Raw genomic sequence first — 57,671 nt, forward strand, 5'->3', positions numbered from 1 at the left:
GACCTGATCACCTCCACGCCGCTGACGCCCAACACCTGGACGGCGGTGTCGCAGACCGTGCCCGGCAACGGCCGCCTCGCCCTCCGCTGGGTCAACCCGCAGGTCACCACCTATCAGTCCCCCAGCGTGTACGTGGACACGCTCAGCATCACCGCCACCGCCATCGACCCGCCCCTGCCCCAGAACGGCGAGACGGTGACCTGGACCGCGGCCATGTCGCCCATCACCATCCGCGCCAACACCACCATCCCCGCGGGCGGGACGGTGAACGTCGAGCCCGGCGTCACCATCAACATGCAGAACAACGCCACGCTGACCGTGAGCGGCACGCTGAACCTCAACGGCACGCAGGCGGCGCGGATCACCGTCAACCACGCCAGCAACTACCCGCCCGCGGTGGAGGTCATCAACGGCGCCCTCAACGCCGTGCACACCACGTGGACCGGCCAGCTCCGCCCCAGCGGCGGCGGTCAGGTGCTCATCACCGACTCGAGCTTCGTGGGGCCGCGGGGGCTGATCTATTCCCCGCTCTACATGGGCACCGGCTACGCCACCATCGCCCGCACGACGTTCACGAACTCCGAGCTCACCATCAGCAACTACACGCTGCGGCTGGAGGACCTCACCCTCAGCAACACCTTCGCCCGCCTCGTCCGCGATTACGCGTTCATGGACAACGTCGTTGTCGACGGCAAGAGCCTCGACGTTGACGGCCACCTCCAGGGCACGTGGCTGCACGACCTCACCGTCCGCAACAACACCGCCGGCTACGGCCTGGGCCTGGGCACCAGCAACTTCGACATCGACCCCACGGTCCTCCTCACCAACAACAACGTGCCCGCGACGCTCGCCGGCGGCATCCTCCCCGGCAGCGTCCTGCCCACCACCGGCAACACCAACAACTACGTGCAGGTTGCTAGCGGCGACCAGGGCAGCCAGGCGATCTGGTCCGACGCGGGCCTGCCCTACATGGTCCCCTCCTTCCGCACCCAGTTCGGCGGCTCGCTCTACATCCTCCCCGGGGTCGAGGTGCGCCTCGCCTCCGACGCCGGCATGATCAACCAGGTCGGCGACACCCGCGTGCTCGGCGAGCCCGAAAACCCCGTGCTCTTCACCCGCCACCACCCGCTGGGCAAGTGGTACCCGCTGCAGAACTTCGACCGCTTCCGCCACGCGATCCTCGAGGGCGCCTACACCGCCGCGGCCTGGCCATCACAGCTCGGCTGGGGCTTCATGGATGACTGCATCGTCCGCAACAACGATCTCGGCGTCACCGGCCAGGCCATTGTCCGCAAGACCCAGTTCCTCAATAACGGCCTCGGCGCCGACGTCAGCATGCTCCAGGACCTCCTGGGCGAGACCAACCCCAACGCGTTCGAGGGCAACGGCCACGGCGTCTCCGACGCCCACGACGCCCGCTTCAACTGGTGGGGCTCGCCCGACGGCCCCTTCGCCGGCGACACCGTCACCGCCGGCGTCCCCTTCGAGCCGTGGCGTACCGAGCGCCCCGACTACACCGACTACGCCCCCATTGTCACGCTCCAGAAGCACTCCTTCATCGCCCGCCCCGGCAACAAGATGATCCTCACGTGGACCGCCCGCGACAACGGCACCATCGTCCGCCAGCGCGTGCTCATGTCCCTCGACGGCGACATCGTGCAGGGCAACCTCAGCGAGCCCGTCATCGTCCTCACCGACAACCTTGCCGGCGACGTCCGCTCCTTCGAGTTCGAGGTCCCCGCCCCTGTCACCCGCTTCTTCGGCGCCTCCAACATCCGCGTCGAGTCCATCGACAACGCCGGGCAGATCGGCTGGGACGACCTGCACCTCTACGCCGAGCGCGAGGAGCCCGGCGAGCTCGTCATCACCTCGCCCACCGGGGGCGAGTTCACCGCGGGCCAGAACATGGGCCAGGTCTGCTACCAGCGCCAGGGCACGCACCCTGGCGGCGGCAGCGTCAACGCCTACATCCACCTCGAGAACACCGACCAGTGGATCAGCCTCGGCGGCGTCACCACCAACCTCGGCTGCCTCCCGCTCGACCTCATCGCCCCCTGGGTCTCCACCGACCGCGCCCGCATCGTGTTCTCGCTTTTCACCGGCGGCGGCATCAGCCAGCCCGAGTACTACTTCGGCCAGCCCTTCACCATCCGCCCTCACCCCATCGCGGGGGACGCCGCGCCCAGCATCACCATGAGCCAGCCGACCGAAGGCCAGTCAGTCCAGGGCGGCAGCGTGCTCCCCATCCGCTGGACCGCCAGCGACGACATCGGCCTCCGCGCCTTCCACGTGCAGGTCTCCACCGACGCCGGCCGCACCTGGAGCTTCATCGCCCGCGACCTCCCGGCCGACACCACCGCCTACGACTGGCAGCTCCCCGACTCCACTGGCAACACCGACGTCCGCGTCAAGATCGTCGCCGTGGACCTCAACTTCCAGGACACCGCTGCCGTCGCCGCCATCGCGATCACCCCCGGCACCCGCACCATCAACACCTGCTCCGCCGACTTCAACGGCGACGGCGACACCGGCACCGACCAGGACATCGAGGCCTTCTTCGCCTGCATCGGCGGCACCTGCTGCGACACCTGCGGCTCCGCCGACTTCAACAACGACGGCGACACCGCCACCGACCAGGACATCGAAGCCTTCTTCCGCGTCCTCGGAGGCAACCCCTGCTGATCATGGGTGGAGCACTCACTCCGTGAGTGCTTACGGCCGCGCTTCGCGGCCGTGCCGTGAAACCAGCGACGAATCGAGCCACCGAGAACTTCGGTGGTCCTCTCGTCCCTCACCTCACCCGCTTCGCCGACCCGCACTCCGGGCACACCCTCCCCCGCGCCACTCCCCGCAGGTCATACCCGCACTCCGCGCACACCCGCCCCACACCCACCATCACCTCCCGCGGCCTCACCCATCTCCCCACCGCGCTCCCAAGCAGCCCGCCTACCGCCATCAGCCCGCTCAGTCCCAGCAGCACAACCAGCGGCTCCCCGGAGCGTCCCACGACAAGGCTCGCAGCCGCGCCCACGAACGCCGGCGCCGCCCCCGCCAGCGAGCACCACCACACCGCCCCCGACGAAACACCCCACGCCGACGCGATGAGCAACAACATGAAGGACACCCCGCCGCACCCCAGCGCCTCCTTCACCGGGGAACCTGACCACGCCGGGAACGCGGCCATCGTCCCCTGAAACACCGCGAACAGCCCCAGCGCCAGGCTCGTCGCCAGCACATGATGCCGGTACCTCACCGGAGACTCTGACGGCGTCAGTCCCGGGGCATCCCACCATTCACCCCCGCACGAGCACCGCCGCACGTACTCCGTGTCCGCCTCGCCCAGGTGCCGCCCGCACCACGGGCACAGCCCCGCGTGCACCATCGACTTCCGCCGGTGCTTCGCCCCGTCGGTCAGGTTCTCAGCAACCGTGAACGAGAGCACAATCAACAAGCCTGATGTGCCAGCCCACCAGCCTCCATCCGCCCTGCGCGCAACAAGGAAAACAATCCCAACCAGCAGCACGCTGATACCCGCGCCCGTGAACACCAATCGCAGGCGCGTCGCCAGCGGATTCTCCACCCATCGCCCGCGCCCCCGCGCATCACGGACCCACGTCGCTCGCCCGATCACCTTGTCGACCAAGCTGAAGCGCCGCGCGCCCAACCCTCACTCCCCCGGGATATACCCAATCACCCCATCCCACGGGCTGCTCGCGCTCGCGTACAGCTTCCGCGGGATCCGCCCTGCGAGATAGCTCTGCCGCCCCGCGGTCCACGCGTGCCGCATCGCGTGCGCCATCATCACCGCGTCCTTCGCGTGCGCCACCGCGGTATTCAACAGCACCCCATCCGCCCCCAGCTCCATCGCCACGCTCACGTCGCTCGCCGCGCCCACACCCGCATCCACGATCACCGGGTACGAAGGATCGCCCTGCTTCAACAGCTCCAGGCACAGCGTGATGTTCGCGCGATTCAGCACGCCTTGCCCCGACCCGATCGGGCTCCCCGCCGGCATCACGCTCGCCGCCCCCGCCTCCTTGATCCGCACCGCCGCGATCGGGTCATCGCTCGAGTACGCCAGCACCTGGAACCCGTCCTTCACCAGTTCCCGCGTCGCCTCCACCGTCCCCATCGGGTCCGGCAGCAGCGTCTTGGTATCCCCCAGCACCTCCAGCTTCACCCACGACGCCCCCGGATTCCCCAGCTGCTCGAGGATGTCCCGCCCCAGCCGCGCCACCCGCACCGCATCCGAAGCGCTGAAACACCCCGCCGTGTTCGGCAGGATCGTGTACTTCGACAGATCAATGAACTCCAGCAGGCTCTTGCCCTGCGCGTTGAAAAGCCGCTCCCGCCGCACGGCCACCGTCACCACCTGGCACCCGCTCGCCGCCAACGCCTGCTGCATCAGCTCATAGCTCGCGTACTTCCCCGTCCCCACGAAAAGCCGGCTTGAAAACTCCCGCCCCGCAATCCGGAACGGCTCCAACCCAGGCTCGGCACTCGCGCCAGGGACAGCAGTGGGGGACGCACGCAAAGAGGTCGTCATACCCACACTCTAGGAATCAGCAACCAAACGCCCGCCCCCATCCCTTGAGGACGCCTCCCCAAATCCGCAATCCCAAATCCCCACATCCGACATTTCCGCTTTCCGCTTTCCGCCTTCCGCTTTCCGCCTCCCCCCTCACCCTCCCCCCACCAGGGTCACCACCTCCACCACATCCCCCTCCTTCAAAACCGTCCCCTCCTGCGCCCGCCGCGGCACCAGCTCCTTGTTCACCTCCGCCGCCGACGCCGCGCCCTTGGGCGCCACCATCTCCACCAGCGCCCGCACCGTCGTGCCCTCGGGCACCTCCCGCCGCTCGCCATTGACAACGACGTTCATGGCAGCACTTTACGCCCCCGCGCTCATCTGTCCGACGCGCAACTTCACCCAATCCTCGCCCCGCCCCTCGTCCGCATAATCCATTGTCCTTTGCAGCAGCACGACTTGCGCACGGCGCCCCGCGTCCTGCGCCCGGTGCAGCCTGTTTTCACCACGCCCTCAGCCGGTGCCTCCATATCTGGACTGCCGTTCGAGCCGGTGGGCATGCCGCCCCCAGCCTCTCGTCGGCGCAGGAGGCACCTGTGAGATCACTCAGCCTGATGAATCTTCTCTCCCCCGCCGCCAAGCTCTTCCAGCGTTCCGGCTCGTCGCCCCAGCCCAGCGCCTTCGAGGCACTCGAAGACCGGCGCGTCCTCGCGGCCGCGACCTACCACAGCGTCGCAACCACCGCGACCACCATCGACGTCACCGTCAAGTACACCGACGCCCAGGGCATCAACACCTCGACGATCGGCAACGGCGACGTCCGCATGACCGGCCCCGGCGGCTACAACCAGACCGGCACCCTCCGCAACTTCCGCCAGGAGACCACCGGCAGCAACAACTCTATCCTGGCCACCTACCGCTTCACCTCAAACGGCACCGCGTGGGACTACTCCGACAACGGCTCCTACTTCCTCCGCACCGAGGCCAACCAGGTCTCCGACACCGGCGGCGAAATGGTCCCCGGCGCCGTTGAGCTCAAGCGCTTCGGCCTGTGGTTCAACACCCCCAAGGCCGAGGTGATCAGCGCCAGCACCACCGGCGACCAGCTCGTCGTCAAGATCCGCTACAACGACAACAACGGCATCGACGGCGCCACCATCGGCTTCGGCGAGGTCGGCCTCCGCCGCCAGACCGACCCCAGCAACGTCCAGTTCTTCCGCAGCCAGACCTTCACCCAGGTCTCCGCCACCGCGTGGGACGTCACCTACCGCCTGCCCGCCGTGGGCGGCAGCTGGGACTTCACCGACAACGGCCGCTACGACCTCATCATCAACGGCAACCAGGTCCGCGACCTCGCCAGCCCCAGCAACGCCGTGCCCGCCCAGACCCTCAAGACCTACAGCCTCTGGTTCAGCAACCCCGTCGCCGAGTACGTCAGCACCTCGACGTCCGCCAACGACTGGATCATCCGCGTCCGCTACCGCGACAACAACGGCATCAACCTGTCCTCCATCGGCAACGGCGACATCTCCGTCACCAACGGCATCCGCACCGAGCAGGCCACCCTCGTGAGCGGCGGCACCACGCAGGAGTCCGCCACCTCCGTCGTCGTCACCTACCGCCTCCGCCCCGACCGCTTCGCCTGGGGCGCGGGCGAGAACGGCACCTACCTCGTCTCCGTCAACCAGGGCGGCATCACCGACACCACCGGCGTCGCCATCAACCGCGGCCGCATCCGCTCCTTCAACCTCTTCTTCGACCAGCCCTCCATCAGCCGCCCGCCCGCCGCGCCCACCATCACCGCAAGCGGCATGGAGATGGCCGTCACCTACACCGACAACACCGGCATCAACCTCTCCACCGTCGGCAACGGCGACCTCGCCGTGCAGGGGCCCAACGGCTACCTCAGCTTCGCCACGCTGGTCTCCAAGACCACCCGTGTCGACGCCGCCGGCCGCACCGTCGTCGACGCCCGCTACCGCTTCGCCCGCCCCGTCGTCGACGGCTCCTACACCTTCCTCATGCGGTCCAACCAGGTCCTCGACACCGGCGGCCGCCCCGTGACCTCCTTCAACTGGGCCACCTACCAGATCGACGTCTGATCGCCTGACCACGTCCGACCGTCAGACCCACAAGCCCCCACGGCGCAGGAGCACTGGATGGCGATGTCGCCTACCCTTTGCTCCTGCGTTCTTTTTGCGCACCAAAAGAGCCGATCGCGCCAGCGATCGAGTCCCATTCTGTTTCCTTTCCTTCCCCCACATCGCCTGTCTCTGCGCGTTTCCACCCCCCCGCCTTCTCCGCGAAACTCCGCCCTTCCGCGCACCTCCGCGTACCTGCCTTCCCTCTTCACGTCTTCGCTCCACGCCCACGCCCCGTGTTTGGTACCCCGCCTCGGAGCTCCCCATGGCCCACGCACCCCGCTTCCTCAAGCTCGTCAACGACTCCAAGAAGAACGTCAAGGAGTGCACGATCGCTGACATCGCCCCCCGCGTGCAGCGCGGCGACAAGTTCTACCTCGTCGACACCCGCGAGGAGTCCGAATGGAACGCCGGCCACCTCCCCCGCGCCATCCACCTCGGCAAGGGCGTCATCGAGCGCGACATCGAAGCCGCCATCCCCGACGTGAACGCCGAGATCGTCCTCTACTGCGGCGGCGGCTTCCGCTCCGCCCTCGCCGCCGAGAACCTCCAGAAAATGGGCTACACCAACGTCACGTCCATGGACGGCGGCTGGCGCGCCTGGGTCGGCGCCGGCCTCCCCGTCGAGCGATAAAAAGAGCCGATCGCGCAAGCGATCGAAATTCTCCCTTGCACGTTCGTAACGAGCCCCGACGCGTCCTCGCGCGGCGTCCGCCCACGAAGTGAGCGGGCCGTACACCACGCGCCCCTATGACCGTGACGGCTCACCCCCGCTCTTTTCCCTCGTCTCCTCTTCTCCTCCTCTCCCCTTCTCCTCCACTCCCCTTCCTCTCCCCCCCACATCTAGAGGACCGCCCCCAACCCAGCCGATCCTTTATGATCGCTCCCACGGGCCACGCGGCGGAGCCGCGCCCAGAGGTACACGGATGTCCCCCAGCGCCTTCATCACCGCGCTCTTCCCCAGCATGTTCCACCGCCGGCTGCTCCTGCTGCTGGCGCTGATGGTCCTCGCCGCCCTCCCCCTCCTCTTCCGCCTCACCACCCTCACCGTCGCCCAGGCCGATGAGCTCCGCGCTGATGCGGAGAAGCGACTCGTCCGTCGCCAGTGGACCTCCACCGTCCGCGGCAGCGTCCTCGACCGCAAGGGCCGCGTCCTCGCCCAGGACCGCCCCAGCTACGACGTCGCCGTCTCCTACCCCGTCATCACCGGTCACTGGGTCACCGAGCAGTCCCGCCGCGCGGCGCGGCGGGCCGCGGGCGTCGGCTGGGCCGACATGGACAAGGATGAACGCGAAGAGCTCACCGCCCGCTACCGCTCAGCCTACCTGCTGCACATGGAGCGCGGGTGGGACGAGCTCGCCCGCACGCTGGGGATCACCCGCCAGGAGCTCGACACCCGCCGCGACAAGGTTGTCACCGAGGTCACGAGCAAGCAGCGGCACAACACACAGGTCCTCATCCGGCGCGACCTCGCCCAGCGGCTCAAGGTCCAGCCCGCCGACCTCCTCGCCCGCTGGAAGAAGCTCGAGCCCACCATCGACCCGAACGCCGATGGCGCCACGCTCCGCCTCACGACCGCCGTCGCACGATCATTCGGCGACGCCGCCAAAGACCTCGACGACCAGGCCATCCGCTCGATCGTCAAGCACGCCGAGCAGCCCATCGCCGAGACCACGCAGATGCACGTGCTCGCGTTCCGCGTGAGCGACGACGTCGGCTTCCTCTGCCGCCGCCTCGCGTGGGACGAGGTTGAGCTCGACCCCTCGCGCAGCGCGGACACCGTCGGGACGCCGTCCGCTCCTCCCTCGCCGGCCGCCAACCCCGACATCACCTCCTACGTCGAGCGGATGCCCGGCCTCGCCGTCATTGACGGCGGCGACCGCTACTACCCCATCGAATCGGCCAACGTCCCTATCGACACCTCCACACTCCCCGGCCCCCTCCGCGCGGACGGCACGAAGACCATCACCGTCGAGGGCGTCGCCACCCACATCCTGGGCCGCATCCGCAACCGCGTGCAGAAGGAAGACATCGAGCGCCGCTCCGCCCTCCTCGCCGCCAACGACCAGCTCCGCACCGCCGCCATCATCGACGGCGGCATCGACCGCGGCGCCTACCGCGACGGCGACCGCGTCGGCGACACCGGCATCGAGGCCTCACAAGAAGGCACCCTCCGCGGCCTCCGCGGCCTGCACACCACCCGCGTTGACACCGCCGAGCAGCTCACCCTCGACCCCATCAAAGGCAAGGACGTCACGCTCACCATCGACGTCATGCTCCAGGCCCGCGTGCAGGCCGCGATGAGCCCCGAGCTCGGCCTCAGCGTCGCCAGCCCCTGGCACTACCCCAAGGACAAGCTCCCGCCCCCCGGCGCGCCCCAGTTCGGCACCACACTCGACGGCGCCGCCGTGGTCCTCGACATCGACAGCGGCGACCTTCTCGCCATGGTCTCCATGCCCAGCTACACCCGCCAGCAGGCCCGCGACAACCCCGACGAGGTCTACGACGACCCGCTCCGCGTCGCCTGGCTCAACCGCGCCATCGCCAAGCCCTACCAGCCCGGCTCCATCGTCAAGCCGCTCATCATGCTCGGCGCCGCCCAGCGCGCCCACTATCACCCCGGTGAATCGATCGCCTGCGTCGGCCACTTCTTCCCCAACCAGCCCAACATGTTCCGCTGCTGGATCTACAAGCAGTTCCACATCACCCACAACGACAAGCTCGGCCACGACCTCTCCGGCGCCGACGCCACCATGGTCTCCTGCAACATCTTCTTCTTCACCCTCGGCCGCCGCCTCGGCCCTCAGGGCATCCAGGACGTCTACCGCGACTTCGGAATCGGCCGCCGCTTCGACCTCGGCCTCGGGCAGGAGTTCGTCGGCAGCATGGGCCTCAACGGCAACCCCGAAACGCTCAAGGCATGGGACGCCACTCAGATGGGCATCGGACAGGGCCCCATCGCCTGGACCCCCGTCCACGCCGCGGCCTCTTACGCCACCATCGCGCGTAATGGCGTCGTCTGCAACCCGCGCCTCATCATGGGCCAGCCCGCCGCCCCCGAGCGGGAGCTCAATCTCAACTCGCGCGTCATCGAAGAAGCGATGCAAGGCCTCTGGGGCTCGGTCAACAGCGACCAGGGCACCGGCCACCACCTCTCGCTGCCCGATGGGCAGGAGCCCATCTTCAACGCCAAGGGCGTCAAGGTCTGGGGCAAAACCGGCACCGCCGCGGCCGCGCCTGTCATCGGCGACCCCGACGGCGAGACCGGCCCCGAGGGCGCTCAAGTCCTCGCCGCGGGCGACCACTCCTGGTTCGTCGTGATGGTCGGACGCGACCGCCCCAAGTACGTCATTTCCGTCGTCACCGACTTCGGCGGCAGTGGCGGCAAGGTGAGCGGCCCCATCTGCAACCAGATCATCCACGCCCTCATCGCGGAGGGCTACCTCTAGCGCGGAGCCGCAGCTCCGAACGCCCCTCCCTGAGGGAGGGGTTGGGGGTTCGAGCGACCCACCCACACTGCACTCAGGCAGAAGCACGCAAGACTCAAGATCGCAACTCCGATTTTCCTTTTTCACTTTTCCCTTTTCACTTTGCCCTACACCCGCCAATCCCGCAGTTCCGGCTGGCTCTCGATCATCCTCGAGCGTGCCAAGGACATCGCCCGCAACGGCGGCCCCGCGTGGCTCGTGGTCATCGCTTCGCTCGCGCTCTCGCTGCTGGGCGTCTACGCGATCGACGTGGCCGAGTCCGTCCAGCCGCACGCGCTGGGCGAGCTCGGCAGCATCGCCACCCGCCAGCTCGTCTTCCTCACCGCCGGCATCATGGCCGCGATCGTGATCCTGCTGCCGAACTACCGCTGGTACGGCTACGCCTCGTGGGTGCTGATGGCCTGCACCATCGGGCTGCTCATCTTCCTGCTTATCCCCTTCGTGCCCGCGTCGATCGTGCGCCCGCGCAACGGCGCCCGTGCCTGGATCGACCTGGGGGCCGCCGACCTCCAGCCCTCGGAGTTCGCCAAGATCGCCTACGTGCTCGTGCTCGCCTGGTACCTCCGCTTCCGCAAGAACCACCGCACGTTCCTGGGCCTCATCCCGCCGGCGATCATCACCTTCATCCCCGTCGGCCTGATCATGCTCCAGCCCGACCTGGGGCAGTCGACGCTCTTCATCCCCACGCTCTTCGCCGTGCTCGTCGCTGCCGGGGCCAAACTCAAGCACCTCTCGATCATCGTCCTCTGCGCCTGCATGGCCGCGCCCGCCGCCTACCCGCTGCTCAAGCCGCACCAGAAGCAGCGCATCGTCGGCCTCCTCTGGCAGCTCGAGGGCACCAACACCCAGGCCGACCTCGATATCAACATGCAGTCCGTCACCGCCCAGCGAATGGTCGGCGCGGGCGGGTTCGACGGCGCGGGCAACGCCCACTCGCGCATGCTCCTCAAGTACAACGCCCTCCCCGAGCGCCACACCGACATGATCTACGCGGTCATCTGCTCGCGCTTCGGCCTGCTCGGCGGCGTGCTCACCCTCGCGCTTTACGCCGTATGGATCCTCGGCGCCGTCCTCACCGCCGGCGTCACGCGGGAGCCCTTCGGCCGCCTCGTCATCGTCGGCCTTACCGCCTTCATGGCCGCGCAGATCTTTATCAACGTCGGCATGAACCTGGGCCTCGTCCCCATCATCGGCATCACGCTCCCGTACCTCTCCCACGGCGGCTCGAGCATGCTCACCGTCTGGCTCATGACCGGCCTCATCCTCAACATCGCCCTCCGCCGCCCCCGCTACAACCTCCAGAAGTCCTTCGAGTTCACCTACGAGGATGATTGATGCGTGCCATGGCGACGTCTTCGTCGCTATGTCTTAGCGTCCGACCACGCGCGACCGGGGGACCTCAACCCTTCCAGTTCCGCCTGAAAAACCACACCACCGCCCCGATGCACACCCACAAACTCCGACACAAAACGCCGCGCTCCCTCCAACCACCATCCCTACCCACAACGGCTGAAAGTCCCGCCGCCACCCCGGCGGCGTTGAGTGCCCCCAGTCCGGCCCGTCCGGGTACGGCGGCCCGCCGCTCAGCACCCCGCCCACAACCAGCGCCACCACGCCGACCCCGATCAGCACGAGCATCCATCGCGCGAACCGCATGAACACACCATAGCGTTCGTCGATCATCACACGTCCGACGCCATAATCCCGCATGCTCTCCCTCCCCGATATCCGCGCTCTCACCTTCGACTGCTACGGCACCCTTATCGACTGGGAAACCGGCATTCTGACCACGCTCCGTCCGCTCTTCCCCGCCGCGTCCGACGCCGACCTCCTCACCCTCTACGCACATCATGAAGCCGCCGAGGAAGCCGGCTCCTACAAGCCCTACCACGAGGTTCTCGCCAACGTTCTCTCCGCCATCGCCGCGCACTACAAGCACACACTCACCGACAACCACGTGCTCGCCGACTCCCTCCCCTCCTGGCCCGTCTTCCCCGACACCCGACCCTTCCTCACCGCCGCGGCCCAGCGCTACACGCTCTGCGTCTGCTCCAACATCGACGACGACCTCTGGGCCGGCACCCACCACGCCATCAACGTGCCCATCGACCGCGTCGTCACCGCGCAGTACTGCCGCTCCTACAAGCCCGACCCGCGCCACTTCCGCGTCGCCCTTGCCCTCCTCGACCTTGAGCCGCACCAGGTCCTGCACGTCGCCGAGAGCCGCCGCCATGACATCGCGCCCGCCAAGGCCCTCGGATTCCAGACCGCCTGGGTCAACCGCCACAAGCACCGCCCCGGCCCCTCCGCCAGCGGCCACGCCGACGCCGTGCCCGACCTCGAAATCGCCAGCCTCGACGAGCTCGCCGGAATCCTGGGCCTCCCGCGCTGACCAACAATCCCCCGATGCCCAAGCCCACCGACCGCGCTCCCATCGCCTTCAACTTCGCGGCCACCCAGCCGCTCCCCGCGCCGCCCGAGTTCATCGACGCCGCCGCCCAGCTCGGGATCGAGTTCGATGAGGGCGACGTCGATCGGCTGGGCCGCTTCCTCGCCATGCTGCTGGAGGCCAACGCCTCCGCTCTCAACCTGACCGCCATCACCGAGCCCGCGGCCGCGTGGGAGAAGCACATCCTCGACTCGCTCACGCTGCTGCCGCTGCTGGCCGAGCTGCCCGAGGGTGCCCGCGTGCTCGACGTTGGCAGCGGCGGCGGGCTGCCGGGCGTGCCGCTGGCGATCGTGATGCCGCACCTGCGGTTTACGCTGCTGGAGGCCACCGGGAAGAAGGTCGAGTACCTCCGCGCGGTCGGCTCGGCGCTCAGCCTGGCCAACATGGACGTGGTGCAGGGGCGGGCCGAAACCGTCGCCCACGACCGCGGCGAAAAGTCCGGCACCGGGCGCACCGGTGGGTTCCGCGAGGCATTCGATGCGGTGACCGCGCGGGCGGTGGGTCGGGTCGCGGTGCTGGCCGAGCTGACCGCGCCGTTTGCCAAGGTCGGCGGCATGGTGTTCCTGATCAAGGGGCAGAAGGCGGAGGAGGAGCTGGCGGAGGGTGAGGGGGCGTTGCACGAGCTGAAGGTGGTGCACGCGGCCACCGTTGACACCCCCACGGGGCGGGTGGTGGTGCTGGAGAAGCGGAGCGCGACGCCCAAGCTGTACCCCCGGGCCGACGGCGAGCCTGCACGCCGGCCTCTGGGTATAAAGAAGACCCGTGGCAACGCTGACTGACATCCTGTCTCCGGCCGGGCCGGTGGCGAAGCTGATGGGCGAGGACTTCGAGCCGCGCCCGGAGCAGCTGGAGATGGCCCGCGCGGTCGAGGAGGCGATGGAGCACCGGTCGCACCTGCTGGTGGAGGCGGGGACGGGTGTCGGAAAGTCGTTCGCGTACCTGGTTCCCGCGGTGATGCGGGCGCTGCTGCACGGGCACACGGTGGTGGTCGCGACGAACACGATCGCGCTGCAGGAGCAGCTGGTCGCGAAGGACATCCCGCTGCTGATGAAGGTGCTCGCGGAGTTGGACGCGGCGGGGACTCCGATGGTGGGCGCTGACGGCGTGAAGCGGGTGCTCAAGCCGGTGCTGGTGAAGGGCAGAGGGAACTACGTCTCGCTGCGGCGGATGCGGCTGGCGTACGAGCGCAAGGACCGGATGTTCAGCGACCCCGCGGCGAGGCGATCGCTCGAGCAGATCGTGTCATGGTCGGACACCACCAAGGACGGGACGCTCTCGACGCTGCCGCCCATCGAGCGGATGGGGGTTTGGGACAAGGTGCAGTCCGACAGCGGCAACTGCATGGGGCGGAAGTGCCCGAGCTATGACCGATGCTTCTACCAGGAGGCGCGGCGCGAGCTCGAGGGCGCGAACCTGCTGATCTGCAACCACGCGCTGTTCTTCAGCGACCTGGCGCTGCGGTCGCAGGAGGTGGGGTTCCTGCCCGCGTACCAGCACGTCATTTTGGACGAGGCGCACAACGTCGAGGACGTCGCGAGCGACCACTTCGGCGTATCGCTGAGCGAGGGGCGCGTGAACCACCTGCTGGCGACGCTGCACCAGGCGCGCACGGGCAAGGGCTACCTGTCCAACCTGTTCATGGTGAAGGACGGGGATGCGCTGGGGCGGTGCATCGGGCTGGTGGACAAGGCGCACGGCGTCGCCCGCGGGTTCTTCGACGACCTGCTGCGGCTGACCGAGGCGCGCGATGAGAGTGGTGGGGGTGGGGGTGGGGGGGGCTGGACCCACGCGGAGCCCAACCGCTCGGTGCGGGTGCGTGAGGCGGGGATCGTGCCCAACCTGCTGACGCAGGTGATGCGGGAGCTGTCGCTGGCGCTCAAGGGCCTGCGCGAGGGCGTCAAGGGGGAGCCGGACCGGTACGAGCTGAACTCGTATGCGCAGCGGGCGGAGATGGTGGCGGTCGCGGCCGAGGTGCTCGTCTCGCAGCAGGCGAAGAACTACGCCTACTGGGTAGAGGTGTCGGGCGGCGACGAGGACTCGCTCAGCGCCAACGCGGGCGTCGGGCGCGGCAACACCAAGCGGATTACCTTCGCGTGCTCGCCCATCGAGGTGGGCCCGCTGCTGAAGGAGCGGCTGTTCAGCCAGGGGTGCAGCGTGACGCTGACCAGCGCAACGCTGGCCACCCGCACCGTGCGCGGCGAGGAGACCAAGGAGCGCGCCGAAACCGCGTTCATGCACGCCATGGAGCGGCTGGGGTGTGTGGGGGCCAAGACGTTGCAGTTGGGGTCGCCGTTTGACTATGCAAAGCAGGTGCAGTTCTTCGTTGAGGGAGGGCGGGCGCGGGGAGATGAAGTTGTCGAGGAGGAGTGGTTGCCGCGGGGAGCCGCCGCGGAGCGGCGGGGTACCCAGGGACGGGGTACCCACTCCTTCCGCAACCCGCTCTCCACGCCGATCCTCAAGCACATCCAGGCGACCGAGGGCGGGGCGTTCGTGCTGTTCACTTCGTTCGCAACGCTTAACAGCGTGGCGAGGGACCTGGCCGGCGTGCTCGCGGAGCTGGGCTACCCGATGCTGGCGCAGGGACGCGACGGGTCGCGGACGCTGATCCTGCAGCGGTTCCGCGAGGACCCGCGGAGCGTGCTGCTGGGCGCGGCGAGCTTCTGGCAGGGGGTGGACGTGCGCGGGCATGGGCTGCGGAACGTGATCATCACCAAGCTGCCCTTTGACCCGCCCGACCGGCCGCTGACGCAGGCGCGGTACGAGCTCATCGAGAGCCGCGGCGGGAACCCGTTCATGGAGGACTCGCTGCCGCGGGCGATCATCAAGTTCAAGCAGGGGTTTGGGCGGCTGATCCGGAGCAGGAGCGACCGCGGGCGTGTGGTGGTGCTCGACGCCCGCGTGTTCACGGCGCGGTATGGGCGGTTGTTCCTGGAGGCGTTGCCGGAGGGGGTCGAAGTGCGGTGAGGGGGGAACTGGAGGAGCAGAGGAGTGGAGGGGTGGAGGAGAAAGCGGCTCGAGGCGCTTGCGGATGCGCTGTCGCGGGCTGTTTGGGCGATCTGAACACCGAGATGAGGACATCTCGGTGGCACGGGTGCGGGCTTCCGCGCCGACCTTCTGCAGCATGGCGCTGTAGGTGGCGAGCTGGGCTTCTCGCCACTCGTTGATGGTGCGCTGGGCTTCGGGGGTGCTTGCGGTCTGTAGCAGCGTGACAAGGTTGGCGCCGGTCTGCGCGGCGGTGGCGCGGAGGTCGAGTTTGTTTCGGAGCAGGGTGGCGAGGAGGTCGGGGGAGTGTCGCCCCTCCGGGGCTCCGGGGTTGTGCGCGGGCTCTACCCGGGGCTGACGCCCCGGGCTACCGGCTGGCGCCGCTCCGCGGCTGGGGAGGTCAGCGCCGCGGACGCACCGAGAAGAGGACATCTCGGTGGCACGGGTTGGCGGTGTGTGCGTGCACGCGGTCATGACGGAAGGCTAACTGGGCCGTGGCGCGGTGCAAGCGGGCTCTGGGGTATGTCGACGATCTTGCGCACAAACGTGGTCATGCGCGCGCAAGTGGTTGTGGGGGTGGCGATAGCGCAGTGAAGAATTCGGGGCAAAGAGATCGCCGGAGACATCGAGATGAGGACATCTCGATGGCACGGTCGTGGGATGTTGGATGGTCAGCGTGGGCCGGCGTCGTTGGGGGCGCGCGTGGGTGTGGGTGTTGCGGTGTCGCCTGGTCGGCCCGCGGACGGGCCGAGCGCTCCCTTACGGTCGCGGTTCTTACTGACGCCGCTGCTGCGGAGGCGGTTCATGTTGTGGCCGGCGCCGATGGTGGGCTTGCCCTGGGGGTTGCCGGCGTTGCCGGGTTCGGGGTTGTTGTTGGTGTTGGGCATGTTGCGAGGGTTGGCGGGGGTGGGTGTGGGTGGCGTGATGGGGGGGTGAGGAGGTGGGGAAGGAGGCGGGTGTACCGGGGGCCGAACGAGGAGCCGCCGCGGAGCGGCGGGGTACCCCCTGATACGCTGTGGCCATGTCTACACGCGAGGTGATGGTGGGGGCGTTCCGGGGGGCTCAGGCGGCGCTGGATGCGTTCGTGCGGGATGACGCGGCGGTCGCGGCGTCGGCGCAGCTGGCCGAGCTGGTAGCGGGGGCGATGCGGGGTGGGAACAAGGTGATGATCTGCGGCAACGGCGGGTCCCTGTGCGACGCGGCCCACTTCGCCGAGGAGCTCACCGGGCGGTTCCGCAACGACCGGCGGCCGCTGCCCGCGATCGCGTGCACCGAGCCCGGGCACCTCACCTGCGTCGCCAATGACTACGGCTTTGACCAGGTGTTCGCGCGGTGGGTCACGGCCCTGGGCCGGCGCGGCGACGTGCTGATCGTGCTGTCAACCAGCGGCAACTCGGAGAACGGCGTGAAGGCGGTGGAGGCCGCGCGGGCGGCGGGGGTGCGGACGTGTGCGCTGCTGGGGCGTGGCGGTGGTCGGCTGCGGGGCCTCTGCGAAGTGGAACTGATCGCCCCGGGGGCGACGAGCGATCGCATCCAGGAAGTGCACATGCTGGTGCTGCATGCGGTGGTGGAGGCGGTGGAGGGGGTGGTCTAAAGAGCGAGCGATCGGTTTTAGGGGCACTTCGCGGGCGGATTCGATCACTTGCGGGGTGGGTTCTGAAGGGGGACTCGATCGGTTGCGTGATTGGCGTTTTCGAGCCGGGGGACTCGATCGCTTGCGCGATCGGCTCTTTTGGAGCACGGGAGACTCGATCGGTTGCGCGATCGGCGCTTTGGAGCGAGGAGAACTCGATCGCTTGCGCGATCGGCTCTTTTGGAGCACGGGAGGCGCGAGCGGAGGCGCGATCGGCGCTTTGGAGCGAGGAGGACTCGATCACTTGCGCGATCGGCTCTTTTGGAGCACGGGAGGCGCGATCGGTTGCGTGATTGGCAGTTTCGAGCCGGGGGGACTCGATCGCTTGCGCGATCGGCTCTTTTGGAAAGAAGAAGGGCCCGGGAGGTGAACTCCCGGGCCCTTGGTGATTTCAGACTGTCAGAGTCAGGGCACTCTGTTCCGCGTGTGCGGGATCAGTCGTAGTAGGGCTGAACCGCCGACCAGCCGGTGCTGCTGACGGTGATGTTGCCGCAGCCCCAGTTGCGGAGGTAGTTGTTGGTGAAGGTGGACATGTCGGCCCAGGTGGTCTCGGAGGCGGCAGCGCGGGTGCTGTCGTTCTCGTTGACGAAGATGTTGTCAGGGAACGACTTCTGGTTGCCGGAGACGCCGGCGAAGGTGAAGGGGGTGCCTTCCGGATCGGGGCGGGTCTCGAAGTTCACGTGGTTGTCGTTGTAAACGACGTTGCCTTCCCAGGTGGTGCGGGCGCCGTGGATGGTGAGGGTGTTGGAGGTCACACCGTAGCGGGTGGTGTTGCTGCCGATGCTGGGGATCGCGGTCTCGGTGTTGAGGATCCAGGTCAGCGTGGCGCCGGAGCCGTTGGCCGCATAGGCCGGGCCGCGGTTGCCGACGGCGGCCTCGGTGGCGGAGAAGCTGTTGCTGTACTTCGCCTTGCGGTTGCCGGCGGGGAAGAGGAGGGCGTAGGAGAAGTTGCCGGTCTGGAGCGGCTGGTTGGTGGTGCCGGCCGGGTCATCGGCGTCGAGGGGGGTGGCGCGGAAGTTGGGGTCCCACAGGGCCTGGGCGGGGGTCGCCGCGCCGACGGGCTGGCTGTAGGCGTAGGTCGTCATCTGCTTGATGGCGCCGTTGGACTCAGCGGGGCTGATGCACAGCTCGGGGCCGAAGAAGCCGTTGTAGATGAGGGTGGAGATGATGCCGCGGGGCAGGTCCTTGAAGACCGTGGCGGCGCGGGTGGTGTTGTTCTTGTCGAGGGTCTGGGGGTTGGGGTAGGAATCGTTGTTGTTCTGAGCGAACATCACGAAGCCCTGGTGCACGCCGCGCACCTGGGTGGAGTCCTTGATCTGGCGGGCGCTGGCGCGGGCCTTACCAAGGGCGGGGAGGAGGATGCCGATCAGCAGCGCGATAATCGCGATGACGACCAGCAGCTCGATCAGCGTGAAAGCCTTACGACGCATTGCAGTCTCCTAGCGTCCTGCTGGGGTGCCGGCGACAGAGCCGGGGGTAGAGCCCACAGCGGGACTACGTGAACGGACGAACGATCAGTTGTGGCGTGCCTTTGGGCGCGTCCCCGAAGGGGCGTGCAGGAGGGGCCAGCCGAAGCCGACTCGCGTACTGGAGAACCCGCTCGCTTACGCTTGGGGCTCGCCAGAACGGCCTTGGAACCCTTCCAGACACCCCCAAGGCCGATCGTTAACGCCTTGGAACCGCTGGGAGAGTTCCGTCCGGAATGTCGGCAGGCTTGAGAGAACCCCTGTGCGGGATCAGAGGGCGGCCGTGAGGCACGCCAAAAGGACGGTGTTCAGCATTGCACAGGACTTATCCGCCACCTGCCACCACATCTCGCTGCGACAAGTTACCAGAACTTATTCGGGCGTCAAGGGGGGAGGTTGCGGTGGTTCGGATGGGACGCGGAAATTTCGGATTTGGGATTGGGGATTGCGGATTGGGGATGGGGGGCCTGGGCGGGGGTGAGGGGCAGGTGGGGAGGTGGTATTCTGGCTTCCTATGAACCAAACATCGACCGATCGTGGGGGGCTTGGGGGGCGTGATCCGGAGGTGGTGCTGGCGGAGCTCCGGCTGCGGCTGCCGGAGGCCCCGAAGCCGGTGGCCGCGTACATCCCATGGCGGCGGGCGGGGAACCTGCTGTTCGTCTCGGGGCAGGTGGCTTTCGAGGGCGGCAAGCTGATGGCGGTGGGGGCGGTGCCGGGGCAGGTGCCGGTGGAGGTGGCGCAGGCGTGTGCGCGGCAGTGTGCACTGAACGCGCTGGCGGTGATCAAGTCGGCGGTGGGGAGTTTGAACGCGGTGAAGCAGGTGGTGCGGGTAGGGGTGTGGGTGTGCAGCGAGCCGGGGTTCTATGAGCAGCCGAAGGTGGCGAACGCCGCGAGCGAGCTGCTGGTGCAGGTGTTCGGGGATTCGGGGCGGCACGCGCGGGCGGCGGTGGGGAGCGTGGCGCTGCCGCTGGGGAGCCCGGTGGAGGTGGAGGTGGTGGTGGAGGTGGGGGAGTGAGCGAGATGTGCCACGATCACGCTTCGTGATCGTGTGCGCGCGTGGGCTAATCAAGAGGAGGCACGATCATGAAGCATGATCGTGGCACAGGATGCACGAGAAGAAGTTCCGGCGGTGGGAGCGGCCGCTTGATATGCGGTTCATCACGTTCTCGGCATACGACCGGCGTCCTCTGCTCAAGAACGCGCGCATCATGGACTTGTTCGTCGAGCACCTCATCGAGGCACGGCGGCGGCATGGGTTCAAGCTCTACGCGTGGGTGGTGATGCCAGAGCACGTTCACATGATCATCAGAGCGGACGGTTCTGCCTGGTCACACGTGGCTCAGGTTCTGAAGACCAACACCTCGAAGAAAGTGCTCGCGCGCTGGAGGGAGATAGGCCTTGAGGGCCTGCTCGCCGAGATTTCGGTTCGAGGTCGGCCGCGCTTTTGGCAGCACGGAGGCGGGTTTGACCGGATGATCCGAGACACCGATGAGTTCTGTCGTGAAGTGAGGTACATCCATGAGAACCCCGTTGAGCGAGGGCTGGTCACAGTACCTCAGGACTGGCGATGGTCGAGCGTGCACTGGTGGCGGCGGCAACCGGCGGTCCTTGAGTGCGACTGGGCGCCAGGTGGCGCTGAGCGGTGGGGGACCTGGACTGGATTCGTGGATGCTCGGGAGGAAGACACGATCACGAAGACGTGATCGTGGCACAGTTGGTGCTATCTGGAAACCTTCAGGTGGTTCACCACCAGCCTGATCTGCTCGTAGGGGACGCTGCCACCCAGGTGGTCGAAGATGGGGCGGAGGAGGGCGTCGCCGTGCTTGGAGATGGCGTCGGCGACGGCGGCGTAGGTTTTGGGCTCGACCCACGTGTCGATCGTCGCCGGCCGGTGCAGCATGATGTACTCGGAGAGGTAGCTGGCGGCGGTGCGGGGCTCGACGGCGAGCTTGGCCGCGACGTCGTCGATGGAGCGGCCCTCGGCGAAGAGGGCCGCGGCCTGCGGGCGGGGGCGCGGGGCCTTGTCGGCGCGGTCCTTGATACGGCGCGGGCGCGAGCCGGGCGTGGTGTCCATCGCGAGGCCGAAGCGGCGGCAGTAGTCGCGGAGGTGGTCGAGGAAGCGGTCGCCGAAGGTGGCGAGCTTGGTGTTGCCCACGCCCTTGATGGAGATGAACGACTGCGGTGAGGCGGGGCGGACGCGGGCCATTTCTTCGAGCGTGGTGTCGGCGAAGACGGTGTAGGGCGGGACGTTGAGCTCGGTCGCGATCTCGCGCCGCAGGGCGCGGAGCGAGTCGAAGAGCTCGGCCTCCTGCGGCGTGAGCGGGCCGGTGTCGGGGGTGGCGGCGAGAACTTCCTTGGGCGCGAACAAGGTGACGGGCTGCTGGCCCTTGAGGACTGGGGTGGCGGCGCTGGTGAGGTAGAGCGTGGACATGGCGCCGGGCGTGCGCTCGAGCAGGCCCTGGTCGACGAGCTGGTTGATGTAGCTGAGGATGGCCTCGCGGGGTGAGTCTTTGAGGAGGCCGTGGGTGGAGAGCTGGTCGTGCTTGTAGTCGAGGATTTTCTGCGAGCGTGAGCCGCGGAGGACGTCGGCGACGTGGGCGGCGCCGAAGCGCTGACCGACGCGGTAGACGCAGGAAAGGACCTTCTGGGCGATGGCGGTGGAGTCGTCGACGGAGTCGAGTTCGTTGAGGCAGACGTCGCAGGCGCCGCAGCCGTGCTGGCCGGCGGGCGGCGTGTAGGGCTGGCCGAAGTATTCGCTGAGGAGCTGGTGGCGGCAGCGGGCGCTGGTGCAGAGGCGGCGGGCGTGGTCGAGGAGCTCGAACTGGATGGCGAGGCCCTGGGCGACGGACTCGCTGTCGGCGGAAGAGTCGTCGGCGCCGCGCTGCATGAGCTGCTGCCAGCGCATGACGTCGGCGTTGGAGTAGAACAGCACGCACTCGGCGGGGAGGCCGTCGCGCCCGGCGCGCCCGGTCTCCTGCTGGTAGTGCTCGACGGTTTTGGGCATGGAGGCGTGGATGACGCAGCGGACGTCGCCGCGGTCGATGCCCATGCCGAAGGCGACGGTGGCGACAACGACGTCGAGGGCTTCGTTCTTGAACTGCTCCTGCACCTTGCGGCGGGTGGAGGGCTCGAGGCCGGCGTGGTAGGCCGCGGCGTTGTACTTGCGGGAGCGGAGGTCCTGGGCGAGGCTCTCGGTGTCCTTGCGGGAGATGCAGTAGATGATGGCGGCGCGGTTCTTGTGGCGGTCAAGGGCCTCACAGACCTGCTCGAGCAGGTCCACGCGCGGGAGGATGCGGTAGGTGAGGTTGGGGCGATCGAAGGTGCCGATGAGGGTCGCGGGGTCGCTCAGGTGGAGCTGCGCGGCGATGTCCTCGCGAACGCGCGGGGTGGCGGTGGCGGTGTAGGCGTGGAAGGGGATGGAGGGGAAGATCGAGCGGAGCTCGGCGAGGCGGCGGTATTCGGGGCGGAAGTCGTGGCCCCACTGGCTGATGCAGTGGGCCTCGTCGATCGCGAAGCCGCCGATGCCGTTCTGGTCGTGGTGGCGGGCAAGGAACGCAAGGAAGTGGTCGGTGAGCAGCCGCTCGGGGGCGACGAAGAGCAGCTTGGTCTCGTTGCGCTGCACGCTCGCGCGGATGGCGGATGACTCCTCGGGCGAGAGGTTGCTGTGGAGCGCGGCCGCGGGGTAGCCGTTGAGCTTGAGGCCGTCGACCTGATCCTTCATCAGGGCGATGAGGGGGCTGACGACGACGGTGAGCTTGGCGTGGATGAGGGGAGGGACCTGGTAGCAGAGGCTCTTGCCGCCGCCTGTGGGCATGACGACGAGCGAATCGCGGCCGTTGAGCGCGGCGGTGATGGCCTGCTCCTGGAGCGGACGGAGGGAGGAGAAGCCCCAGTACTGCTGGACGGCTTGCAAGATGTTGGCGCGGTCCGGCATGGGGAGGGCATGGTATCGCTCGGGGTGGACACGACCGTCAGAGCCCGGTCGTGGGACTGCCAAAAGCGAACGCGGCCGCGAGGGGTGATCGCGGCCGCGTTTCACGACACGTGGGTCACGTGTTGTGGGTTGCGATTACGGGGGTCCCGGCGGGCGGGTGGGGTTGGCGTCGCCGCCGCCGACCTGGCCGGTGATGGGCTGCTGGGTGAAGCCGTTGACCTTGCTGGTGGCGGTGTCGACGCCGAGCGTCACGTAGCGACGGCCGTTGACGACGGCCACGCGGGTGTCGGCCGCGGGCCAGTAGGGGTAGCCGTCGATCTGGCGGTGGATGTAGTCGGGGGCGTTGACGAGGAAGTTGCCCTGGAAGTAGCGGATAGAGGCGCCGTCGCCGCCGTTGTCGGTCCACTGCTCGGTTTCCACAAGGCCGACGAGGAGCTCGCGGATGTCTTCGGCGCGCTCCTCGGGGGTGCGCCGGGGCGGGGGCTGCTGGTTGTTATCGCGGAAGGGTGACTGACCACCGCCGCCGCCGCCGCGCCCGCCCTGATTCTGGAGGACGGTCTGGAGGTCGAACTCGGGGGCGTTGGTGTAGTCGGGGATCTCAACAAGGAGGTCGGCGATCGAGTAGAGCTTGACCTTCTTGTACTTGTTGAGGCGGTCCTTGGGGCCCACCTGCATGGTGCCGCTGTCGTCGAGCTGCCAGGAGTTGCCCGTGCCGGTGGAATCGGTCGCGGCCTTATCCAGCACCTTGATGAGCAGGTCGAGGGCGGTGCCCTTGTCGTGCTTAAGGGTGATGGGGGTGTCCTTGTCGAGGCCGGAGGAGTTGCGCTCATCCTGCCAGAAGACCTCGACGTCTGCCTGAGTGACCTCGGTGATGAACTTGAGCACGTCCTCGAGGCGGTGGTCCTTGAACTCGATGGAGACGTTCCGCATCATCTTCGTCAGCGTGTCGCGCTGGGGGATGCCGCTGGAGCGGACGCGGGTGGTCGTGGTGGTAGTCGTTGTGGTGGTAGTGGTCGCGGGCTGCGCGGCCGGGGTGGCCGCGGGGGTGGAGGCCGGCGAGGTGGGCGTGGTCGGCTGGGCAAAGGCCGAGCCGGCGGCCAGGAGCAGGGCGGACACGGTGGTCAGGGACGTCCGAGTCATGCAAGAGTCCTTTCGCAAGGCGTGCTGCAGGTGGCAGGCGTGCTGCCGGGCCGCCCAGCTTCCAAAGTGGGCGCCGTGTGGGGCCGCGTCTTGGCTTGCCCCGGGGGGACACTGTTGAGCACCCCGCTAGTTCCTGTGTGTCCGGCCTGTAGCACTCAATCGTACCGCGTACCCGGTTGGACGTTGCAGAGCGGGTTGTGTGCCCGGGATTTCGGGATTTTTGGGCGGGGTAGCGGCTGGGCTACGAGCGCCAACAGGCGCTCGGGGCGTTACGGGGGTGTCGGAGGCACGCTGCCAACCCCTCCCTAACCCTCCCCCCACGGGGGAGGAGACCGGAAGGGATGGGTAACCTTTCGGCATGGGATGCAAGCTGACGGCGTACGAGGTGAGCTCCACGGCCAACTGGATTATGGAGCCTGCCGGCGGCAAACGGGAGTGGATGGACGCGACGCCGGATAAGTTCGCGTACCGGTGCCTGCCGCTGGTGATGGCCAACCAGGCCGGGTGGGTGCTGCGGTGCCCGCTGAACTTCTCGGCGCGGTGGAACGGGGGCTCGCAGGGGAGCGACACGAAGGTGACGTTCCCGGACGGCGAGGGGCCCAACGCGGGGCAGATCCGGTCACACTTTGGGAGCGGGATCCTGACGTTCTCGATGCCGTGGCTGTTCAGGACGAGCCAGGGCTATGGGCTGTGGGTGCGGGGGCCGAGCAATCAGCCGAAGGACAACGTGGTGGCGCTCGATGGGATCGTGGAGACGGACTGGAACCCGGCGACGTTCACGATGAACTGGAAGATCATGCGGCGGAACGTGGATGTGTACTTCCGCAAGGGCGAGCCGATCTGCATGCTGGTGCCGTTCCCTCTGGCGATGCTCGAGGAAGTTGAGCCCGAGTTCAAGAGCCTGGATGACGACCCGCAGCTGAAGCAGGACTTTTTTACGTTTACGGCACAGCGGAGCGGGAACATCGCGAAGATCCAGGCGGGCGGCGAGGGCCGGTGGGCGATGGACTACATGCGCGGGCACCTGCCCGATGGGACGCCGGTGAGCGAGCACCGGAAGGCGTTCAGGCTGGCGCGCTTCCCAGGGCAGTGAATACCAAACACGGAGGCACTGAGAGCACGGAGTTGAGACGGTGAGACGTGAGACGGAGTTCTCGAAACTCGTCACTCCGTCACTTCGTCCCCTAGCAAAAGAAAACACGCCCGGGAGGTGAGTCCCGGGCGTGCGGAGTTACGAGGAACAGATCAGGCGATCAGCAGGGGTTGCCACCGAGGACGCGGAAGAACGCCTCGATGTCCTGGTCGGTGCCGAAGTCACCGTCGCCGTTGAAGTCGGAGCCCTGGCAGAAGCAGGTCTCGCAGCAGGTGCCGCCGAGGCAGGCGAAGAACGCCTCGATGTCCTGGTCGGTACCGCTGTCACCGTCGCCGTTGTAGTCCTGCGGGCCACACTCGTTGCCGGGGCAGGGCGTGCCGCAGGTGGTGTTGGTCACGAAGACCGCGAAGGTGAACTCGAAGCCCGCGTCACCGTCGCGGCCACGGACGTGCCAACGGCCGTCGGTCGCGGGGCTGGGGCTGAAGTCCGGGGGCTGGTCGTAGGCGATGACGCCGTAGTAGGTGCCCGCGGGGTTGGCGGTCAGGTTCACGTCGGCGGTGACGCCATCGGTGCCGTTGACCGTGGAGATCTGGTTGCCCGAGCTGTCGAAGACCGACAGGCTGAAGGGCCAGTCGCCGGTGCCCTGAACCAGGACGGGCTCAGCGGCGGTGGCGTCAACACAGGTGCGGAAGTCGAACCAGCGGACGGCGGGCCCATTGAGGGCGAAGGCCGCCGACTCGCCGCCCGGCGCGACCAGCGGGTCGTCGCCCAGCGGGGTGGTGATGCGGGTGGCGAGCGGAGCCACGGAGGGCTCGAGCGCGCCGGTGCTGGCGTTGGTGCGGACGCGGAGGGTGGCGGCGCCGGTCGCGGTGCCACCGGGGATAGCGGTGAAGCCGGCGCTGAAGGCGGCGGGGGAGGCCGTGTCGGAGGGGACAACCGCGATCCAGTAGGTGCCGGCGGCGAGGCCGAGCACCGGGGTGGCGCCGTTGTCGTTCCAGTGGCGGCCGTCGTACTGCTCGCCATCACCGACGGCGGCGCGGCGACCCATGCCGAAGCTGAGCTGGGCATTGGTGCCAGAGCCGCTGTCGTCGTTCTGAGCGATCACGTTGCCCTCGCTATCGAAGATGGCGATGGCGGTGTTGATCGTGGAGCCCTCGGTGTCGATGTCGAGGTACTTGAGGTTGGCGTCAGTGGCGTCGCTGGTCAGGGTGACGCAGCGCCACACCGGGGCGGCGGTCGCGTTCACTGCCACGGACGCGAAGGTGTTGTCGGCGCCGAGGGTCACCGGGTTGCAGGCGGGCTGGGTCGCGGGGATGTCGCCGATGATCGCGAAGTCCAGGCCGACGTTGCGGTAGCTGCCCAGGTAGTTGAAGCCGAGGCGGATGTGGTCATTGGTCGCGCCGTTGATGGCGCCGCCGGTGAAGATGCCGTCGTAGCCCTTGTCGTTGCCGGCGTTCTCGGCGGTAAAGCCGGGGCTGGCGGGGTTGCCGGGGGTCGTGCCGACCTGACCCTGACGCGACTGCGAGGTGAGGGTGAAGCGGTACGAGTCGGTGGTGAGGAAGTTGCCCGTGGTGAAGTCGATGATGGCCATGTCCAGCACGTAATCGCCGTGCGGGATGGTCAGGGGGGTGCCGAGGTTGTAGACGAAGCCCTGGAAGTTGCCGTTGTTGGGGAACACATCCGGGAGGCCGAGGTTGAGGGTGGCGACCACGGGGGCGTTGGCGACCATCATGTCGGTGCCTTCGCCGGCCTGACCGAAGAAGTTCAGGTTGGCGCGGTCGATGAACCGGATACGAATGGTGGGGTCAGTGCCGGCGGCGGGGGGGTTGTTGAGCTCGTTCTTGATCGTGATCTTGAAGCTGGTGATGGTGTGGTTGGCGCCGACGGCCCACGGTCCGGGGGTGAAGCTGATGTCCTCGATGGCGTGGCGGATGCCGGTGCCGATCGCGGCGGTGAGGAGGTGGGCCTCACCGGCGGGGACCTGGCTATCGAAGATGTAGTTGCCGTAGGTCACGCCGACGGCGCGGTTGCTGTAGGTGGGGGGGTTGATGACGTTGCCGTGCTCGTCGAGGTGGATCTGAACCGGGTCGATCCGGCCGCCATCGATCGACACCATCTGGGCCATGGCCGTCGTGCTGAACATCGTCCCCGCCAGCAATGCAAGCTGAAGCGCACTCTTTGACATTCCTCGTCTCCTGGTTTGATGCCCTGTACCGCGAGAACCGCGGCGACAACACCTCTGTACAGCGCGTGACGCCCGACAAAAGGGCGTCACATTCTGCGCGTACGCGACAGGTACAAACTCTCACAAGGTAAGGGCAATGTCAAGCGAAGTTGATTCAAGCTTGACCAAGTTTCCAACGGTGCCCATGGTTATCCTGGGCGTTGGAACAACCGGCCGGTGTGCGGCGGGCGGTGAGCGGTACGCGGATTGCCCGGGACAGGGTCCGCAAATTCCGAGAACGACCGCGTTTAGGGGACGAGAAGAGCCACCTGTGGGATTTGAACCCACGACCTATGCTTTACGAAAGCATCGCTCTACCGCTGAGCTAAGGTGGCCAGCCGCCGGGGGGCCAGCGGGAAGGGAAGTATCGGCGGGGTGAGGGCGGATGTCCAATGGGGTGGATGGGGTGAGTGGTGGAGGAGTGAGCGCGGACTGGTCCGAGCAAGCGCTGGAGCCAGTCGCTCACTCCCGCCAGAGTTGGATGCGGATCAAGGCTTAGCGGTTCTCCGCCAACCCCTCGCCAGCCCTCCCCCCGCGGGCAAGGGGGCTTGAAGGGGAGATGTTGCCCCAGCCTTTGGGTTGATCCTGGTGGGGCAGAAGCTCGAGCTCGACCGCTTCGCCGTTGGTGGTCGCGAGTTCCAGGCGCGCGCCATTTGAGCGGAGCTGCGCGAGCTGGCGGCGGCCGATCCTGGCGCGGAGCGTGACGGAGGTGGGGTGGTAGGTGCGGTCGAGGACCTGGCCGCGGGTCTCGATGAGGTGGATGGTCTTGGTGTCCGAGAGCGGGACGGTGACGTCGAAGGTGTCGATGTCGCCAAGGGCCCCTTCGCGGGCGAGGTTGGCGAGGGCGACGAGGCCGGGCTCGGTGAGCGGGTCGCCGATGGCGGAGATCGGGATGGAGCCGGGGACGCGGCGCTGCCAGACGAGCAGCGAGGCGTTGTCGCGGAGCTGGTCAACCTTGTTGAGCAGGAGGACGCGCTTGGGTTCTTTGACGCGGAGGTCTTCCTTATGGGCGCTTTGCTTGAGGTCTTCAAAGAGCTCGTCGAGCACGCGGTTGACGACGCGGTACTGGAGCTCGGCCGCGGGATCGGAGATGTCGAGGACGATGAGGAGCAGGTCGGCGTGCGTGGCCTCTTCGAGGGTGGCCTTGAAGGACGCGACGAGGTGGTGGGGGATATCGCGCACGAAGCCGACGGTGTCGGAGAGCATGACCGAGAGCGAGCCGCCCAGGCTCCACTCGCGCGTGCGGGTCATGAGCGTGGCGAAGAGGCGGTTGTCGGCGTAGGCGCCGCCGGCGGTGAGGGTGTTGAAGAGGGTGGACTTGCCGGCGTTGGTGTAGCCGACGATGCCGACGGTGTAGTGCTCGCGCTTGCGGGCGGCGACCTCGCGCCGCTTGCGGGCCTGGAAGGTCTCGAGCTCGCGCTGGAGGGCGACCTTGCGGGACTGCACGAGGCGGCGGTCGATTTCGAGCTGCATTTCGCCTGGGCCTCGGGAGCCGATGCCGCCCTTGATGCGCTCGAGGTGGTTCCACATGGCGCGGAGGCGGGGGTAGGTGTACTCGAGCTGGGCGAGCTCGACCTGGACCTTGGCCTCGTTGGTGGTGGCGCGGCTGGCGAAGATGTCGAGGATCAGCTCGGAGCGGTCGACGACCTTGCGGAGGGTTTCTTTCTCGATGTTTCCGATCTGGCGGGGCGAGAGGTCGTTATCGAAGATGATGGTGGAGGCGTTGAGTTCGTCGCAGAGGGCCTTGAGCTCCTGGAGCTTGCCGGCGCCCATAAAGGTGGCGCCGACGGGCTTTTCCAGGCGCTGGGAGATCTCGCCGACGACGGTGGCGCCGGCCTGCTCGGCGAGGGCCTTGAGCTCGCCGAAGGGGTCGTGGGGGCTGTGGGGGTCGCCGGCGCCGGGGCGGGAGTCCCTTGAGGTGGGATCACGCAGGTCGGGGAGGCGCACGGCGGCCAGCACGGCGCGTTCGGACGCGACTTCGATGGTGTTGCGTTCTTTGGCCATGGGTCTGCTGGATGGTAGGAAAGGCAGGAACACAGAGGGACACAGAGGTGGACGGAGGGGCACGGAGGTGAGGCGGGTGGAAGAAAGGCATCAAGGCACAGGGCATCAAGGCATCGAGTGAGCACCTAAAGTCGGGGCCTATGACGACCACGAAGGGCGCTGTTCACCGCTGGACGCAGACTCTCATCCCGACCACGCGGGAGGCTCCGAATGACGCGGAGGTGCCGAGCCACGTGCTGCTGCACCGGGCGGGGTACATCCGGCAGGTGGGGGCGGGGATCTACGACTACCTGCCGCTGGCGTGGCGGACGCTGCGGAAGGTGTCGCAGATCGTGCGCGAGGAGATGGACGCGGCGGGCGCGAGCGAGATGCTGATGCCGGCGCTGGAGCCTTTCGAGCTCTTTGCGGGCACCAAGCGGGACGTGGACTACGGCGACAACCTGTTCCGGCTGGTGGACCGCAAGGGGCGTGGGCAAAGGGCCGAGGCGACGCACGCGCTGGCGCCCACGCACGAGGAGGTCATCACCGAGCTGATGCGGCAGACGGTGACAAGCTACCGCACGCTGCCGCTGAACCTGTACCAGATCCAGACGAAGTTCCGCGACGAGGCCAGGCCGCGGGCGGGGCTGCTTCGGTGCCGCGAGTTCATCATGAAGGACGCGTACTCGTTCCACATGGGTGTGGAGGGGCCCGGCGGGCTGAACGAGGCGTACGACGCGATGTACAGGGCGTACACGAACATCTTCACGCGCTGCGGGCTGGACTTCAGCGCGGTGGAGGCCGAGAGCGGGCCCATCGGCGGCAGCGCGAGCCACGAGTTCATGGTGAACTGCGCGAGCGGCGAGGACACGATCCTCAAGGACCTCAAGAACGGCTACGCGGCCAACGTGGAGAAGTGCGAGATCGGCGAGCGGCCGGCTCCCGAGAAGGGCTTCTTCGCCGGTGATCCGACGGGAGCCCTCGAGGAAGTGCACACGCCGGGGTGCCCGGGCATCGACGATGTGTGCAAGTTCCTCAAGGTGAAGCCGGAGAACATGCTCAAGACGATCGTGTTCAAGGTGGACAGCACGCCAGAGGACCTGGAGAAGTACGGCGAGGAGTGGGTGGTGGCGGTCGTGCGCGGCGATCACGACGTGAACGAGGGGAAGGTGCGCGACCTCGCAGAGTGCAAGGTGAAGCTGGCGGACCCGGCGGAGGCGAAGGCGAAGGGCTTCGCGATCGGGTTCGTGTCGCCGCGGGCTGTCGTGGGAAAGAAGGGCGTGCTGCTGCTGGTCGATCGCGACGCGGCGGTGGGCTTTGACGCGGCCAAGGGCAAGCCGATGTTCTGGGTCACGGGCGGCGACAAAACCGACTACCACGTGAAGCACTTCAACTGGGTGCGCGACCTTGGCAAGGACCCGATGGACGCGCAGGTGAAGGGCAAGAGCACGGGCGGGCTGCGCGGCGGGGACAAGTACATGGTGGTGGGGGATGTGCGGAACGCGCTCGCGGGCGACCCGTCACCGAAGGACGCGGGCGCGAAGCTCGAGGCCGTGAAGGGCATCGAGGTCGGGCACATCTTCAAGCTGGGGACCAAGTACAGCGACGCGATGGGCTTCTCGATCCTGGACAAGGAGCAGAAGAAGCAGAGCGTGATCATGGGGTGCTACGGGATCGGTGTGAGCCGGACGATGGCCGCGTGCGTGGAGATGAGCCACGACGAGAACGGGATCATCTGGCCGGCGGCGATCGCGCCGTACCACGTGCTGATCACGGTGATGCGGCCGGACAACGAGCAGCAGACGTCGACCGCGGCGAAGCTGGCGGGTGAGCTGAGCGCGGCGGGGCTGGATGTGCTGATCGATGACCGCGACGAGCGGCCGGGCGTGAAATTCAAGGACGCCGATTTGATCGGCGTGCCGGTGCGGCTGACCCTCGGCGAGAAGGCGCTGGCGGAGGGGGCGGTGGAGTTCAAGCTGCGGAGGGATACGGGGAAGGGGGAGAATGTGGCGGTGGGGGCGGTGGTGGAGAGGTGTGTGGGGGCGGTGAGATAGGAGCGTGTCAGCAGGGCTGTCCCGCGAGCATGCGGAAGAAGGCCTCGATGTCCTGGTCTGTGCCGTAGTCGCCGTCGGCATTGAGATCTGAGCTAAGGCAGCCGGGACAGCAGGCGCCGCCGAGGCAGGCGAAAAAGGCGGCGGTGTCGACGTCGTTCGTCAGGCCGTCGTTGTTGAAGTCGGCGGTGGGAACGGCGTGGCGGTAGAGGCCGCCGATGCCGCCGAAGTAGACCTGGTTGTGAAGTTGAGCGACCGCGAAGCTGTTCGCGCGGGGAGTGTTAGGATCGATCACCCACTGGCCAGCGATGATGCGGGCGCCCACGCCACCAACTTGATTCCCGCGAAGTTGGCCCGCAACATAGAGTTGATTGTTCACCCACGTGAGCGCATTCGCATTCACCGCGTAATCGCATTGGAAACAGGGCGTCACCCTGTTCCAGTTGATGTCGGTGAGTACGTTAACGGAATGGATGCCTCCAGGCTGGGTGCCAGCCGTGAGTCCGAGTGGTGTTGAGACCAGGGCAGACACGGTGTGTGTAAGTGTGTTGCCTGCCACGGGACGCCAACTTTCGCCATCCCATCGGCCGATCTTCGTGGCCGCTTGACCGCCGTCTGACGGTGACGGGAACGAGCCATTGCCGGCCGCGTAGAGCTGGCCATCATGAACGCTGAGTGCGAAGATCGTCAGCTCCCCGCGCGGGGCGATGACCGTCCACGATTGGCCGTTCCATCTGTAGATCCCGTCACCGGCGGCGATGAGGTCACCTTCGAACTCGGTCATCGCGTAGACGGTTCCGACTGGCCCTGATGTGCCGAGTTGCGCCCAGACTCCATCCTGGAAGCGATAGACGCTGCTCCCGGTTGCTGCTGTCTGTCCGCCGCCCGCGAGGAGTTGCCCGTTGTAGACGAGCAGTGACGAGACCGCCATCGGCATACCAGTGCCGGGTGCGCCGATCGGCCCAGTGCCGCCGAATGAGTGCCACGAGGCACCGTCCCACGCGGCGACATGCTGCGCGGGTAGACCTCCCGCGGTACGGAACTCGCCGCCAACGAACAGCATCGCGGGTTGGGGACCTGCTCCATCAAGGTCAGCGACGTGCAGGGCCTTCACTTGTGGCGCGTCGAAGCCGTTGGTGAGGATCAGACCATCGCGCTGGTTCAGCCATTGGCCTCCACACTGCCCGCGTGCGGGGCTTGCGATGGCGAATGTGAGGAGACAAAGCGAAAGCAGACGCCAGTGGACTGCGTGCATGGGTCGGCTCCAGAATGTCGCGGCGAATGCGATGAATGAGGAATGCCGCTTATTGGAGTGTACTGGCTGGGGCTTGCCCGGGTTCCTGATTTCCGGCGGGTACTGACCCCGTCTGCCGCTGGCCATCGGAGTGGAGGGCTCCTGTGCCCCTTCGGGGCACAAACCCTGAGGGAGCCCACCACGGGTTGCGCGATGGCGAAGCGCCATCGCTTCACCCGTGGCAACACTCTGGCGCCCCATTCGGGGCGAAGAATCGCTACGGGCCGCGCGGATGGCGGAGCGCCATCGCTTCACCTGTGGCAATACTTTGGCGCCTCAGTCGGGGCGAAGAGGCGAGCTACCAGTCGCCCCACTTGTTGCGCTCGCCGTCGGTTGGGAATGAGCAGCAGAGCATGACGAGTCCGATGCCCAGTGGCACCGGCAGAAACTTGCGGCCGAAGAAGAACGAGGCCAGTCCGATGCTCAGCGGCACCACGGCTACGAGGAACCGTGTGAGCGGGCGAAGGCCGAAGTACCATTCGAACAGGCCCATCGGCTCGCTCCTTAGCTCTTAACGCCCGCCCGCCTCGTCACCACCGGCTCTACCAGCCGATCGGCGTGCATCATGCGCTCGTAGTCCTGGAGGGCGGCCACGTCCCAGCTGTGCTGGCGGATGGCCTGGATGGCGCGGACGGCGGCGGCCGCGGCGGTGGTGGTGGAGATCATGGGGAGGTTGAGCCGCACGGCGGTGGCACGGATGCGGCCTTCATCCGTCTTCCAGCCCGTGCGGGTGGGGGTATTGACGATGAGGCCGATCTCGCCGTTGGTCATCATGTCGATGACGTTGGGGCGGGCGCCCGCGGCGATCTTCTGGAGGATGTTGACCTTCACGCCGTTCTCGATGAGGTGCGCGCCCGTGCCTTCGCTGGCGAACACGGTGTAGCCCATGGCCATGAGCAGGCGGGCGGGCTCGACGATCGCGGAGCGGTCCTGCTCGCGGACGGAGATGAACACGCCGCAGGGCTGGGTGGGCAGCGAGGTGCCGGCCGCGGCCTGGCTCTTGGCGAAGGCGATCGGGAAGCTGGTGTCGATGCCCATGACCTCGCCGGTGGAACGCATCTCGGGGCCGAGCACGACGTCCACGCCGGGGAACTTGTTGAAGGGGAAGACCGATTCCTTCACGGCCCAGACGCCGTTGAGCTTGCGCTCGGCGGCGCCCTGCTCGGCGAGCGTGACGCCCATCATGCACTTGGCGGCGATCGCGGGCCAGGGGACGTGCGTGGCCTTGCTGACAAAGGGCACGGTGCGGCTGGCGCGGGGGTTGACCTCGATGATGTAGATCTGCCCGTCCTTGACGGCAAGCTGGATGTTCATCAGGCCGCAGACCTTGAGCTCTTTGGCAAGGTTGCGGGAGAGGTCCTCGATCTGCTCGACGATTTCGGGCGAGAGCGAGGGCGGGGGGATGACGCTGGCGGAGTCGCCGGAGTGGATGCCGGCCTGTTCGATCTGTTCGAGGACGCCAGCGACGAGGGCGCCGCGTAGAGCCTTGTTGGAGGAGGCTGCGGGCTGAAAGCCCGCCTCCCCGGTTTGGTAGTCGGCAACGACGTCGACGTCGACCTCAATCGCGCCGGCGAGGAACTTGTCGATGAGGACGGGGGCGTCGTCCATTCCGGCGGACTTGAGGGCGGTGGTGATGAAGGAGCGGAGGGCGGTCTCGTCCTGGCAGATTTCCATGCCGCGCCCGCCGAGGACGTAGCTGGGGCGGATGAGCACGGGATAGCCGAGCTTTCGCGCGACGTCGATGGCCTCGTCAAAGGTGCGGGCGATGCCCGAGGCGGGTCTGGCGAGGTTCATGCGCTCGAGGAGCGCGTCGAAACGGTCGCGGTCCTCGGCGAGGTCGATGGAGTCGATGGAGGTGCCGATGATGGGCGCGCCGGCCTGCACGAGGCCGTGGGCGAGGTTGAGGGGGGTCTGGCCGCCGAACTGGACGATGAGGCCGTGGACGGGGCCGGAAGTGGCAGAGTGGCCAAGTGGCAAAGTGGCAGAGTGCGAAGGCGAGTTGAGCCGCTCGACCACGTTCATCACGTCCTCGAGGGTGAGGGGCTCAAAGAAGAGCAGGTCGCTGGTGTCATAGTCGGTGGACACGGTCTCAGGGTTTGAGTTGATCATCACCGACTCGAAGCCCAGCTCGCGTGCGGCGAAGGCGGCGTGGCAGCAGCAGTAGTCGAACTCGATGCCCTGGCCGACGCGGTTGGGGCCGCCGCCGAGGATGATGACTTTCTGCTTGTTGGTGAGGCGGACTTCGTCGTCGGCGCGAGCCCCGAGCGTCAGCGAGTGGGTCCCTGTGCCCGAAATCCCTCGCTCGCGCTCGGGGCTCGTAGAGGCCGTCTCATACGTCGAGTAGTAGTACGGCGTCACCGCCTCGAACTCGGCGGCGCAGGTGTCGACGAGCTTGTAGACGGGCTCGATGTTCAGGGCCTTGCGGCGGGCGCGGACCTTGAGGATTGTGTCCGGGCTGATCTTGCCGCAGTAGAGGTTGGCGAGCTGCGCGTCGGAGTAGCCCAGCTGCTTGGCCTCGAACAGCACCTCGCGCGGCACGTCCTCCAGCTTGCGGTAATCGCAGAGGGTGTCCTCGAACTCGACGAGCTGCTTCATCTGGTCGAGGAAGAACGGGTCGATGTTCGTGAGTTGGTTCACCTTCTCGATCGACCAGCCCATCTTGAACGCGTAGCGGATGTAGTAGAAGCGGCCTTGGCTGGGCACGGCCAGCTTCCGCATTAGCTTTTCCTGCGTGATGGGCCACTCGATGGCGCTGCCGTCGGCCGTGCGCAGGCCGGTCTGCGACGTCTGCATGCCCGCGACGTTCTCATCGCCGGCAGTGAGGTCGCCGCGCTTGCGCGGGACGGAACCAGAGACATCGAGCACGAGCTGGTCGCGCTCCACCGCGCGCATGGCCTCCAGCCACTTGTCGTTGCGGTCCAGGCCATACCCGAAGCGTTTGACGTCCATCGAGCGGATGACCTTCTGGAGGCTCTCCTTAAAGGTGCGGCCGATGGCCATGGCCTCGCCCACGGACTTCATCTGTGTCGTGAGCGTCTCGTCGGCCTCGGGGAACTTCTCGAACGTCCAGCGGGGCATCTTGCACACCACGTAGTCGATGGTGGGCTCGAAGCACGCGCTGGTGGTGCCGGTGATGTCGTTGCGGAGCTCGTCGAGCGTGTAGCCGACGGCGAGCTTGGCCGCGATCTTGGCAATGGGGAAGCCGGTGGCCTTGCTGGCGAGGGCAGAACTCCGCGACACGCGCGGGTTCATCTCCACGACGACCATCTCGAAGGGCTTCTTGCCGTCCCTGCCCGGCTTTGGATTGGGGTTCACGGCGAACTGCACGTTGCTGCCGCCGGTCTCAACGCCCACCGCCCGCATGATGGCGAGCGCGGCGTCGCGCATCGCCTGGTATTCCTTGTCCGTCAGCGTGAGGATGGGCGCGACGGTGATCGAGTCGCCGGTGTGCACGCCCATGGGGTCGATGTTCTCGACGCCGCAGACGATGATGCAGTTGTCCTTCTTGTCGCGGACGACCTCGAGCTCGTACTCCTTCCAGCCGATCACGGACTGGTCGATCTGGACCTGGCCGATCATGGAGGCGGCGAGGCCGCGGGAGACGATGTCGCGGAACTCCTCGAGGTTGTAGGCGATGCCGCCGCCGGTGCCGCCCAGGGTGAAGGCGGGGCGGATGATGGCGGGCAGGCCGATCTCCTTGAGGAACTCGGTCGCCTCGTTCATCGTGGTGACGGTCTTGGCTCGCGGCAGCTTGAGGCCGATCGCCTCGCAAATCTCCTTGAAGGCCTGCCGGTCCTCGGCGCGGTGGATGACAGCGCGGTTAGCGCCGATCATCTCGATGCCGAACTCCTGGAGCGTGCCGTCGTCCCACAGCTTGCACGCGCAGTTGAGGGCCGTCTGGCCGCCGAGGGTGGGCAGGATCGCGTCGATGCGGGGGCCCTGCGAGTTCTCCTTCTGGATGATCTTCCGCACGGCCTCGTGGGTGATGGGCTCGATGTAGGTTCGGTCGGAGAACGCCGGGTCGGTCATGATCGTGGCCGGGTTGCTGTTGACCAGCACGATCCGGTAGCCCTCCGCCTTGAGGGCCTTGCACGCCTGTGCGCCGCTGTAGTCGAACTCGCAGCCCTGGCCGATCACGATCGGGCCCGAGCCGAGGATGAGGATGGTCTTGATGTCCGTGCGCTTGGGCATGCTCTCGGGATCCTCCCGGTGCTTGATCGCTCGCGCGGCGTCACCAGTGCAGCCGCGGGCGCAAACTCGGTGAGGATACGCGGGCCGGGTTGGAAAGCGAGTGTGGGGCGGGGATTTGGCGGGGATTCCCGCTGGGAAGTGGAGGAGAAGAGGAGTAGAGGAGTGGAGGAGAGGACCGGCCGGCGCGGAGCGGTTGGCCACCCAAGGGGCCAGTCAGGACGGATACGCTGTGGGCAATCACCAAGGGAGCACCGCCCATGAGCAGCGCCGACAGCTTTTCCACGCTCAACCTCGCCAAGTGGATCAAGCAGAACAAGGGCAACCTGACGCCGCCGGTGAGCAACAAGCAGCTCTTCACGGAGGCCAAGGACGTCATTCTGTTTGTCTCGGGCGGGCCCAACACGCGGAACGACTTCCACGTGAACCCCACCGAGGAGCTGTTCTATCAGATCAAGGGCGACATCGCGGTGCGGGTGCGGCCGCTGGATGGGAGCAAGCCGGTCGACGTGGTGGTGAAGGAGGGCGAGCTGTTCCTGCTGCCGCGCTGGGTGCCGCACCGGCCGCAGCGCCCGGCGGGGACGCTGGGGTGGATTGCGGAGTTCCCGCGGGGCCTCGACGACCAGGGCAACCCGCAGAAGGACGGGCTCCAGTGGTACTGCCCGCAGTGCGACACGCTGGTGCACGACGTGCGCTGGGTGCTCAAGAAGATCGACGAGGACCTCAAGCTGATCATGAACGAGTTCTGGGGCGGGCCGGTGGAGAACCGCACCTGCAAGAGCTGCGGGTATGTGATCGAGCGGGCGGGGGCGATCGAGCTGAAGGGCGGGAAGGTGAAGGCCGCAGGCGGGCGGTTCGCGAAGAAGGTGGCGAAGGCCGTCGGCAAGCGCGTGGTGAAAAAGAGCGGGAAGAAGGCGCCGGCGAAGGTGGGCGGGCGCCGCTGACGGATGATCCTGCTGATCGACAACTACGACTCGTTCACGTGGAACCTGGTGCAGGAGATCGGGCGGCTGCGGCCGGGGCTGGAGCTCGGTCGCGACTTGGTGGTGGTGCGGAACGATGCGCTGACGGTGGAGGCGGCCGAGGCGCTGGATGGCGGGCGAGGGCCATCGCGGGTGCTGATTTCGCCGGGGCCGTGCGGGCCGGGGGAGGCGGGGGTGTCGGCCGCGGTGGTACGCCGGTTTGCGGGGCATGTGCCGGTGCTCGGCGTGTGCCTTGGGCACCAGGTGATCGGCGAATGCTTCGGAATGCGGGTGACGCGGGCGGCGCGGGCCGTGCACGGGAAGACGAGCGTGGTCTTGCACGACGGGCGCGGCGTGTTCGCGGGGGCGCCCTCGCCGATGGTGTGCGCTCGCTACCACTCGCTGGTGGTAGAGGGGGTGGGCGAGGGGTGGGAGGTCTCGGCGTGGGCCGAGGATGACGTGGATGGGGAGCTGCGGCGGGTCGTGATGGGGCTGCGGCGGGTGTGGAATGGGCCGATGCTGGAGGGCGTGCAGTTCCACCCGGAGAGCTTTTTGACGGAGGGTGGGGGGGTGGTGCTGGGGAACTTTCTCAAGGCCTGACGCAGCGGCCTCATTGAGCCCGCTGTTATGATGCTCATGATGGATTACCGCAAGATCATCACCATCGAGCCTGGGAAGCGAGGCGGCAAGCCGTGCATCCGCGGCATGCGCATCTCGGTTGGGGACATCCTGGGCTGGCTTGCCTCTGGTATGACGCGCGATGACATCCGGGCCGACTTCCCCGAGCTGACGGACGAGGACATCTCGGCCGCGTTGGCCTTCGCGGCGGACTTCACGAACGGCGACTGGAAGATGTCGGCGTGAGGTTGCTGCTGGATCAGCACCTCTCACGGAGGTTGGTGCCTCACCTCCAACAGCTCTATCCGGGCACTGCCCATGTGGTTCCCCTCGGTCTGGACAGGGCCGATGACAATGTGGCCTGGGAATATGCGAAGGCGAACGGGTTCGTGATCTGCACCAAAGATGCGGACTTCCAGACGCGGAGCTTCGCAAGAGGGCATCCGCCCAAGGTGGTCTTTCTGGTGAGCGGGAATGGCCCCTCGCGTGAGGTGCTGATGCTGCTGACGGGCCACCGCGATCTTCTGCTTCAGTTTGATGGGGACCACTCCCGGTCACTCCTCGTGCTGCCCTGACATACACTCCGCCCCATGATCACGCCCTCGCCGACCTCCAAGATTGACCCCGCCCTCGCGCGGGGTGAGCTGCTGGGTTCCACGTCATCGCACATCGTGTTCGGCGTGCCGAATACGAGCTACCAGCTGCACCTGGTGCCGACTTCGCCGATCTCTACGCCAGTGGGCAAGCGTCTCGTGGGAACGATCCGCGTTCAGGCCCGTCGGATTGACGTCGTTGGCACGGGCGGGCAGTTCGTGGAGCCGGTGTTCGGGCGGCCGCGGCGTGTGCAGGGGACGGTGGTGCGGGTGGAGGGTGGCGCGGTGGTGGTTGATGCGGGCGTGCCGATCCATGCCGTGCCGACGGACTCCCGCCAGCGGGCGGAGCAGTTTGAGGTGGGGCAGATGGTGAGCTTCGACGCGGTGGCGGGCGGAACGTTCACCGTTCAGTAAAGGGAAGAGGAACACAGAGGAAACAGAGGACGACAGAGAACACAGAGTCAGCTCATCGATTCAACTCTGTGTGGCTCTGTTTCTCGCTCTGTACCCTCTGTGTTCGGTTTTGGGGGCCGCTATCGAGTGCGATAGGTCGTCCCCTCGGGCGCGTTGCTCCCCGTCCCTGGCGTCGGGAACAAACGATTCAGGTCCTCATCGACCACGACCGCCGGCTGCGGGGCCGCGCGGTTGGCGTGCGTGCGCACCACGTTGGCCCATGAGCTCTCCAGGGCCGTTAGCAGGTTGTCCAGGGCCTCGCGCTCCGCCTCGCGCCGGGCTGAGTCCGCGGCCTCATCATCGGTCCAGAAGTTGTTGATCCGCGACTTGTTCGACGTCGCCTCCACCGAGCCGTAGACGTAGCCGTTGCGGACATCCAGCAGCACGCAGCTGGCTTCGGTCGCGACCTTGGTCTTCTCGGTTGGGAAGAGGCCGAAGGTGATGACCGCGAGCGGCGGGGCCCAGTCGTCGTTCTTGTACCGCGTGTCGAAGGTGTACACGGCCAGGATGTCGGCACCAAGGGAGGCCGCGGCGCGACGTAGCTCGACGTCGCTGCTGAGCTGCTCGGGGAGGATCAGGCGGCTGATGGGGTTCACAGCCCGCACCATCGGCAGCTTGGCGATGCGGTCGGAGTCTTCCTGCTTCTCGACGTCCTTTGCGGTGACGAGGCTGTAGGCGCCGTGCCCGTAGGAGCGGGTGGTGTAGTTGCTGTAGCCGCTGGCCTGCACGCGGGCGATGGCGATGCTGGCCGGGAAGTTGGCGAGCGGCTGCTTGGCCAGCACGGGGCGGATGGTGGGGTCGGTGTGCGCGTCCTGCACCTTTGAGGCAACACCGAAGAGCTGCATGTTCGCGGGGCCGCCGGGCGTGTTGTACGACGCGCATCCGGTGAGCAGGGGGAGGAGGGCGCAGACGATGAGCGGGCGCATGCGGGGCATGGGCGAGTCCTTCGTTTCGAGGTGAGTGGGGTGGCAGGGGGAGGTCGGCCCGGGGCGGGCCGAGTCGCTCCCTGAGGTCGCGGTTCTTACCTGGATTCCTGCACGGTCGTTTCGTAGCGCACGCCCTCGGGCACGGGCACCGGCACGTGCACGGTGGTCCCGAAGTCGCCGGCGGTGCGCTGTGCGGTGTCCACGGCCACGAAGGCCGTGTACGCGGACATCAGAGAGTAATCGAGGGCGACCTTGCGGGCGGCCTGCGAGAGTTCGGGGTTGTTCACGTCCCAGGCGGACTGGTCGGCGATCTCGGTGAGCTTGGCGCGGGCCCACACCTGCGAGAGGGCCCTGCTGGCGTGCGGCACTTCGGCGCGGGCCGTGTGCACGTCGATGGTGCGCTGCTCGTTGCCCACGCGTCCGGCAACGCGGATGGTGGAGGGCATTTCGCCCTTGTAGCGGCCGGTGAGGATCACAGGACGGCCGACGAAGAGGTCGGGGATGCGGCTGGGGTACACCTCGCTGACGTTCGCGCCCGACCAGTTGACGGTGAGGTCGCGCATCGGGGCGTGGCTGATGCGGTCGAAGAAGGTGTCCATGATGGTGCTGGCGTCGTCGCGCAGTGAGAGGTACGTCGCCAGGCCGCTGCCCATGCGGGCCATGCTGTCCATCAGGTAGCGGTTGCACGAGCCCACGCCGAAGCTGAACACGCGGCTGGCGCCCAGCTTCCTGTGCAGCTCGCCCAGGATCTCCGCCTCGTTTCCGATGTAGCCGTCGGTGCAGAAGGCGACGAAGCGGAGGCGCTTGGGGTCGTGGGGGAACTCAAGGGCGGCGCGGAGACCCTTCATCATGTAGGTGCCGCCGTTGGCGTCCAGGCTCGCGAGGTACTGCTGGCCCTTGCCGATGTTGGCGTCGGTGGCCTCGATCGGCGCGGCCCCGAGGGCGCTGACGTCGTTGCTGAAGTCGATGATCTGGAAGGTATCGCCGGGCTGGAGGCGGGACAGGCCGCGGGAGATGGCGGTCTGGGCCTGCTGCATCGGCACGCCGTCCATGCTGCCGGAGCGGTCGAGCACGAAGACGAGCTCGACAGGGTTGCGGGGAACGCTGGCGAGGTCCTTGGGCGGAACGAGCATCATGGTGAAGTAGCCGCCGTTGTTGTCGCGGGCGTCCGGCGAGTGCGCGAGCAGAGCGGACTTGATGCTCTCACCCGCGACCTGCCACCGCAGCACGAAGTCGCGGTTGGGGATGGAGTCGGACTTGGTGAGCGTCACGGTGGCGCGGCTCTCGCTGTTGCGCTTCACGTCGACCTTGTGCGTGCGCGACTCGATCGCCTCGATGCTCACGCCGGCGTCGATGTCGAGGGAAAGGGCGATATCGTGCCCGCTGCGCTCGGTGGGGCGGAGGTACTGGACCTCGGTTGGCTGGCCTGAGGCGCCGTGGTCGCCGCGGGCGACAGCGCCGATACCGGATTGCTGAGCGGGCTGAAAGCCCGCCCCCCCGGGTGCGGTGGGCGGGTTGAAGCGCGGTCCGACGACCATCGGGAAGGTGAACTCGAAGCCGCCGTCGCTGTAGGTAAGCGTGGAGTAGTACGTGACGTTGATGTCGATCGCCTTGCCCGGCTCGATGTTCGCGACCTTCTGCGTGAAGATGTTGGGCCGCTCCTGCGTGAGCAGGCTGGCGGTGTAGCCCTGGGCGCGGGCCTGGTGGTAGATCCTCTCCGCCTGCTCCCGTTCGCGAATGATGCCGCGGATCTGCCGGTCCCCAATGGTCATCAGGAACTCGCTGACCACGGCGTTCTCCGGCAGCGGAAACACATACACCGCCTCGATCTTGCTGCTGTACGGGTTGTGGAACTGCTGCGTGACAGTGACGGCGGAGATGTAGCCCGCGACCGCGCCCTTCACGTCCGTGTGCTTGAGCGGGACGGTGACCTGCTTCTCGTCGATGGTGGTGATCAGCCCGCCGCAGCCGATGGCGTCGTTCTGGGCCCGCTCGGCGGCGCGTTGGCGCTCGATGATGAGCAACTCGGTGTTCTTCTCGGCGCGGGTGATGTCGTTGCCGCGCAGCGCGGTGTCGACCTTGGGCTTTGTCTCGAGGGGGAGCGCCTCCGCGCGACCGAGGCTTCGGACGTCCATGTCGCCATCGGCATTGACAGTCGGATCGAACCCGACGCCAGACTCACCGACCACGCCCCGGCTGTAGGTCGCTTTGGGCCAATCGCTCGGGTAATCGAGGATGTTCGGCGGGCTGACGGGCTGGGATCCTCTGACCATGAGGCGCAGATCGGTGTAGGTGTGCGCCTCCGCGTGACCACTGGGGCCCTGCGCCACACTTGTCCTGCTCTCGCTCTTTCCGGCGTGCGCAGCCCCCACCGAGTTGCACGCCGCCATGAACAGCGACGTGCCGGTCACCGCGAGCGCAACGCCGGCTGTGATGATCATTCTGAGGTGCTTGCGGTTCTTCACAGGGCCTTCTCCTTAGGGCTTCGCGCCGGGCGCGGCGTCGGGCGTGTGCGGCTGGATGGTGAGCGTGGCGTTGAACGCGCGACCCCCCGGGGCCGCGGCGGTGATCGTCGTCGTGAAACTTGGCGTGCCGCCCTCGGCCATCACGTGCAGGCGTGCGACCCGGACCTTGCCGGTGGGGGCGTCCTTGGTGGTAAACGCGCCGATGATGACGTGCTCGCCTTGGATGGCCTTGGGGTCGTAGTGGGGGGCCCCGCTGTACGGGCCGGGCTGCCCGCCCTCGATGCCGACGATGCGGGCGTGCTTGAGCGTGTCCTTGACCTCCACCTGCCACGCGCTCAGCGGCTCGCTCCCCGCGTCGATCACCACGTCGTAGGCGAGGAACTCGGTCGTCGTCGCCGCGGGCATGGTGTTGTCAACGCGCGGCTCGGGTTGGGGGCTCCACGCGCCAGCCACGACCGCAGCCGCGACGAGGAGGATGGACGCGACCAGGGCCTTCACAGCGTCCCCCGCTGCAGGCTGACAGCGTCCGCCGCGAGCATCTTCACGTCGCGGGAGTCCACGCGGTCATCCGCGTTGAGGTCGAGCTGCTGGACGTCCTGCTTCGCGAGCTGGCCGCCATCGACACGCTCGGCGAGGAGGAGGGCGTCGAGCATGTCGATGCGGCCGTCGGCGTTGAGGTCCCGCGGGTTGGCCGAAGCCACGGCGTTGGCCGGCGCCGGCTTCGAGCTCGGCCACGCGAACCACGCGGTGATGGTCCCGGCGGCGAGGGCCGCGGCCAGGCCGGTGAGCAGGTTGCGGCGGAAGCGGCGATGGGCGTGCTTGCGGCGGTTGCCCGCGGCCACGCCGACCTTGGCGGCCATAGCGAGCATGTCGCGGTCAAAGGCCGCGTCGGTGCCGGGAAAGTCGAGGGAGCGGTAAGCATCCCGGAGCTGCCGCTCGAGACGGGGCGGGATCTGAGGGTTGGGGTCGTGGGGGTTCACGCGGGTAGAGTGCGCGGGGGACCCCTCAGGTTCACGAAAATCGTTCGAAACGAGCCCGGAACGCAGTGACGGGTTTCTTTTTGTGGCAGCTCACGACAGCCCCAAAGGCCCACTCACTGCGTTCGGGGCTCGTACCGAACGTGTTTTTCACCTCCTACGCTCTTCGCCCACACAGGAGCAGAGCATGGAACCCAGGACGCTGGCGGTGATCGGGGCGGGGCAGATGGGCGGCGGGATCGCGCAGGTCGCGGCCGCGGCGGGCATGAACGTCATCGTGTTCGACGCCTACCCCGGCGCGTGCGACAAGTGCAAGGGCGTGCACAAGAAGTCCATGAGCAAGTTTGTCGAGAAGGGCAAGATGACGCAGTCCGACATGGACGCCGCGATCGCCCGCATCGACTTCGTTGACAACCTTGACGCCATCGCCAGGGCCGACTGGGTGGTCGAGGCCATCGTGGAGGACGCCGCGGTCAAGGCCGATCTCTTCAAGAAGCTCGCGGCCATGTTCCCCCGCGAGGACGTGGTGCTCGCGACCAACACAAGCTCGATCAGCATCACGCAGATCGCCACCAGCGCCGGCCCCGCCGCCCCGCGCGTGGTGGGCATGCACTTCTTCAACCCCGTGCCGCTGATGCAGCTGGTGGAGGTGATCCCCGGCCTGCAGACAAGCCCCGCGGTGGTGGAGCGCACGGTGGCACTGGCGACAAAGCTGGGCAAGACGCCGCTCAAGGCGAGCGACCGCGCCGGCTTCATCAGCAACCGCGTGCTGATGCCGATGATCAACGAGGCGTTCTACGCGTGGATGGAGGGCGTCGCCGAGCCCGAGGCCATCGACGGCATCATGAAGCTCGGCTGCAACTTCCCCATGGGCCCGCTGCAGCTGGCCGACTTCATCGGCCTGGACACCTGCGTCAACATCATGAACGTGCTCGCCGACGGCCTCAACAACGACCGCTACCGCGCCTGCCCGCTGCTCAAGCAGCTGGTCACGGCGGGGCGCCTGGGCAACAAGAGCGGGCGCGGGGTGTACGACTACGCGGGGAAGAGGTAAGGAGCATTGCGAGGCTGGTTCCTCAGCTCCGTTCTACGGGGCTTCCCGCTTTCAGGCCACGGCTTCAGCCGTGGTCAGGGGCGAGCCGCAAGTCCTTGGTTTGCGCATTCCACGGCAGGCCGTTTCAACGGCCTGCCTGCTGGAGGCCTTCAGGCTCCACCTCTAGCTCGGTGATCCGCTCCAATCGATCGACGGCAGTCCCTCTTCCATGATGCTCGCGCTGATTGCGGATGTACTCAAGCACCCATGGCAGGTCACGCTTGCCGAACGACACGTCGCCGTACCCCGTCTGCCACGCCAGTGAACCCGGGCCGCAGGGGCCGTGGTTCACGGCGTGCGAGCAGGCACCCTTGAGGTCGCCCACCCATTCCGCCAGTTGAACGGTGGGCGGCAGCGACACGGCCATGTGCACGTGGTCCTCGATGCCGCCGATCGCGTGAACGATGGCGCCCTGGACGGAGAGGGCGCGGTGGATGAGGAACTTGTACGCGACCTCTTGTACCGGCGGTGTGATGAGAGGCAGGTTGTTTTTCGTGTGCCAGACGAAGTGGTAGAAGAGTTCCCAGTACACGTTGCGTGGCATGGGCGCAGTCTACTGGCCTGAAGGCGGCTTGCGGGAAGCCCGTTGAAACGGTCTGGGAAACCGTGAGGATGAGATCAACTGCGGGCGGCTCGCCTGACCACGGCTGAAGCCGTGGCCTGATAGCGTGAAGCCCCCTCAAAGGGGGCTCACGAAGGGGCGGGCTAACCCTTCCCGCAAGTGGCTAAAACTAAGTCGCACTGTGGCTTAGAAGGTGCCTCACAAAAACTGTTTTCGTTCCGTGCAACTGCCTCTCCGCCGGCGCTGTAGACCGACAGGACTGTGATCCCGTCGGGCAGTTTCCGCCCCTGTCGGGACAATCTCGAGACACAGTCCCCTGGGCCGCAGGGTGTGCGGCGTCGAGCGCTAACGCGCTCAGGAGAGAGAAATGAAGCTCACAGGCCTGGATCGTTCGCGCGCGCACATCATCCTTTGCGCGGGCGTGCTCGCGTGCTCCGCAGGCGCCGCGCTGTCCGAAGTGAACACGCGCCTTGAGTACCAGGTCTCCCCGGCATTGACCGAGAGCTGGAGCTCGCACATCAACGCGAAGCCGGGCGATTCGGTCGACATCCGCGTGCGGGTCTCGTACATCGGGACGCAATCCCCCATCGGCCTCGGCGCCGTGATGTACCAGCCGACGGTGAGCAACTGGGATGTTGATGGGGCTCACCAGGATCAGCTCACGCCCTTCGCCACCGGCGCTGGCGATGGCAGCCCCGCCGTTCCGTCGGGCGTGGTCCCCGACGCGCCCGGGCAGTACGGCCGCATACAAGGATTCGGCCGCACTGCGAACGGCCCCAACTCCCTCGGCGGCCCCAACGTCGTTCAGGACCGCGGCCTGGCGCAGGTCCATAACGGCGTCAGCTATCTCCGCATCGCGAAGTCCAACTTCACCGCATGGCAGGCGGGCGCCGCTGGTCCCACCGGCGCTGGTGGTGTGGATTCTTCTCAGTGGACGCCGGGTTTCCGCCCCGACTTCGCGCCCTCCTTCGACCCCCGGCTGACCGATATCGTCGTCTTCAAGTTCAACATCACGCTCAGCGCCGACACCGACGTGCGCGACCTCATCGCCTCCACGCCGCAGGAGCTGCTGTCCTACTGGGACACCGGGTTCTCGCAGGCCCGCGCCCGATGGGTGGCGAACACCACCGAGGCCACGGGCAGCATCCGCGGCGAGTACCTGGTCGTCCCCGCGTCAATCCACGTGGTGCCCTCGCCCGGCGTGCTGGCGATTTGCGGGCTTGGCTTGATGGCGGTCGCGCGCCGACGCAAGTGAGACGTGAAGTCCGCCGCGTCCTCAGCCCCGCTCGACGGGGCTTTTTCTTTTTTAGAGGGCTACAGCCGTGGCCCCTTGATCGCCGGCACGCTCACCCCCGCGTCCACCCCACCGCCCCCAGCGCACTCTCCCACCTCCGCCGCTCGCGCTCGGCCTCGGCGTCGTGCTCTCCGGCGTGCCAGAACCAGCAGGTGTCGACGGGCAGCTCCATGTCGCACACCAGATCGGCGATCTGGCGGTCGGTGAAGTCGGCGTAGGGAGCTTCGATGTGGATGCCCGGCACGTTGTGGCCGCCGGGCGTGCGGGCGTCGAGGGCGACGAGGCGGCCGATGAGCAGGGCGCGGTCGGCGATGGCGGCGACACGGTCGAGGTCGATGCTGTCGCCCAGCGCACCGCTGGCGGGCCACAGCACGCGCTCGTAGCCGAGCGACGCTGCGCCGTGCGTGGCGTGCAGCAGCTCGTGAGCCTCGCGCTGCGGCAGCGGCACCTCGAACGACACCGGGGGCTGGTCGTGCACTGGAATACCCAGCTGCTCGCACTGCCGCAGCACCGCCGCGGCCCGCCCGCGCGACGGTGCCGATGCGAAGAGCACGGCACCGACCGCGGCGGGTGTGCCCTTCTCGCCCGCGCCCAGCAGCGCCGCCTCCCGACACACGCCGCACACCAGCAGCGAGGCCATGCCGCCGTCGTGGAGGATCAACGTGCCGGGTGGAACCGGGTAGGGCGAGGCGCTCACGGCGTGCTCCCCTGCTGGTTGCGAGCGCCGCCGCCTGCCCGCTCGCCGGCGCCACCATCGCCGCCGCGGGGCGGCGCGATCCCGAACACCGCCGCGCCGTCCGCTTTCCGCGCCTTGTCGTAGAACGAGGCTGCGTCCAACTTGAGTTTCTTGAGGTCCTCCAGCCGCAGGTACATCATGTGCCCGCCCTTGTACCGGTGCACCTCCGCGTTGCCCCGCAGCGCGGGGTCGAGGCCGAGGTGGCTCACGGTGTAGTCGGCCGCGTAGAACGGCGTTGCCAGGTCGTAGTACCCGCAGGCCACCATCAGCCGCAGGCTGGGGTTGGTCGTCATCGCCCGCCGCAGGGTCTCGGCTGTTTCCGCGTAGCGGTTGTTCGCGCCGAGATTCCACGGCTGCACATTCCCGGTCAGGATCTCGTAGTTGAGGTCGGTCTCGTAGTTGAGCTCCTCGCGGACGTACTGGTTAAGGGCGCCGGTGAACGGCCCTTGAATCGCCGCGTAGCTGGGGTCGTAGTCGTACGTGTCGTTCACGCCGTCCTTGTCGATGCCCTTGTAGCGGGAGTCGAAGCGGCCGACGGTGCGGCCCTCGGAACGCAGTAGCTCCTTGGTGAACTGGTGGATGCGGATGCGGAGGTTGCTGCGGCGGATGAAGTCCTCCGACACGCCGGTCAGCTCCGCAAGACGCTTGACCACGCGGTCGCGTTCGCCGGGCGCGAGCGAATCGCCCTGCGCGAGGGCCGTCAGGTACTCCGTGCGGGCGAAGGTCTCGGCCTCCTTTACCGCGCCCTCGAGCGTCTCCGCCCAGCGGCCCTTGAGCTTGCCGTGATGCCACGCGGTGGCGGTGTACGTCGGCAGGAACAACCAATACGGCGTGTCGTTGCCATTGTCGAAGGCGATGGTCTGGAAGTGCAGCACGGGCGAGACGAGCACCACGCCGTTCACCGGCATGCCCAGCGAGTCCTGCAGGTGCCCCGCCAGCCCCGCGGCCCGCGTCGTGCCGTACGACTCGCCCACGAGGAACTTAGGGCTGCCCCATCGGTCCTCACGCACGCAGTACAGGCGGATGAACTCGCCCACCGCGGAGATGTCCTCTGAAAGGCCGTGGAACTGCTTGGCGTCCTCACCCTCGCGGGCCCGCGAGAAACCGGTGGAAACCGGGTCGATGAACACGAGGTCGGTGAAGTCCAGCCACGACCACTCGTTGTCGACGATCTTTGCCGGCGGCGGCAGCGGCTCGCCCTCGGGCCCGTAGTCCACCCGCCGCGGCCCCATGGTGCCCAGGTGCAGCCACACCGAGCTCGACCCCGGGCCGCCGTTGAACGCAAAGGTGATCGGGCGGGCGCCCAGCGACTTGTCGGCCTCGTCCAGCTGCTTGGTATACGCGATGAAGAACACCTCGGCCTTGACCCGGCCGGTGGCCTCGTCCTTCAGCGGCAGCCTGCCGGCCCGCGCGGTGTAGCGCGTGGCCTGCCCGCCGATGCTGACCGTGTGCTCGGTGGCGATCGGCGGGGGCGGCTCCTTTTTGGCCTTGTCCTCTTCCTTCTCGGGCTCGAGGGCAACGGCCGCGGGCGCGCCGGCGAGCGAGAGCAGCAGGGCGAGGGTGAGCAGAACAACCGAACGCGGCCCGTAGAGCTTCATGGGCGGCATGGTACCGCAAGCGAAGTGGCGGTGGGGGCGCGGGTGATTGCGTCAGGGTTCGACCGCTGCCAGGATCAGGGCTCCTCTTCGCCCTTCCACTCGGCCACCTTGTCCTCGAAGTCCTTCCCAAGATCGGGGAGGAACTCGGGGATGAACTCGCGCCCTTCGTTCTCTTCCGTGTACTTCTTCTCGGCCTTCGTGACCTCGCCGAGCTGATCATCGTTCAGCACCGCCTCGACTTTCAGGGCGTACTTGTCATCCAGCGACCGCCGCTCCTTGCGGATCGCGAAGAATGGCTCGTTCTCGTCGCGGGCCTCACCGATCCCCATCGATTCCAGGAAGTCGGCCGTGAGGGTACGGAACTTGTCGTCCGCGGCCGCGGCCCAGCGGAGGTTTACCGGCTCGGCCTCCGCGTGGTACGCCGCCAGTACGTCATCGAGCTTCTGCTTCTGCTCGGCGGAGATGTCCTGGCGGGCCTTGGCCACCTTGACCGCCCGCGTGACCTTCGACTCGCCCCAGATCCGCGGGAAGGTGCGGACGCGGACCTCCCTTTCGAACTTCGCACCCGCGTCGGCGGGCAGTAGCGCCGTGATCTCGCGGGCCGTCCGGCGGTTGAGGTCGCCGACGCGCTGGGAGATGTCGCGGAACTCCCCGAAGGCTTCCTTCATCTCCTTCTGCTGAGCTTCCGGATCAGGGCCCAGCTCCACCTCTCGGGCCATGATCTTGCGGAGCAGCCGCTCGCGCTCCAAGAGGATGCGGTCGGTCGTCTCCTCCCATTGCGTGAGCGCGCCGGTGATCTCCGGCGTCCGAGCCACATTGAGCGAGTCCAGCAGTGCGCCCGGGTCGATCGTCTCGCCAGGGGCGATCGTGAACACGCGGGCCTGCTCGCGCCGGCGTGCCCGCTCCACCAGCGTGAACTTGGCCTTCTGCTCGGGCGTGCACACCGCCTCGACATCCGTCAGCAGCGTCTTCTCCGCCGCGTCCAGGTTCTTCACGAACTCCGCGGTGACCCGCATCTGCTCCTTCTGGTACGTCGCCCAGTCGGGGTTCTCGCCGTCCATCATTGGGCGGAGCTTCTCGTTGGCCTTGCGGGCCTTGGTCATGGCGTCGCGGACCGACGAGCGGTAGCCCTGGTGCAGCGTCCGCACGGCCGTGAGCTGCTCGCCGTCGAACCCGACCTGCTTGCACGCTTGACTCAGCGTGCGCCAGCCGAAGGGCAGCGCCAGCGGCCCGGCCTGCTCGAAGATGCCCTGCTCTTCGTCCTCCTGGGCGTGCGCGGCGGGGGTTGCGAGCACGAGCACCGCAAGGAGCAGAGCGGACAGCACGGGACGGAGAAGTCGGGACAGCATGCGTCACCTCCGGGGCAGGACGATACTGCAAGCAGGACACCACGGATGCACCGCGGGACGGCGTGAGCATCAAAAACCGCGCCACACAACGAAAAGGCCCGCGCCTTGCGGCACGGGCCTTCGTGGGAATCAGGAACGGCGTGTTTCAGTCGCAGCCCGCCCCCGGGTTGCGGAAGCACGACAGGAACGTGTCAACGTCGCTCTGGTTGGTCTGGCCGTCGCCGTTCACGTCGGCGTCGCCGCTGTTGTACGCGACCAGGAACTTGGAGATGTCAGAGTCATCCACAAACCCGTCGTCGTTGAAGTCGCAGGGGCAGCCGGCGCACAGGCCGTCGGTGCACTGCGTGTGAGCGCCGAAGAACGTGCCGCCCGCCAGCTTGCACGCGGCCCGGGTCCGCTGCACGCACTCGGTGACGCCCGCGTCATTGGTGAGGCAGCACGCGCCCGTGGGCTGCGGGCAGCGGTCGGGCGTGCAGGCCGTGCCGTTGCCGTTGTAGCTGCCGCCGCGACGGGTGCACTCGGCCTCGGTCACGACGAAGCAGCGGTTGAGGCCCTCCACCATGACGCAGCAGGAGCCCGTCGCCGGGGCGCACGTGCCAACCGAGCACTGCGTGTTGTTGCCGCGGTAGGCGCCCTGGCGGGTTGTGCAGTCCGCCTCGGTGGTGATGACGCAGAACGTGCCGTTGGGCGTGGTGACGCAGCAGGCGCCACGGGGCGTCGGCGCCGGGCAGTTGGCCGTGGCGCAGGTGGTGCCCGCCCCCCGGAAGACGCCGCGGCGCATCGTGCAGTTGGCCTGCGTGGTGATGATGCAGAACGAGCCGTTGAAGCTGGGGATGCAGCAGGCCCCGGTCTGAGGGCTGGGGCAGGTGTCGGCGCCACAGGCGGTGCCGTTGCCGCGGTACACGCCGTTGTGGCTGGCGCAGTTCGCCTGTGTGGTCACGAAGCAGCTCACGCCGTTCGGCGTGGTGACGCAGCACGCGCCGGTCTCGGCCGGGGGCGCACAGGTGGTCGTGGTGCAGGCGGTGTTCGCCCCCCGCCACTGGCCCTGGCGGTTCGCGCAGTCGGCCTCTGTCGTGGTGATGCAGAAGATCGCCCCGCCCCCGGTCACGCAGCACGCGCCGGTGATCGCCGGCGTGCAGGTGGTGTTCGTGCACACCGTGCCGTTGCCGTGATAGGTGCCGCCCCCCGCAAGGCACTCGGCCTCCGTGCGGATGCCGCAGAACGTGCCGTTGGGCGTGGTCACGCAGCACGCGCCCGTCGGGGTGGGCGGTGCGCAGTTGGCGGTCGCACACGTGGTGCCGTTCCCGCGATACGTGCCGTTGTGGGTGGCGCAGTTGGCCTCGGTCGTGATCTGGCAGAAGGTGCCGTTGGGCGTGGTCACACAGCAGGCGCCGCTCGACGGCGGCGTGCACTGGGTCGTGTTGCAGTTGGTGCCATTGCCGCGGTACGTCCCGTTCACCGCGAGGCAGTCGGCCTCCGTCCGCACCTGGCAGAACGTGCCATTGGGCGTGGTGACACAGCACGCACCGAAGTTGGGCTGCGGGCAGTTGGCGGTCTGGCAGGTCGTGCCGTGCCCGCGGTACGTGCCGTTCTGCGCAACGCAGTTGGCCTCGGTGGTCACGATGCACCACACGGTCGCGTTCCCGGTGATGCAGCACGCGCCGGTTGCCGCCTGCGGGCACGTGGCCACGCCGCACGCCGTCCCGTTGCCGCGGTACGTGCCCTGGCGCACGCCGCAGTCAGCCTCGGTGGTCACCAGGCAGAACGTGCCGTTGGGCGTGGTCACGCAGCACGCGCCGGTGGGAGCAGTGGGGGCGCAGGTCGTGCTCGTGCAGGTGGTACCATTGCCGCGGTAGGTGCCGCTGTGCGAAGCGCAGTTCGCCTGCGTCATCACCTGGCAGAAGGTGCCGTTGGGCGTCGTGATGCAGCACGCGCCGGTGGTCGTTGTCGGCGAGCAGCTCGTGCTCGTGCACTGGGTCCCGTTGCCGCGGTACACGCCCTGGTGCGAGGCGCACTCGGCCTCTGTCAGCAGCATGCACGTGATCGCCCCGTTCGCGGCGATGCAGCACGCCCCCCGCTGGGTCGTGGTGGTGCAGATCCCGGCCGTGTTGCAGCTCGTCCCCGCCCCGCGCCAGTGGCCCTGGCGGACCAGGCAGTCGGACTCGGTGGTCTGGATACACGTCACACCCGCCGGCGACTGCACGCAGCACGCACCGTTGGTCTGCGCCATCGCGGGCGCACCCACGAGCAGCAGCGCCGCCCCGCACCACAACGACTTGATCCAAGACTTCATGGAAGCCTTCTCCTTTGCAATCCCCAAGCGAGAAAGGTGGGCACGGAAGAGGACACGAAGGACACCGCCGGCCCATGCCGGGCCGGGACTACAAGTCTAAATGAAAATGGCCGCGACGCGAACGCTGATTGCGTCGCGCGTCCGATTAATCGTCAAAGGCTTGCGGATGCTTCGGTTAGGACGCGGGAGTCTCGGGCCGCTCGGGCACGCCGCCCGCCGGCGCCTCCGGCCGCTCAACCGGCCTCTCCGCAGGGGCTTGCGCAGGCGGGGGCACCTCGTGCTCCTGGCTCAGCGCGCAATCGGCCGTCAGCGGCCGCCGCAGCACGTACTCGGGCGCCCGCCAGTACGACGGCGGGAACGAGTACACCTCCCGCCATGGCCAGTGTACCGCCATCCGCGCCGGCATCAAGACCGCGTCCCCGAACGCGTTGAACGGGTTCACCAGCCCCTCCAGCGCCTGCTCCGTCCGCGTCGGGCCCGAGAGCTCGAGGGCCGAGAGGGCCGTGGGGTGCTCGCCCCGCTGGCGGGCGGTGGTGTCGGTGAAGTGCAGCTCGGTCGTGTAGTTGCGCCGAGAAGCCACGCCATCAACCGGAACCGTGAACACCATCGGCCGCCAGTTCTCCCGCGTCAGCGAGACGACGGACGGCCCGTCGCTGGTCAGCGGCGCTTCCGGCCGCTCTTCGGCGCGGACAAGGTCGAGGTACACGGCCCCGCCGCGGGCGTTGTTCTCCGTCTGCCCGATCCACGGGCGCTCGTTCATCGTGGTCGAGCAGCCGGCGAGCAGGGTGATAGCGAGCGCGGCAGGAGCAAGCGGAGCACGGGGGGTGTTGATCACGTGGGAGTCCTGGGTCATTCGTCCTGAAACCCTAGCACACGCTGGACCGCCTCGCGGGCGGTTTCTTCCTCGTACCCGAGGCGTGCCAGGGCCGCCAGCAGGCGGCGGGCACGGGTGGGGGCGGGCAGTGATTCGGGCAGCCTGCCCGCGCGGTTCCGGGCGGCCTCCGTGGCACGGTCGAGCTCGCCCGTGGCGGTCGCGGCAGCGGTGGGGGAGAGACCCCTGGACTCGAGCTTCGCTGCGGCCGCGCTGGCGCTCAGGCCTTTCTGCTCCGCCCGCTGGGTGATGTTCTGCGTCAACGCTGCGTCATCCAGCCGCTTCTCGCGGGCGAGCTCCTCAATGGCGAGGTCGCACGCGTCCGCTCCGAAGCCCGCGGCCACCAGCCGCTCGCGCAGCTCGGCGCGGCTGCGGGCCTTCACCTTCAGAAGGGCAATCGCCTTCATCTTCGCCCTGAACGCCTCCGCCGCGAGCTCACACGCCGCGGCGAGCGGGCGTGTCCACTCCTGCCCCGGTTGGATAACGATCTGCTCCATCGCCGTTCGTGGCACCCGCGCCACCCGCTTCTCATCGGCGAAGATGCTCACCCAGCCGTCCTTAGTCGGGGCGACCTTCGTGACCGTGCCGAGGAAGTCGTGGTTGAACAGGTTCACTCGAGCTCGTCCAGCAGTCCCTGCAACTCCGACGCCGCGTGCCCGTCCTGGGCCTTTCGCGCGGCCGCCACACCCACCTTCGCCGTCGCGATGGCCTCCTCCACCCGCCCGGCATCCTGCAAGGCCCGCGCCTTGTGGAAGTACGCGTAGCAGTATGCCGGGTCAGCCCCCAGGCAGCGGTCGTAGAACTCCACCGCCCGCGCGGTGTCGCCCTGCTTCGCATACTCCTGCGCGATCCCGTACAGCACGAACGGGTCATTCGGGTCCGCCGCGAGCAGCCCCTGAAGCTTGGCGAGTCGTTCGCTCATACCGCAAGGATAGTGGCTCAGAAGAGGTCTTTCGTCCGTGGGTCCTCACGCAGGCGGTTGAGGGCCAGGTGCAAGCGCGACTTCACCGTGCCCTCCGCGATCCCCAGGGCCGCGCCCACTTCCTCGACCGACATCCCATCCACGATCCGCATCAGCAGCACCTCCAGCTGCGGCTGCGGCAGCCCCGCCAGCACCTCGCCCAGCGCCCCCTCCGGCACCCGCGGCCCCTCTGGCTCGGCCTCCTCCTCCGGCGGGTCACCCAGCACGATCCGCTTGTTCCGCCGCTTCACCGACAGTGCGATGTTCTTGACCACCGGGTAAAAGTACGTCGTCAGGCGCGCCGTGAGCCGGAACCCGGGGAACTGCGCCAGGAAGTAGGCGAAGGTCTCCTGGACCGCGTCAAGCGCACCATGATGGTCGGTGTAGCGCGTCGCGAGGTTGTACACCCACTCCTTGTGCCGCAGGTACAGCGGCTCGAAGGCCGCGTAATCGCCGCGGTTGAGCGCGGCGATCAGTTCCTGATCGCTCCGCGGATCGCCGCCCGGGTCAGATGTTGGCGGAGGGCGGCTCACTCGATCCTCGGGTCCACCCACCGGTACAGCACGTCCACGATCAGGTTGAACACGATCAGCATCGTCGCGAAGATCAGCACCACGCCGATGATCAGGAACAGGTCCTTGTTCTGCACGGCATTGACGAAGAACTTGCCCATCCCCGGGATCGAGAACACCCGCTCGACGACGAACGATCCCGTCATCGCCAGAGCCGTCGCCGGGCCCAGGTAGCTGAGCACGGGCAGAAACGCGTTCTTGAGCGCGTGCCGCAGCAGGATGCCCAGCTCGCTCACGCCCTTGGCCCGGGCCGTGCGGATGTAGTCGGCGTTCAGGCAGTCGAGCATGCCCATCCGCGTCAGGCGGGCGATGTACGCCGCGAAGGGCAGGCTCAGCGTGATCGTCGGCAGCACGGCGTGTTTGAGCTGCCCCCAGCCGTTCATCGGCAGCCACCCTAGCCACACCGCGAACGTCACCTGCAGCAGCGTGCCGATCACGAACGTCGGCAGGCTGATCCCCACCAGCGCGATCGCCAGCGTCGAGATGTCCGACAGTGAGTTGGGCCGCACCGCCCCGATCACGCCCGCCGTCAGCCCCAGCACCAGCGCCAGCAGGATGGCCGCGCCGCCGAGCGTCATCGAGACCGGCAGCGAGCCACCGATGATCTCGTTCACGTTGCGGTCGCGGTACTGGAGCGAGGGGCCCAGGTCGAACACGTGCCGCTGCGGCGGCGCGATCCCCGCGCTCAGCGCCTTCTCGCGCTCGGCCGCGAGCCGCCCGCTGGCTCTATCCGAGAGGTACTGCACGCCCGAAGCGTTCTTGAGGTACGAGCCGTAGAACGACCAGAAGCTGTCGAGGTGGTACTGCCGCTGCATCGCCTCCGCGACCTCCGGCGGCGGGCGGCGGCCCTCGGGGTTCTCCAGCGGATTACCCGGCACCGCCCACGCCAGCGCCAGCGTGAGCGTGTAGATCACCGCGAGGATGATGGGCAGCTGCACCAGCCGCCGCAGCACAAGGCCGAGCATGCGGCGAGCTTATCGGAAAAGCAAGACGCCGAGACTGAGGAGTCTTCGACGAAGTCTCGGATCAGGCGCCAGTCGCGCCCGGTCCGAGACTTCGCCCAGAGCGGCTCAGTCTCGGCGTCTGGTTGTCAAAACCTCGGGAATCAGTAATCGTAGCCGCTGTAGTACCGCCGCTCCACCACCACGCTCGGACGCGGGCGGTAGTAGTGCCGCTCGTAGTACACCGTGCTCGGCTCGGAGTAGTAGTACGTGTTGCCGCCGTAGTACGCCGGGCGCGAGGCGTTGCGGGCGTTCTGGTCGCCGATGATGGCGCCGCCCAGGCCGCCAGCCACCGCGCCGATCACGGCGCCCTTGCCGGCGTTGCCCGACAGGCTGCCGATCGCGAGCCCCGACAGGGCGCCCAGGCCCGCGCCGCTCGCACCGCCCTCGAGGGCGTTGCTGCAGCCGGTCAGGGCGAACGCGGACGTCAGGGCGGTCGCGGCCAGGGCGAATGTGCGGGTCGTCTTGTTCATGAGGCTGCTCCTTCTTCCGTGGTTGCGCCGGGCCGCTCTCAGCGGGGCCGCGGGGCGCGGGTGCAGGCTGGTACAAGTATATGACGTACCAACTTAAACGATTGTTCCATACGAACATTGCCCGTGCATCGCGGAATTCTGCCTGTTTGTAGGGGTTCTGTGGGGTTCCCCGGGGCTGTCCGCCCAGACGTCACCCCAACGGGCAACCCAGGAAGGCTAGTTCCAGCTCATCCCCTTGGGCCAGTCCTGTGGCCGCTGGTCACCCGCCCGCCGTATCAGGTCCGACAGATGCTCCAGCTCGTGCATGATCAGCTTGGCGCGGCTCTGGATGCTCGCCTCTGCCAGCAGCTTGTACCGCAGCCCCTGGTCGGTGATCAGCATGAACGACACCAGCTCCAGCAGTGGGGCCGTGGGGACCTCCTCGTTCCGCACGAACTCCAGCACCGGCTCCGCGGCCACGAGCTGCGTCAGCGGCCCCTCCGCCAGCATCTCGCAGATCTTCGTGCGGACCTCCGACAGCCCCTCGGGCTCGGGCGGCGGCGGCAGACCAAGGTCCGGCTCCTCGCCGGTCTCCTCGTCCTCCTCGTCGGCCTCGATCTCGCTCACCACCATCGTGGTCGGGTCCAGCCCCACCGGCTCCAGCATCGCCAGCCGGTACAGCCGCCCCTCTTCCATCGGCAGCTCGTGGATGATCCGGGCGCGGCAGACGCCCTGCACCAGCACGTTGTAACGCCCGTCGGCGAGCTTCTCGTGCTGCACGATCTGCCCCACGCACACGGCGGGGCGCAGCGGTGGCCGCCCGTGGTAGTTCTGCTTCCACTGGTCGCCCGCGAACACCGCCATCGCGATCTGCCCGGAACCGTCGAGCGCGTGCTCCACCATTTGCCGGTAACGCTCCTCGAACACGTGCAGCGGCAGCAGCTGCTGCGGCAGGAGCGTCACGGCGTCGAGCGGGAACAGCGGCATCGCCTTGCCGAAGTTGACCTGGATGGAGTTCTCACCTGACATTGGGTTGGGACGGGATGGTAGGGTCTGCGTTCGCACCGGGGGGCTGCCGGCGCGGGGTGATACCGGCTGGAGGCGCCCCCCGCTGCAGGCCTGCACGCTCGCGGCCGACGCCCCTTCGGGCTGACGCCGCACGCTAAGGTTCCGTCATGGCACGCACCCCGTCGACGATGGCCCTGGACATCGGCACCGTGGCCCCGGACTTCACGCTACCCGACTACTCCAGCCAGGAGAGGGCGGGGCGGCTTGTCTCGCTGGCGGAGGCCGCGCAGGGC

Annotated in this window: 49 protein-coding genes and 1 tRNA gene (2 of these 50 cut by a window edge); 21 read left to right on the plus strand and 29 right to left on the minus strand. The window is 67.7% G+C overall.

Annotation, left to right across the window (positions count from 1 at the left end; genetic code table 11):
• Positions 1 to 2,682, plus strand: the 3' portion of a protein-coding gene (locus VD997_03450) for a choice-of-anchor J domain-containing protein (GenBank protein HYE61029.1). It extends 492 nt beyond the left edge of the window; only the last 2,682 of its 3,174 coding nucleotides appear in the window; its start codon lies beyond the left edge, outside the window; it ends in the stop codon at positions 2,680 to 2,682.
• 109 nt (positions 2,683 to 2,791) lie between these two features.
• Here the strand turns inward: VD997_03450 and VD997_03455 are convergent, their stop codons facing one another.
• The 3 genes from VD997_03455 to thiS all read right to left on the minus strand — a co-directional run bounded on the left by VD997_03455 (position 2,792) and on the right by thiS (position 4,882).
• Positions 2,792 to 3,664 carry a hypothetical protein gene (locus tag VD997_03455; GenBank protein ID HYE61030.1) on the minus strand — a complete coding sequence of 291 codons (873 nt, stop codon included), beginning with the start codon at positions 3,662 to 3,664 and terminating at the stop codon, positions 2,792 to 2,794.
• Between the two features lie 3 nt (positions 3,665 to 3,667).
• Entirely contained in the window at positions 3,668 to 4,546 is an 879-nt protein-coding gene (locus VD997_03460) for a thiazole synthase (GenBank protein HYE61031.1), read from the minus strand.
• 135 nt (positions 4,547 to 4,681) lie between these two features.
• Positions 4,682 to 4,882 (minus strand): sulfur carrier protein ThiS, encoded by a 201-nt coding sequence (thiS, locus tag VD997_03465; GenBank protein HYE61032.1) that lies wholly within the window; start codon positions 4,880 to 4,882, stop codon positions 4,682 to 4,684.
• A gap of 242 nt (positions 4,883 to 5,124) precedes the next feature.
• Between thiS and VD997_03470 the strand changes: the two genes are divergently transcribed.
• The 7 genes from VD997_03470 (at position 5,125) to VD997_03500 (ending at position 15,570) form a co-directional block, all read left to right on the plus strand.
• The gene (locus tag VD997_03470; GenBank protein HYE61033.1) at positions 5,125 to 6,630 is read left to right on the plus strand and encodes a hypothetical protein; all 1,506 of its coding nucleotides are present in this window, start codon (positions 5,125 to 5,127) and stop codon (positions 6,628 to 6,630) included.
• Between the two features lie 304 nt (positions 6,631 to 6,934).
• Entirely contained in the window at positions 6,935 to 7,303 is a 369-nt protein-coding gene (locus VD997_03475; GenBank protein ID HYE61034.1) for a rhodanese-like domain-containing protein, read from the plus strand.
• A gap of 292 nt (positions 7,304 to 7,595) precedes the next feature.
• Positions 7,596 to 10,118 (plus strand): penicillin-binding transpeptidase domain-containing protein, encoded by a 2,523-nt coding sequence (locus tag VD997_03480; GenBank protein HYE61035.1) that lies wholly within the window; start codon positions 7,596 to 7,598, stop codon positions 10,116 to 10,118.
• Positions 10,119 to 10,259: 141 nt separating this feature from the next.
• Positions 10,260 to 11,492, plus strand: a complete 1,233-nt coding sequence (locus tag VD997_03485; protein ID HYE61036.1) for an FtsW/RodA/SpoVE family cell cycle protein — start codon at positions 10,260 to 10,262, stop codon at positions 11,490 to 11,492.
• Between the two features lie 373 nt (positions 11,493 to 11,865).
• Positions 11,866 to 12,549 (plus strand): HAD-IA family hydrolase, encoded by a 684-nt coding sequence (locus VD997_03490; GenBank protein HYE61037.1) that lies wholly within the window; start codon positions 11,866 to 11,868, stop codon positions 12,547 to 12,549.
• Between the two features lie 14 nt (positions 12,550 to 12,563).
• Positions 12,564 to 13,385 carry a 16S rRNA (guanine(527)-N(7))-methyltransferase RsmG gene (gene rsmG / locus VD997_03495; protein HYE61038.1) on the plus strand — a complete coding sequence of 274 codons (822 nt, stop codon included), beginning with the start codon at positions 12,564 to 12,566 and terminating at the stop codon, positions 13,383 to 13,385.
• Positions 13,369 to 15,570, plus strand: coding sequence for a helicase C-terminal domain-containing protein (locus VD997_03500; GenBank protein ID HYE61039.1), 2,202 nt, complete (start codon positions 13,369 to 13,371; stop codon positions 15,568 to 15,570). The genes rsmG and VD997_03500 overlap by 17 nt, the downstream gene beginning before the upstream one ends.
• 689 nt (positions 15,571 to 16,259) lie before the next feature.
• Here VD997_03500 and VD997_03505 read toward each other — a convergent pair.
• A complete protein-coding gene (locus VD997_03505; GenBank protein HYE61040.1) occupies positions 16,260 to 16,475 on the minus strand; it encodes a hypothetical protein in 216 nt (71 codons plus the stop codon).
• Between the two features lie 134 nt (positions 16,476 to 16,609).
• On the opposite strand from VD997_03505, the gene VD997_03510 reads away from it, so the two are divergent.
• Positions 16,610 to 17,182: an SIS domain-containing protein gene (locus VD997_03510; protein ID HYE61041.1), complete on the plus strand. Its 573-nt coding sequence runs from the start codon at positions 16,610 to 16,612 to the stop codon at positions 17,180 to 17,182.
• Between the two features lie 473 nt (positions 17,183 to 17,655).
• Here VD997_03510 and VD997_03515 read toward each other — a convergent pair whose 3' ends face one another.
• On the minus strand, positions 17,656 to 18,651 hold the full coding sequence (locus VD997_03515; GenBank protein ID HYE61042.1) for a prepilin-type N-terminal cleavage/methylation domain-containing protein: 996 nt from the start codon (positions 18,649 to 18,651) through the stop codon (positions 17,656 to 17,658).
• Positions 18,652 to 19,201: 550 nt separating this feature from the next.
• Between VD997_03515 and VD997_03520 the strand changes: the two genes are divergently transcribed.
• Both VD997_03520 and VD997_03525 read left to right on the plus strand, forming a co-directional pair.
• Entirely contained in the window at positions 19,202 to 19,702 is a 501-nt protein-coding gene (locus VD997_03520; protein HYE61043.1) for a RidA family protein, read from the plus strand.
• Between the two features lie 91 nt (positions 19,703 to 19,793).
• On the plus strand, positions 19,794 to 20,390 hold the full coding sequence (locus tag VD997_03525) for a transposase (GenBank protein HYE61044.1): 597 nt from the start codon (positions 19,794 to 19,796) through the stop codon (positions 20,388 to 20,390).
• A gap of 17 nt (positions 20,391 to 20,407) precedes the next feature.
• Here the strand turns inward: VD997_03525 and recQ are convergent, their stop codons facing one another.
• The gene (recQ, locus tag VD997_03530; protein HYE61045.1) at positions 20,408 to 22,621 is read right to left on the minus strand and encodes a DNA helicase RecQ; all 2,214 of its coding nucleotides are present in this window, start codon (positions 22,619 to 22,621) and stop codon (positions 20,408 to 20,410) included.
• Between the two features lie 135 nt (positions 22,622 to 22,756).
• Entirely contained in the window at positions 22,757 to 23,761 is a 1,005-nt protein-coding gene (locus tag VD997_03535) for a hypothetical protein (protein ID HYE61046.1), read from the minus strand.
• 358 nt (positions 23,762 to 24,119) lie between these two features.
• Between VD997_03535 and VD997_03540 the strand changes: the two genes are divergently transcribed.
• Positions 24,120 to 24,854: a DUF6065 family protein gene (locus tag VD997_03540; protein ID HYE61047.1), complete on the plus strand. Its 735-nt coding sequence runs from the start codon at positions 24,120 to 24,122 to the stop codon at positions 24,852 to 24,854.
• Positions 24,855 to 25,014: 160 nt separating this feature from the next.
• Here the strand turns inward: VD997_03540 and VD997_03545 are convergent, their stop codons facing one another.
• The 3 genes from VD997_03545 to hflX all read right to left on the minus strand — a co-directional run bounded on the left by VD997_03545 (position 25,015) and on the right by hflX (position 29,082).
• Entirely contained in the window at positions 25,015 to 27,039 is a 2,025-nt protein-coding gene (locus VD997_03545) for a hypothetical protein (protein ID HYE61048.1), read from the minus strand.
• 302 nt (positions 27,040 to 27,341) lie between these two features.
• Positions 27,342 to 27,413: transfer RNA gene (locus tag VD997_03550), tRNA-Thr, on the minus strand.
• Positions 27,414 to 27,573: 160 nt separating this feature from the next.
• Positions 27,574 to 29,082: a GTPase HflX gene (gene hflX, locus VD997_03555; GenBank protein HYE61049.1), complete on the minus strand. Its 1,509-nt coding sequence runs from the start codon at positions 29,080 to 29,082 to the stop codon at positions 27,574 to 27,576.
• A gap of 140 nt (positions 29,083 to 29,222) precedes the next feature.
• Here hflX and VD997_03560 point away from each other — a divergent pair, with 140 nt between their 5' ends.
• Complete coding sequence (locus tag VD997_03560; protein ID HYE61050.1) at positions 29,223 to 31,115, plus strand: proline--tRNA ligase; 1,893 nt, start codon at positions 29,223 to 29,225, stop codon at positions 31,113 to 31,115.
• A 7-nt stretch (positions 31,116 to 31,122) separates the two neighbouring features.
• Here VD997_03560 and VD997_03565 read toward each other — a convergent pair whose 3' ends face one another.
• From VD997_03565 to carB, 3 genes are all read right to left on the minus strand, one after another.
• A complete protein-coding gene (locus tag VD997_03565) occupies positions 31,123 to 32,367 on the minus strand; it encodes a hypothetical protein (protein ID HYE61051.1) in 1,245 nt (414 codons plus the stop codon).
• Positions 32,368 to 32,704: 337 nt separating this feature from the next.
• On the minus strand, positions 32,705 to 32,899 hold the full coding sequence (locus VD997_03570; protein ID HYE61052.1) for a hypothetical protein: 195 nt from the start codon (positions 32,897 to 32,899) through the stop codon (positions 32,705 to 32,707).
• Between the two features lie 11 nt (positions 32,900 to 32,910).
• On the minus strand, positions 32,911 to 36,597 hold the full coding sequence (carB, locus tag VD997_03575; protein ID HYE61053.1) for a carbamoyl-phosphate synthase large subunit: 3,687 nt from the start codon (positions 36,595 to 36,597) through the stop codon (positions 32,911 to 32,913).
• 257 nt (positions 36,598 to 36,854) lie between these two features.
• Here carB and nbaC point away from each other — a divergent pair, with 257 nt between their 5' ends.
• Genes nbaC through VD997_03600 form a run of 5 tightly spaced genes read left to right on the plus strand, consistent with a single transcriptional unit; the run spans position 36,855 to position 39,181 of the window.
• The gene (gene nbaC, locus VD997_03580; protein ID HYE61054.1) at positions 36,855 to 37,538 is read left to right on the plus strand and encodes a 3-hydroxyanthranilate 3,4-dioxygenase; all 684 of its coding nucleotides are present in this window, start codon (positions 36,855 to 36,857) and stop codon (positions 37,536 to 37,538) included.
• 3 nt (positions 37,539 to 37,541) lie between these two features.
• The gene (locus tag VD997_03585; GenBank protein HYE61055.1) at positions 37,542 to 38,156 is read left to right on the plus strand and encodes an aminodeoxychorismate/anthranilate synthase component II; all 615 of its coding nucleotides are present in this window, start codon (positions 37,542 to 37,544) and stop codon (positions 38,154 to 38,156) included.
• 27 nt (positions 38,157 to 38,183) lie between these two features.
• Entirely contained in the window at positions 38,184 to 38,420 is a 237-nt protein-coding gene (locus VD997_03590; GenBank protein HYE61056.1) for a DUF433 domain-containing protein, read from the plus strand.
• Positions 38,417 to 38,749, plus strand: coding sequence for a DUF5615 family PIN-like protein (locus VD997_03595; protein HYE61057.1), 333 nt, complete (start codon positions 38,417 to 38,419; stop codon positions 38,747 to 38,749). Before VD997_03590 ends, VD997_03595 begins: the two co-directional genes overlap by 4 nt.
• Before the next feature lie 15 nt (positions 38,750 to 38,764).
• The gene (locus VD997_03600) at positions 38,765 to 39,181 is read left to right on the plus strand and encodes a hypothetical protein (GenBank protein ID HYE61058.1); all 417 of its coding nucleotides are present in this window, start codon (positions 38,765 to 38,767) and stop codon (positions 39,179 to 39,181) included.
• A gap of 119 nt (positions 39,182 to 39,300) precedes the next feature.
• Here the strand turns inward: VD997_03600 and VD997_03605 are convergent, their stop codons facing one another.
• The 4 genes from VD997_03605 to VD997_03620 form a co-directional block, all read right to left on the minus strand.
• Positions 39,301 to 40,155 (minus strand): hypothetical protein, encoded by an 855-nt coding sequence (locus VD997_03605; GenBank protein ID HYE61059.1) that lies wholly within the window; start codon positions 40,153 to 40,155, stop codon positions 39,301 to 39,303.
• 86 nt (positions 40,156 to 40,241) lie between these two features.
• Positions 40,242 to 42,611 (minus strand): VIT domain-containing protein, encoded by a 2,370-nt coding sequence (locus VD997_03610; GenBank protein HYE61060.1) that lies wholly within the window; start codon positions 42,609 to 42,611, stop codon positions 40,242 to 40,244.
• Positions 42,612 to 42,623: 12 nt separating this feature from the next.
• On the minus strand, positions 42,624 to 43,109 hold the full coding sequence (locus tag VD997_03615; GenBank protein ID HYE61061.1) for a hypothetical protein: 486 nt from the start codon (positions 43,107 to 43,109) through the stop codon (positions 42,624 to 42,626).
• The gene (locus tag VD997_03620) at positions 43,106 to 43,591 is read right to left on the minus strand and encodes a dockerin type I domain-containing protein (protein HYE61062.1); all 486 of its coding nucleotides are present in this window, start codon (positions 43,589 to 43,591) and stop codon (positions 43,106 to 43,108) included. The genes VD997_03615 and VD997_03620 overlap by 4 nt, the downstream gene beginning before the upstream one ends.
• An 82-nt stretch (positions 43,592 to 43,673) precedes the next feature.
• Between VD997_03620 and VD997_03625 the strand changes: the two genes are divergently transcribed.
• Positions 43,674 to 44,642: a 3-hydroxyacyl-CoA dehydrogenase NAD-binding domain-containing protein gene (locus VD997_03625; protein ID HYE61063.1), complete on the plus strand. Its 969-nt coding sequence runs from the start codon at positions 43,674 to 43,676 to the stop codon at positions 44,640 to 44,642.
• Positions 44,643 to 44,766: 124 nt separating this feature from the next.
• Here the strand turns inward: VD997_03625 and VD997_03630 are convergent, their stop codons facing one another.
• Complete coding sequence (locus tag VD997_03630) at positions 44,767 to 45,225, minus strand: transposase (GenBank protein HYE61064.1); 459 nt, start codon at positions 45,223 to 45,225, stop codon at positions 44,767 to 44,769.
• A 385-nt stretch (positions 45,226 to 45,610) separates the two neighbouring features.
• Between VD997_03630 and VD997_03635 the strand changes: the two genes are divergently transcribed.
• Positions 45,611 to 46,498, plus strand: a complete 888-nt coding sequence (locus VD997_03635) for a hypothetical protein (GenBank protein HYE61065.1) — start codon at positions 45,611 to 45,613, stop codon at positions 46,496 to 46,498.
• A gap of 91 nt (positions 46,499 to 46,589) precedes the next feature.
• On the opposite strand, the gene VD997_03640 is transcribed toward VD997_03635, so the two are convergent.
• The 11 genes from VD997_03640 to VD997_03690 all read right to left on the minus strand — a co-directional run bounded on the left by VD997_03640 (position 46,590) and on the right by VD997_03690 (position 57,399).
• The gene (locus VD997_03640; GenBank protein HYE61066.1) at positions 46,590 to 47,234 is read right to left on the minus strand and encodes a hypothetical protein; all 645 of its coding nucleotides are present in this window, start codon (positions 47,232 to 47,234) and stop codon (positions 46,590 to 46,592) included.
• On the minus strand, positions 47,231 to 48,871 hold the full coding sequence (locus VD997_03645; GenBank protein HYE61067.1) for a hypothetical protein: 1,641 nt from the start codon (positions 48,869 to 48,871) through the stop codon (positions 47,231 to 47,233). The genes VD997_03640 and VD997_03645 overlap by 4 nt, the downstream gene beginning before the upstream one ends.
• 74 nt (positions 48,872 to 48,945) lie before the next feature.
• A complete protein-coding gene (locus VD997_03650; GenBank protein HYE61068.1) occupies positions 48,946 to 50,220 on the minus strand; it encodes a hypothetical protein in 1,275 nt (424 codons plus the stop codon).
• Between the two features lie 145 nt (positions 50,221 to 50,365).
• Positions 50,366 to 52,513, minus strand: coding sequence for a hypothetical protein (locus tag VD997_03655; protein ID HYE61069.1), 2,148 nt, complete (start codon positions 52,511 to 52,513; stop codon positions 50,366 to 50,368).
• Positions 52,514 to 52,688: 175 nt separating this feature from the next.
• Entirely contained in the window at positions 52,689 to 53,366 is a 678-nt protein-coding gene (locus tag VD997_03660) for a hypothetical protein (GenBank protein HYE61070.1), read from the minus strand.
• Positions 53,363 to 53,998 (minus strand): RecX family transcriptional regulator, encoded by a 636-nt coding sequence (locus VD997_03665; protein HYE61071.1) that lies wholly within the window; start codon positions 53,996 to 53,998, stop codon positions 53,363 to 53,365. The genes VD997_03660 and VD997_03665 overlap by 4 nt, the downstream gene beginning before the upstream one ends.
• On the minus strand, positions 53,995 to 54,306 hold the full coding sequence (locus VD997_03670) for a tetratricopeptide repeat protein (protein ID HYE61072.1): 312 nt from the start codon (positions 54,304 to 54,306) through the stop codon (positions 53,995 to 53,997). The genes VD997_03665 and VD997_03670 overlap by 4 nt, the downstream gene beginning before the upstream one ends.
• A 17-nt stretch (positions 54,307 to 54,323) precedes the next feature.
• On the minus strand, positions 54,324 to 54,878 hold the full coding sequence (locus VD997_03675; protein ID HYE61073.1) for a sigma-70 family RNA polymerase sigma factor: 555 nt from the start codon (positions 54,876 to 54,878) through the stop codon (positions 54,324 to 54,326).
• On the minus strand, positions 54,875 to 55,882 hold the full coding sequence (locus VD997_03680; GenBank protein ID HYE61074.1) for an ABC transporter permease: 1,008 nt from the start codon (positions 55,880 to 55,882) through the stop codon (positions 54,875 to 54,877). The genes VD997_03675 and VD997_03680 overlap by 4 nt, the downstream gene beginning before the upstream one ends.
• A 140-nt stretch (positions 55,883 to 56,022) precedes the next feature.
• Positions 56,023 to 56,391 (minus strand): glycine zipper domain-containing protein, encoded by a 369-nt coding sequence (locus tag VD997_03685; GenBank protein HYE61075.1) that lies wholly within the window; start codon positions 56,389 to 56,391, stop codon positions 56,023 to 56,025.
• A 216-nt stretch (positions 56,392 to 56,607) separates the two neighbouring features.
• Positions 56,608 to 57,399, minus strand: coding sequence for an LON peptidase substrate-binding domain-containing protein (locus tag VD997_03690; GenBank protein ID HYE61076.1), 792 nt, complete (start codon positions 57,397 to 57,399; stop codon positions 56,608 to 56,610).
• Positions 57,400 to 57,545: 146 nt separating this feature from the next.
• On the opposite strand from VD997_03690, the gene VD997_03695 reads away from it, so the two are divergent.
• Positions 57,546 to 57,671, plus strand: the 5' portion of a protein-coding gene (locus VD997_03695; protein HYE61077.1) for a thioredoxin family protein. The gene runs 474 nt beyond the window's last position; only the first 126 of its 600 coding nucleotides appear in the window; its start codon is at positions 57,546 to 57,548; the stop codon falls past the right edge of the window.

This window comes from Phycisphaerales bacterium, from assembly GCA_035627955.1.
Taxonomy (GTDB): domain Bacteria; phylum Planctomycetota; class Phycisphaerae; order Phycisphaerales; family UBA1924; genus JAEYTB01.

Bases quoted from the DNA above. Each gene is read 5' to 3' on its own strand.
- carB (HYE61053.1), bottom strand. From the start codon at position 36,597: ATGCCCAAGCGCACGGACATCAAGACCATCCTCATCCTCGGCTCGGGC.
- VD997_03655 (HYE61069.1), bottom strand. From the start codon at position 52,513: ATGAAGTCTTGGATCAAGTCGTTGTGGTGCGGGGCGGCGCTGCTGCTC.
- VD997_03515 (HYE61042.1), bottom strand. From the start codon at position 18,651: ATGCGTCGTAAGGCTTTCACGCTGATCGAGCTGCTGGTCGTCATCGCG.
- VD997_03460 (HYE61031.1), bottom strand. From the start codon at position 4,546: ATGACGACCTCTTTGCGTGCGTCCCCCACTGCTGTCCCTGGCGCGAGT.
- hflX (HYE61049.1), bottom strand. From the start codon at position 29,082: ATGGCCAAAGAACGCAACACCATCGAAGTCGCGTCCGAACGCGCCGTG.
- VD997_03560 (HYE61050.1), top strand. From the start codon at position 29,223: ATGACGACCACGAAGGGCGCTGTTCACCGCTGGACGCAGACTCTCATC.
- VD997_03635 (HYE61065.1), top strand. From the start codon at position 45,611: ATGAAGCTCACAGGCCTGGATCGTTCGCGCGCGCACATCATCCTTTGC.
- VD997_03670 (HYE61072.1), bottom strand. From the start codon at position 54,306: ATGAGCGAACGACTCGCCAAGCTTCAGGGGCTGCTCGCGGCGGACCCG.
- VD997_03590 (HYE61056.1), top strand. From the start codon at position 38,184: ATGATGCTCATGATGGATTACCGCAAGATCATCACCATCGAGCCTGGG.
- VD997_03510 (HYE61041.1), top strand. From the start codon at position 16,610: ATGTCTACACGCGAGGTGATGGTGGGGGCGTTCCGGGGGGCTCAGGCG.
- VD997_03680 (HYE61074.1), bottom strand. From the start codon at position 55,882: ATGCTCGGCCTTGTGCTGCGGCGGCTGGTGCAGCTGCCCATCATCCTC.
- VD997_03660 (HYE61070.1), bottom strand. From the start codon at position 53,366: ATGACCCAGGACTCCCACGTGATCAACACCCCCCGTGCTCCGCTTGCT.
- VD997_03605 (HYE61059.1), bottom strand. From the start codon at position 40,155: ATGCCCCGCATGCGCCCGCTCATCGTCTGCGCCCTCCTCCCCCTGCTC.
- VD997_03480 (HYE61035.1), top strand. From the start codon at position 7,596: ATGTCCCCCAGCGCCTTCATCACCGCGCTCTTCCCCAGCATGTTCCAC.
- VD997_03475 (HYE61034.1), top strand. From the start codon at position 6,935: ATGGCCCACGCACCCCGCTTCCTCAAGCTCGTCAACGACTCCAAGAAG.
- thiS (HYE61032.1), bottom strand. From the start codon at position 4,882: ATGAACGTCGTTGTCAATGGCGAGCGGCGGGAGGTGCCCGAGGGCACG.
- VD997_03685 (HYE61075.1), bottom strand. From the start codon at position 56,391: ATGAACAAGACGACCCGCACATTCGCCCTGGCCGCGACCGCCCTGACG.
- VD997_03645 (HYE61067.1), bottom strand. From the start codon at position 48,871: ATGAAGCTCTACGGGCCGCGTTCGGTTGTTCTGCTCACCCTCGCCCTG.
- VD997_03520 (HYE61043.1), top strand. From the start codon at position 19,202: ATGAACCAAACATCGACCGATCGTGGGGGGCTTGGGGGGCGTGATCCG.
- VD997_03505 (HYE61040.1), bottom strand. From the start codon at position 16,475: ATGCCCAACACCAACAACAACCCCGAACCCGGCAACGCCGGCAACCCC.
- VD997_03540 (HYE61047.1), top strand. From the start codon at position 24,120: ATGGGATGCAAGCTGACGGCGTACGAGGTGAGCTCCACGGCCAACTGG.
- recQ (HYE61045.1), bottom strand. From the start codon at position 22,621: ATGCCGGACCGCGCCAACATCTTGCAAGCCGTCCAGCAGTACTGGGGC.
- VD997_03585 (HYE61055.1), top strand. From the start codon at position 37,542: ATGATCCTGCTGATCGACAACTACGACTCGTTCACGTGGAACCTGGTG.
- VD997_03650 (HYE61068.1), bottom strand. From the start codon at position 50,220: ATGCTGTCCCGACTTCTCCGTCCCGTGCTGTCCGCTCTGCTCCTTGCG.
- VD997_03490 (HYE61037.1), top strand. From the start codon at position 11,866: ATGCTCTCCCTCCCCGATATCCGCGCTCTCACCTTCGACTGCTACGGC.
- VD997_03570 (HYE61052.1), bottom strand. From the start codon at position 32,899: ATGGGCCTGTTCGAATGGTACTTCGGCCTTCGCCCGCTCACACGGTTC.
- VD997_03535 (HYE61046.1), bottom strand. From the start codon at position 23,761: ATGACTCGGACGTCCCTGACCACCGTGTCCGCCCTGCTCCTGGCCGCC.
- VD997_03600 (HYE61058.1), top strand. From the start codon at position 38,765: ATGATCACGCCCTCGCCGACCTCCAAGATTGACCCCGCCCTCGCGCGG.
- VD997_03630 (HYE61064.1), bottom strand. From the start codon at position 45,225: ATGCCACGCAACGTGTACTGGGAACTCTTCTACCACTTCGTCTGGCAC.
- nbaC (HYE61054.1), top strand. From the start codon at position 36,855: ATGAGCAGCGCCGACAGCTTTTCCACGCTCAACCTCGCCAAGTGGATC.
- rsmG (HYE61038.1), top strand. From the start codon at position 12,564: ATGCCCAAGCCCACCGACCGCGCTCCCATCGCCTTCAACTTCGCGGCC.
- VD997_03690 (HYE61076.1), bottom strand. From the start codon at position 57,399: ATGTCAGGTGAGAACTCCATCCAGGTCAACTTCGGCAAGGCGATGCCG.
- VD997_03545 (HYE61048.1), bottom strand. From the start codon at position 27,039: ATGTCAAAGAGTGCGCTTCAGCTTGCATTGCTGGCGGGGACGATGTTC.
- VD997_03525 (HYE61044.1), top strand. From the start codon at position 19,794: ATGCACGAGAAGAAGTTCCGGCGGTGGGAGCGGCCGCTTGATATGCGG.
- VD997_03565 (HYE61051.1), bottom strand. From the start codon at position 32,367: ATGCACGCAGTCCACTGGCGTCTGCTTTCGCTTTGTCTCCTCACATTC.